The sequence below is a fragment of the Actinoallomurus oryzae genome (genome assembly GCF_039541955.1).
Taxonomy (GTDB): Bacteria; Actinomycetota; Actinomycetes; order Streptosporangiales; family Streptosporangiaceae; genus Actinoallomurus; species Actinoallomurus oryzae.
The window spans coordinates 339248-394695 of sequence record NZ_BAABHF010000009.1 but is presented as its reverse complement, the minus strand read 5'-3'; the positions used below and the strand labels follow the sequence as shown (position 1 = coordinate 394695).

Annotated in this window: 54 protein-coding genes (1 of these 54 cut by a window edge); 17 read left to right on the top strand and 37 right to left on the bottom strand. The window is 70.3% G+C overall.

From position 1 onward, the window contains the following. Together ABEA10_RS03600 and ABEA10_RS03595 are read left to right on the top strand one after the other, a co-directional pair. Positions 1-294, top strand: partial view of an MFS transporter gene (locus tag ABEA10_RS03600; protein ID WP_345457344.1) — the 3' portion only. 909 nt of this gene lie to the left of the window's left edge; only the last 294 of its 1203 coding nucleotides appear in the window; the start codon falls outside the window, past its left edge; it ends in the stop codon at positions 292-294. A gap of 23 nt (positions 295-317) precedes the next feature. Further along, a complete protein-coding gene (locus tag ABEA10_RS03595) occupies positions 318-1091 on the top strand; it encodes an alpha/beta fold hydrolase (protein WP_345457341.1) in 774 nt (257 codons plus the stop codon). Positions 1092-1104: 13 nt separating this feature from the next. On the opposite strand, the gene ABEA10_RS03590 is transcribed toward ABEA10_RS03595, so the two are convergent. Genes ABEA10_RS03590 through ABEA10_RS03575 form a run of 4 tightly spaced genes read right to left on the bottom strand, consistent with a single transcriptional unit; the run spans position 1105 to position 5304 of the window. Then, the gene (locus ABEA10_RS03590; protein WP_345457339.1) at positions 1105-2199 is read right to left on the bottom strand and encodes an ABC transporter ATP-binding protein; all 1095 of its coding nucleotides are present in this window, start codon (positions 2197-2199) and stop codon (positions 1105-1107) included. Next, entirely contained in the window at positions 2196-3017 is an 822-nt protein-coding gene (locus tag ABEA10_RS03585; protein WP_329249966.1) for a carbohydrate ABC transporter permease, read from the bottom strand. Before ABEA10_RS03585 ends, ABEA10_RS03590 begins: the two co-directional genes overlap by 4 nt. Continuing rightward, positions 3014-3928: a carbohydrate ABC transporter permease gene (locus ABEA10_RS03580; protein WP_345457333.1), complete on the bottom strand. Its 915-nt coding sequence runs from the start codon at positions 3926-3928 to the stop codon at positions 3014-3016. The genes ABEA10_RS03585 and ABEA10_RS03580 overlap by 4 nt, the downstream gene beginning before the upstream one ends. Further along, positions 3928-5304: an extracellular solute-binding protein gene (locus tag ABEA10_RS03575; RefSeq protein ID WP_345457330.1), complete on the bottom strand. Its 1377-nt coding sequence runs from the start codon at positions 5302-5304 to the stop codon at positions 3928-3930. The genes ABEA10_RS03580 and ABEA10_RS03575 overlap by 1 nt, the downstream gene beginning before the upstream one ends. Before the next feature lie 133 nt (positions 5305-5437). Between ABEA10_RS03575 and ABEA10_RS03570 the strand changes: the two genes are divergently transcribed. Further along, entirely contained in the window at positions 5438-6610 is a 1173-nt protein-coding gene (locus tag ABEA10_RS03570; RefSeq protein ID WP_345457327.1) for a hypothetical protein, read from the top strand. 9 nt (positions 6611-6619) lie between these two features. On the opposite strand, the gene ABEA10_RS03565 is transcribed toward ABEA10_RS03570, so the two are convergent. From ABEA10_RS03565 to purS, 7 genes are all read right to left on the bottom strand, one after another. Beyond that, positions 6620-7693 (bottom strand): PP2C family protein-serine/threonine phosphatase, encoded by a 1074-nt coding sequence (locus tag ABEA10_RS03565; RefSeq protein WP_345457324.1) that lies wholly within the window; start codon positions 7691-7693, stop codon positions 6620-6622. Positions 7694-7917: 224 nt separating this feature from the next. After that, the gene (locus ABEA10_RS03560) at positions 7918-8313 is read right to left on the bottom strand and encodes a nuclear transport factor 2 family protein (RefSeq protein ID WP_345457321.1); all 396 of its coding nucleotides are present in this window, start codon (positions 8311-8313) and stop codon (positions 7918-7920) included. Positions 8314-8437: 124 nt separating this feature from the next. Next, positions 8438-8905 (bottom strand): winged helix-turn-helix transcriptional regulator, encoded by a 468-nt coding sequence (locus ABEA10_RS03555; RefSeq protein ID WP_345457318.1) that lies wholly within the window; start codon positions 8903-8905, stop codon positions 8438-8440. Between the two features lie 157 nt (positions 8906-9062). Then, a complete protein-coding gene (gene purL / locus ABEA10_RS03550; protein ID WP_345457315.1) occupies positions 9063-11333 on the bottom strand; it encodes a phosphoribosylformylglycinamidine synthase subunit PurL in 2271 nt (756 codons plus the stop codon). After that, the gene (gene purQ / locus ABEA10_RS03545; protein ID WP_345457312.1) at positions 11330-12007 is read right to left on the bottom strand and encodes a phosphoribosylformylglycinamidine synthase subunit PurQ; all 678 of its coding nucleotides are present in this window, start codon (positions 12005-12007) and stop codon (positions 11330-11332) included. The genes purL and purQ overlap by 4 nt, the downstream gene beginning before the upstream one ends. Positions 12008-12059: 52 nt before the next feature. Next, on the bottom strand, positions 12060-12503 hold the full coding sequence (locus ABEA10_RS03540; RefSeq protein WP_345457309.1) for an ATP-binding protein: 444 nt from the start codon (positions 12501-12503) through the stop codon (positions 12060-12062). A gap of 137 nt (positions 12504-12640) precedes the next feature. Beyond that, a complete protein-coding gene (purS, locus tag ABEA10_RS03535) occupies positions 12641-12883 on the bottom strand; it encodes a phosphoribosylformylglycinamidine synthase subunit PurS (RefSeq protein WP_345457306.1) in 243 nt (80 codons plus the stop codon). Between the two features lie 136 nt (positions 12884-13019). Between purS and ABEA10_RS03530 the strand changes: the two genes are divergently transcribed. Further along, positions 13020-14630 (top strand): hypothetical protein, encoded by a 1611-nt coding sequence (locus ABEA10_RS03530; protein WP_329250049.1) that lies wholly within the window; start codon positions 13020-13022, stop codon positions 14628-14630. 37 nt (positions 14631-14667) lie between these two features. Here ABEA10_RS03530 and ABEA10_RS03525 read toward each other — a convergent pair whose 3' ends face one another. From ABEA10_RS03525 to ABEA10_RS03515, 3 genes are all read right to left on the bottom strand, one after another. Further along, positions 14668-15513 carry a hypothetical protein gene (locus ABEA10_RS03525; RefSeq protein ID WP_345457301.1) on the bottom strand — a complete coding sequence of 282 codons (846 nt, stop codon included), beginning with the start codon at positions 15511-15513 and terminating at the stop codon, positions 14668-14670. Positions 15514-15849: 336 nt separating this feature from the next. After that, positions 15850-16539 carry a hypothetical protein gene (locus ABEA10_RS03520; RefSeq protein ID WP_345457298.1) on the bottom strand — a complete coding sequence of 230 codons (690 nt, stop codon included), beginning with the start codon at positions 16537-16539 and terminating at the stop codon, positions 15850-15852. A 69-nt stretch (positions 16540-16608) separates the two neighbouring features. Continuing rightward, entirely contained in the window at positions 16609-18045 is a 1437-nt protein-coding gene (locus ABEA10_RS03515; RefSeq protein ID WP_345457295.1) for an aldehyde dehydrogenase family protein, read from the bottom strand. Between the two features lie 331 nt (positions 18046-18376). Between ABEA10_RS03515 and pdhA the strand changes: the two genes are divergently transcribed. The 3 genes from pdhA to ABEA10_RS03500 are packed head-to-tail and all read left to right on the top strand — an operon-like array spanning position 18377 to position 21926. Then, on the top strand, positions 18377-19504 hold the full coding sequence (gene pdhA / locus ABEA10_RS03510; RefSeq protein ID WP_425550857.1) for a pyruvate dehydrogenase (acetyl-transferring) E1 component subunit alpha: 1128 nt from the start codon (positions 18377-18379) through the stop codon (positions 19502-19504). A 46-nt stretch (positions 19505-19550) separates the two neighbouring features. After that, the gene (locus tag ABEA10_RS03505; RefSeq protein ID WP_329250060.1) at positions 19551-20528 is read left to right on the top strand and encodes an alpha-ketoacid dehydrogenase subunit beta; all 978 of its coding nucleotides are present in this window, start codon (positions 19551-19553) and stop codon (positions 20526-20528) included. A gap of 3 nt (positions 20529-20531) precedes the next feature. Then, positions 20532-21926: a dihydrolipoamide acetyltransferase family protein gene (locus ABEA10_RS03500; protein WP_345457288.1), complete on the top strand. Its 1395-nt coding sequence runs from the start codon at positions 20532-20534 to the stop codon at positions 21924-21926. A gap of 63 nt (positions 21927-21989) precedes the next feature. Here the strand turns inward: ABEA10_RS03500 and ABEA10_RS03495 are convergent, their stop codons facing one another. The 7 genes from ABEA10_RS03495 to ABEA10_RS03465 all read right to left on the bottom strand — a co-directional run bounded on the left by ABEA10_RS03495 (position 21990) and on the right by ABEA10_RS03465 (position 27775). Further along, positions 21990-22565, bottom strand: a complete 576-nt coding sequence (locus ABEA10_RS03495) for a YceI family protein (protein WP_345457286.1) — start codon at positions 22563-22565, stop codon at positions 21990-21992. Positions 22566-22631: 66 nt separating this feature from the next. Beyond that, positions 22632-23105 carry a carboxymuconolactone decarboxylase family protein gene (locus ABEA10_RS03490; protein WP_345457283.1) on the bottom strand — a complete coding sequence of 158 codons (474 nt, stop codon included), beginning with the start codon at positions 23103-23105 and terminating at the stop codon, positions 22632-22634. Positions 23106-23173: 68 nt separating this feature from the next. Further along, entirely contained in the window at positions 23174-24133 is a 960-nt protein-coding gene (sigJ, locus tag ABEA10_RS03485; protein ID WP_345457280.1) for an RNA polymerase sigma factor SigJ, read from the bottom strand. Between the two features lie 148 nt (positions 24134-24281). After that, the gene (locus tag ABEA10_RS03480; protein WP_345457277.1) at positions 24282-25277 is read right to left on the bottom strand and encodes a polysaccharide deacetylase family protein; all 996 of its coding nucleotides are present in this window, start codon (positions 25275-25277) and stop codon (positions 24282-24284) included. 35 nt (positions 25278-25312) lie between these two features. After that, positions 25313-26320 carry a glycoside hydrolase family 11 protein gene (locus ABEA10_RS03475; RefSeq protein WP_345457274.1) on the bottom strand — a complete coding sequence of 336 codons (1008 nt, stop codon included), beginning with the start codon at positions 26318-26320 and terminating at the stop codon, positions 25313-25315. 340 nt (positions 26321-26660) lie between these two features. Next, positions 26661-26978 carry a hypothetical protein gene (locus ABEA10_RS03470; protein WP_345457271.1) on the bottom strand — a complete coding sequence of 106 codons (318 nt, stop codon included), beginning with the start codon at positions 26976-26978 and terminating at the stop codon, positions 26661-26663. A 173-nt stretch (positions 26979-27151) separates the two neighbouring features. Further along, on the bottom strand, positions 27152-27775 hold the full coding sequence (locus ABEA10_RS03465; protein WP_345457269.1) for a TetR/AcrR family transcriptional regulator: 624 nt from the start codon (positions 27773-27775) through the stop codon (positions 27152-27154). 70 nt (positions 27776-27845) lie between these two features. Between ABEA10_RS03465 and ABEA10_RS03460 the strand changes: the two genes are divergently transcribed. Then, the gene (locus ABEA10_RS03460) at positions 27846-28739 is read left to right on the top strand and encodes an NADP-dependent oxidoreductase (protein WP_345457266.1); all 894 of its coding nucleotides are present in this window, start codon (positions 27846-27848) and stop codon (positions 28737-28739) included. Positions 28740-28900: 161 nt separating this feature from the next. Here ABEA10_RS03460 and ABEA10_RS03455 read toward each other — a convergent pair whose 3' ends face one another. Further along, positions 28901-29806, bottom strand: coding sequence for a serine hydrolase (locus tag ABEA10_RS03455; protein ID WP_345457263.1), 906 nt, complete (start codon positions 29804-29806; stop codon positions 28901-28903). 92 nt (positions 29807-29898) lie between these two features. Here ABEA10_RS03455 and ABEA10_RS03450 point away from each other — a divergent pair, with 92 nt between their 5' ends. After that, entirely contained in the window at positions 29899-31089 is a 1191-nt protein-coding gene (locus ABEA10_RS03450; protein WP_345457260.1) for an RNA-guided endonuclease InsQ/TnpB family protein, read from the top strand. A gap of 41 nt (positions 31090-31130) precedes the next feature. On the opposite strand, the gene ABEA10_RS03445 is transcribed toward ABEA10_RS03450, so the two are convergent. From ABEA10_RS03445 to bla (ABEA10_RS03435), 3 genes are read right to left on the bottom strand one after another with little or no spacing between them, the layout of a single operon-like run. Further along, positions 31131-32093, bottom strand: coding sequence for a LysR family transcriptional regulator (locus ABEA10_RS03445; protein WP_345457257.1), 963 nt, complete (start codon positions 32091-32093; stop codon positions 31131-31133). A gap of 51 nt (positions 32094-32144) precedes the next feature. Beyond that, entirely contained in the window at positions 32145-33380 is a 1236-nt protein-coding gene (locus ABEA10_RS03440; protein ID WP_345457254.1) for an MFS transporter, read from the bottom strand. Positions 33381-33385: 5 nt separating this feature from the next. Then, the gene (gene bla / locus ABEA10_RS03435; protein ID WP_345457251.1) at positions 33386-34363 is read right to left on the bottom strand and encodes a class A beta-lactamase; all 978 of its coding nucleotides are present in this window, start codon (positions 34361-34363) and stop codon (positions 33386-33388) included. 62 nt (positions 34364-34425) lie between these two features. Here bla (ABEA10_RS03435) and bla (ABEA10_RS03430) point away from each other — a divergent pair, with 62 nt between their 5' ends. Further along, the gene (gene bla / locus ABEA10_RS03430; protein ID WP_345457248.1) at positions 34426-35388 is read left to right on the top strand and encodes a class A beta-lactamase; all 963 of its coding nucleotides are present in this window, start codon (positions 34426-34428) and stop codon (positions 35386-35388) included. 11 nt (positions 35389-35399) lie between these two features. Here bla (ABEA10_RS03430) and ABEA10_RS03425 read toward each other — a convergent pair whose 3' ends face one another. Together ABEA10_RS03425 and ABEA10_RS03420 are read right to left on the bottom strand one after the other, a co-directional pair. Next, positions 35400-35939: a CbrC family protein gene (locus ABEA10_RS03425; RefSeq protein WP_345457246.1), complete on the bottom strand. Its 540-nt coding sequence runs from the start codon at positions 35937-35939 to the stop codon at positions 35400-35402. 46 nt (positions 35940-35985) lie between these two features. Further along, complete coding sequence (locus ABEA10_RS03420; RefSeq protein ID WP_345457244.1) at positions 35986-36657, bottom strand: TetR family transcriptional regulator; 672 nt, start codon at positions 36655-36657, stop codon at positions 35986-35988. A gap of 75 nt (positions 36658-36732) precedes the next feature. On the opposite strand from ABEA10_RS03420, the gene ABEA10_RS03415 reads away from it, so the two are divergent. Further along, on the top strand, positions 36733-38160 hold the full coding sequence (locus ABEA10_RS03415) for an MFS transporter (RefSeq protein ID WP_345457241.1): 1428 nt from the start codon (positions 36733-36735) through the stop codon (positions 38158-38160). A gap of 110 nt (positions 38161-38270) precedes the next feature. Here the strand turns inward: ABEA10_RS03415 and ABEA10_RS03410 are convergent, their stop codons facing one another. Further along, a complete protein-coding gene (locus ABEA10_RS03410; protein WP_345457238.1) occupies positions 38271-39497 on the bottom strand; it encodes a serine hydrolase domain-containing protein in 1227 nt (408 codons plus the stop codon). A gap of 193 nt (positions 39498-39690) precedes the next feature. After that, positions 39691-40800 carry a S8 family peptidase gene (locus ABEA10_RS03405; RefSeq protein WP_345457235.1) on the bottom strand — a complete coding sequence of 370 codons (1110 nt, stop codon included), beginning with the start codon at positions 40798-40800 and terminating at the stop codon, positions 39691-39693. Between the two features lie 159 nt (positions 40801-40959). On the opposite strand from ABEA10_RS03405, the gene ABEA10_RS03400 reads away from it, so the two are divergent. After that, a complete protein-coding gene (locus ABEA10_RS03400; RefSeq protein WP_345457232.1) occupies positions 40960-41409 on the top strand; it encodes a sterol carrier family protein in 450 nt (149 codons plus the stop codon). A gap of 5 nt (positions 41410-41414) precedes the next feature. On the opposite strand, the gene ABEA10_RS03395 is transcribed toward ABEA10_RS03400, so the two are convergent. Both ABEA10_RS03395 and ABEA10_RS03390 read right to left on the bottom strand, forming a co-directional pair. Next, positions 41415-43676: a WD40 repeat domain-containing protein gene (locus tag ABEA10_RS03395; RefSeq protein WP_345457230.1), complete on the bottom strand. Its 2262-nt coding sequence runs from the start codon at positions 43674-43676 to the stop codon at positions 41415-41417. Positions 43677-43780: 104 nt separating this feature from the next. Beyond that, complete coding sequence (locus ABEA10_RS03390) at positions 43781-44155, bottom strand: DUF4190 domain-containing protein (protein ID WP_345457227.1); 375 nt, start codon at positions 44153-44155, stop codon at positions 43781-43783. A gap of 107 nt (positions 44156-44262) precedes the next feature. Here ABEA10_RS03390 and purF point away from each other — a divergent pair, with 107 nt between their 5' ends. Both purF and purM read left to right on the top strand, forming a co-directional pair. Next, positions 44263-45699 carry an amidophosphoribosyltransferase gene (gene purF, locus ABEA10_RS03385; RefSeq protein ID WP_345457224.1) on the top strand — a complete coding sequence of 479 codons (1437 nt, stop codon included), beginning with the start codon at positions 44263-44265 and terminating at the stop codon, positions 45697-45699. Further along, complete coding sequence (gene purM, locus ABEA10_RS03380; protein ID WP_345457221.1) at positions 45696-46727, top strand: phosphoribosylformylglycinamidine cyclo-ligase; 1032 nt, start codon at positions 45696-45698, stop codon at positions 46725-46727. Before purF ends, purM begins: the two co-directional genes overlap by 4 nt. 122 nt (positions 46728-46849) lie before the next feature. Here the strand turns inward: purM and ABEA10_RS03375 are convergent, their stop codons facing one another. Further along, on the bottom strand, positions 46850-47830 hold the full coding sequence (locus ABEA10_RS03375; protein ID WP_345457218.1) for an NADP-dependent oxidoreductase: 981 nt from the start codon (positions 47828-47830) through the stop codon (positions 46850-46852). A 140-nt stretch (positions 47831-47970) separates the two neighbouring features. On the opposite strand from ABEA10_RS03375, the gene ABEA10_RS03370 reads away from it, so the two are divergent. Both ABEA10_RS03370 and ABEA10_RS03365 read left to right on the top strand, forming a co-directional pair. Continuing rightward, positions 47971-48840: a LysR family transcriptional regulator gene (locus ABEA10_RS03370; RefSeq protein WP_345457215.1), complete on the top strand. Its 870-nt coding sequence runs from the start codon at positions 47971-47973 to the stop codon at positions 48838-48840. Positions 48841-49050: 210 nt separating this feature from the next. Beyond that, a complete protein-coding gene (locus ABEA10_RS03365) occupies positions 49051-49725 on the top strand; it encodes a SanA/YdcF family protein (RefSeq protein ID WP_345457212.1) in 675 nt (224 codons plus the stop codon). A gap of 101 nt (positions 49726-49826) precedes the next feature. On the opposite strand, the gene ABEA10_RS03360 is transcribed toward ABEA10_RS03365, so the two are convergent. From ABEA10_RS03360 to ABEA10_RS03350, 3 genes are all read right to left on the bottom strand, one after another. Beyond that, positions 49827-51293, bottom strand: a complete 1467-nt coding sequence (locus ABEA10_RS03360) for a SulP family inorganic anion transporter (RefSeq protein WP_345457209.1) — start codon at positions 51291-51293, stop codon at positions 49827-49829. A gap of 207 nt (positions 51294-51500) precedes the next feature. Then, positions 51501-52094 (bottom strand): carbonic anhydrase, encoded by a 594-nt coding sequence (locus ABEA10_RS03355; RefSeq protein ID WP_345457206.1) that lies wholly within the window; start codon positions 52092-52094, stop codon positions 51501-51503. Between the two features lie 162 nt (positions 52095-52256). Continuing rightward, entirely contained in the window at positions 52257-52625 is a 369-nt protein-coding gene (locus ABEA10_RS03350; RefSeq protein ID WP_345457203.1) for a hypothetical protein, read from the bottom strand. 312 nt (positions 52626-52937) lie between these two features. Here ABEA10_RS03350 and ABEA10_RS03345 point away from each other — a divergent pair, with 312 nt between their 5' ends. Continuing rightward, positions 52938-53483, top strand: a complete 546-nt coding sequence (locus tag ABEA10_RS03345) for a hypothetical protein (protein ID WP_345457200.1) — start codon at positions 52938-52940, stop codon at positions 53481-53483. 113 nt (positions 53484-53596) lie between these two features. Here ABEA10_RS03345 and ABEA10_RS03340 read toward each other — a convergent pair whose 3' ends face one another. Further along, a complete protein-coding gene (locus tag ABEA10_RS03340; protein ID WP_290116918.1) occupies positions 53597-53827 on the bottom strand; it encodes a DUF3073 domain-containing protein in 231 nt (76 codons plus the stop codon). Positions 53828-54062: 235 nt separating this feature from the next. Next, entirely contained in the window at positions 54063-55130 is a 1068-nt protein-coding gene (locus tag ABEA10_RS03335; protein ID WP_345457192.1) for a Glu/Leu/Phe/Val dehydrogenase dimerization domain-containing protein, read from the bottom strand. Positions 55131-55448 lie beyond the last annotated feature (318 nt).

Genomic DNA, 55448 nt, shown 5'->3' with positions numbered 1-55448 from the left:
CTCGTGCTCGGCGTGGTGATGGGCGTGCTCATCCCGCTGCTGCAGGAACGGGCCCTCGCCGCCGCGCCCTCGGCCCCGACCCTCATCACGGCGACCAGCGCCTCGGCGTTCAACCTCGGTATCGCCGGCGGATCGTGGCTCGGCGGCCGAGCCCTCGACGCGGGCCTCGGCCTGGCGCACCTGCCCTGGGCGGGGGTCCCGGCCGTCCTCGCCGCGCTCCCGCTCACCGTCTACGCGGCCCGCGCCCACCGGAGCGATCCACGCCTCGCCGACCACCTTGTCCGAGTGAAGTGACACCACATCAGGGAGATTCATCAATGTCCGAACTCGCCTGCATCGTCCGCGGAAGCGGCCCCGGTCTCCTGCTCGCCCACGGGGGCGGCGGCGGCATCCAGGCCAACTACGGGCCGATCCTGGACGGACTGGCCGAGCGTTACCAAGTGATCGGCCCCGACTACCCCGGTACGGGCGGTACGCCCCGTGCCACGGAGCCGCTCACCCTGGACGGCCTCGCCGACGCGCTGGTCGAAGCCGCCGGCGAGGAGGGCGTCGAGACGTTCGCCATCGCCGGCTATTCACTGGGCGGCCCGGTGGCGATCCGCGCGGCCGTCCGCCACCCCGACCGGGTGACGGCCCTGGTCCTGACCGCGAGCTTCGCCCACCCGAGCGCCCGGATGCGACTCGCCACCCGGACCTGGCGGAAACTGCTCGACGAGGGAGATCCGCCCAGGCTCGCCGCCTTCCTCGCCCTGATCGGTGCGGGAGCGTCCTTCCTGGACCGGCTCTCCGCGGAGGAACTGGAGGCGATGCTGGCCGGGGCCGCCGCGACGGTACCCCCGGGCACCCCGGACCACGTCGATCTCGTCGAGGCCGTAGACGTCCGCGCCGACCTGACCCGGCTGGACATCCCCACGCTGGTGATATCGACGACCGAGGACCAGCTGGCGACGCCCTACCACCACCGTCAGCTGGCCGACGGCATCCCGGGCGCGAAGTTCGCCGAGATCGCCACCGGCCATCTGCCGTTCGCCGAACGCCCGCAGGAATGGCTGGGCCTCATCCGCGCCTTCCTCGACGAGGTGCACCGGTGACAGGTCCGCTGATTCAGGGGGCGTCGATGAGTTCGCCGTCGTCGGCGCGGTAGACGAGCATCCGGCCCGGCCGGGGCGTCACGTGCAGCGTGGCCCCCGGCTCCGGTTCGCGGCCTTCGGGGACGGTCAGCTGGACGTTCGGGCCGGTGGTCGCGAGGGTCACCAGCGAGGTCGTGCCCAGGTTCTCCACGATTTCGACGGTGCCCTTGATGCCCTCCTCCGACTCGGTCAGGTACTCCGGCCGGATGCCCACGATCACCTTGTCGCCCGGGGCCAGCTCGGTGACGATGTCCTCCGGCACCGGCAGCCGTACGCCCGCGACCTCGATCCGGTGGCCCCACGACGTGGCGGTCTCGCCGTCGCCGGGCACGCACTCACCCTCCAGCAGGTTCATCGGCGTCGAGCCGATGAAGCCCGCGACGAAGACGTTCGCCGGTCGCTGGAACACCTCGCGCGGCGTGCCGAGCTGCCGGATGCGGCCCGACTCCATGACCGCGATCCGGTCGGCCAGGGCCAGGGCCTCCGCCTGGTCGTGGGTCACGAACACCGTGGTGACGCCCAGGTCGTGCTGGAGCTTCTTGAGGAACGTTCGGGCCTCCAGCCGGAGCCGCGCGTCGAGGTTCGACAGCGGCTCGTCCAGCAGGAACACCGTCGGCTGCGCCGCCATGGCACGGGCCAGCGCGACGCGCTGCTGCTGACCGCCGGACAGCTGCGCCGGCCGCCGCTCCATCAACCCGCCGAGCGAGAGTCCCTCGCCCGTGGAGGCCGCCTTGGCCCGGCGCTCCGCCCGGCCCACCTTCTTGATCCGCAGTGGGTAGGCGATGTTGTCGGCCACCGTCATGTGCGGGAACAGCGCGTAGTCCTGGAACACCATCGCCACGTCCCGCGCGCCCGGCGGCACCCGGGTGACGTCGCGGTCACCGATGCGCAGCGTGCCGGACGACGCCGTCTCCAGACCCGCGATCGTGCGCAGCAGCGTCGTCTTCCCGCACCCGGACGGCCCGAGCAGGGCGAAGAACTCCCCGTCCTCGATCTGGAGCGACAGCGCGTCGAGCGCCGTCACGCCGCCGTCGAAGACCTTGGTCACCTCTTCCAGCGAGACCTTCACGCCTTGATCCCTCCGTGGAAGCGGAAGCCGTACCGGCGGCTGACGAACAGGAACATGATCACCACCGGGATCGAGTAGAGGAGAGAGAACGTCGAGATCAGCGCGAGGTTCGGCTGACCGCCCTCGGTGTAGAAGTTGTTGAGCGTGACCGCCGCCGGCTGCTTCTCCGGCGTCCGGTACAGCAGGAACGGCATGAGGAAGTTGCCCCACACGTTGACCACCGCCCAGACGGCGATCGTCGCGAGGCCCGGCCGGACGTTCGGCAGCACCACGTGGCCCAGCACCTGGAAGGAGTTCGCCCCGAACACCCGCGCCGACTCCTCGTAGGACTTGGGCATCGTGTCCATGAAGTCCTTGAGGATGAAGATCGCCGCGGGCAGCAGGCCGCCGGTCATGACGAGGATGACGCCGAGGTCCTTGTCCAGCAGGTGCAGCGTGAACATCAGCTGGAAGATCGGCACCATCGCGGACGTCCCCGTGATCACCGAGGACAGCAGCAGGAGGAGGTAGAGGATCCCGTCGCGGCCCGGGACGCGCACCCGGCTCAGCGCGTACGCCGCGAGCGCCGCGGCGCCGACCGTGACCAGCATCGTCCACAGCGACAGCACGGCCGAGTTGTACAGCGACGGCAGCGCGTTCGGGTCGTCGGTGAGGTGCTTGAAGTTGCCCAGCGTGAAGTCCGGCCATGAGACGGACAACGTCGGGTTCCGCGTGAACGGCGCGGTCACGAGCCACAGCATCGGCAGGGCGAAGAACGCCGTGACGAGCGCCACGAAGACGTAGAAGCCGATGCGCCGCACCACCTGGACGGGACTCACGCGCGCCTCCGCAGGATCCGGATGTAGGCGAGCGCCAGCAGCAGGTTGATCACCAGCATGATCAGGGAGATCGCGCTGGCGAAGCCGAGGCGTTCGCCCGGCAGGGCGGTCAGGTAGATGTAGACGGGCAGTACCGCCGAGGCGCCGTGCGGCTCCCCCTTGGTGATCAGGTACGGCGTGAAGTCGTTGAACGTCCACAGGCTGATCAGCAGCGTGTTGGTCAGGACGTGCCCGCGGATGCCGGGCAGGACGACGTCGCGCAACTGCTGCCAGCCGCTCGCACCGGCCAGCCGCGCGGACTCCAGCTGGCTCGGCGGCACGCTCGACAGCGCCGCGGTGAACAGCATCATCGAGAACGCCGTGCCCCGCCAGACGTTGAAGACGATCAGCGAGCCCATCGGGTGGTCGAACCACCAGTCGCGGCCGGGCGTGTGCAGGATCGCGTTCAGCGTGCCGCCCTGGTCCTTCAGGAACGCGATCCACAGCCAGGCGACGACGACGCCGGGCAGGATCCAGGCGAGCAGCACGAGTGTCTCGACGAGCGCGCGGGCCCAGCGCCGCGCGGAGCGCAGCGTCCAGGCGAGGACGAAGCCGAGGACGTTCTGCCCGATGATCGCCGAGCCGAGGACGAACAGCAGCGTACGGCCGAGGGCGTCGCGGAAGTCCTTGTCCCCGAGCGCGTGCGTGTAGTTCGCGGTGCCGACGACCTTCGGGTGCGCGGCCTGGAGGCCGGTGAGCCGGTAGTCGGTCAGCCCGAGGTACAGCGTCCACAGCGCCGGCAGGATCAGGAAGACCGTGATGAGCAGCAGCGCGGGCACCACGAAGGCCAGCCCCTGCCGCCGGTCGCCGCCGCCCGGCACCTCGCCACCGAGCGAGCGCCGGGCCGACGGCGGTTCCGTGCGCTGGGCCATCAGCCGGTGGTCACGTTCCCGGCGCCGCCGACGGCCTGGGTCAGGTTCTGCTGGTAGGTCTTGGCCGCCTTGTCCACGCTGTCGCCCGCGACGACGTCACCGGTCGCCTTCTGCAGGGCCGTGGACACCTGCGGGTAGGCGGCGAGGCCGGGCCGTACGTCGGTGATCGGCAGCACCTTGGTGGAGATGAAGTTCAGCAGGGGGTCGCCGGAGAGCAGCTCGGCGTTGACGTCCTGGCGTGGGCTGATGCCGACCGCGGAGCGCTGGACCTCGTCCTTGACCGCGTCGTGGGAGCCGATGAAGCTCAGCAGGTCCCAGACCAGCGAGGCGTTCTTGGTGTGCGGGTTGATCACCCAGCCGGAGCCACCGGACATGCTGACCGCGTTCTGGGCGCGGATGCCCTTTCCGGGGGACTGCGCGGGGATCAGCGTGTAGCCGACGTCCTTGTCGCGGTCGGGCATGGGGTCGATGCCGCCCTTGGGGTTGACCACCGAGCGCCAGAAGTAGTCGCCCTCCAGCAGGATGCCGAGCTTGTTCTTGGCGAACCGCTGGAACGACTCGTCGCGCCCCTGCGGGTTCTGCTGGAGCCGCGGGTCGCCGAGCCCGCTCGTGTACACCTGCCGGTAGAGGTCGAGCACGCTCCTGATCGGTGCGCTGTCACCCAGCCACCGGCCGTTCTCGTAGATCTCGTGGCCGGTGCCGACGAGCAGGGGGAGCACGCCCTGCATCGTCGTCGCCTCGGTCATCGCGGTGCCGGCGTTGAGCTGGATCGGGGTGACGCCGCTCAGCGACTTGAGCTTGCGGCCGGCGGCGAGGATGTCGTCCCAGCTCTTCGGCTGCCAGTCGGCCGGCAGGCCGGCCTTGGCGAACAACTGCTTGTTGTAGAAGACGACCCGGCCGTCGGTGCCGATCGGCAGGCCGTACTTCTTGCCGTTGAAGGCCATGATGTTCTGCACCGGGCCGGGGATCTGCTGGAGGCCCTCCCACCGGTCGGCCTGCGGGCCCACCACCTGGTCGAGCGGTTTGATGTACCCCGCCTGCGCGAACTCCCCGACCCAGATGCCGTCGATGGAGATCAGGTCGGCGCCGCCGCCGGTCTTCAGGTCGAGCGCGGTCTTCTGCTTGAACGGCGCGTCGTCCACTCCGGTGCCGTCGAAGCGCACCGTGACCTTCTTGCCCTTGGCCTTCTCCATCGCGGTGAACTTGGGGATCACGTAGTCGGTGATCCATGCGGCCTCGTTGGCGTTCTTTCCGCCCTTGACGGCGTTGGCGCTGATGCGGATCGTGATGCCGCCGCCACCACTCGCCCCACCGGAGCATCCGGACACCGTGAGACCGGTCGCCGCGATCAGGGCCGCCACCCGCGTGATCTTCATGCCGCAGCCTCCCAGGCAGGCATTTGCACTAATACCGGCGTTGCCGGAAGATTCCCACGATGATCAAAAGTTCACACCGGTACCGATGGTTACGATTTGGGATCATCGCGCGGGCCTGGGCTAGATTGCCGGGATGACGGAGACCGCCCCGCTCGAAGACCTGATCCAGGAAGGCCGGCTCTCGCCGTCCGTGCCCGCGAAGATCGGCCGCCACGACGTGCTGGTCGAGGCCGGCCCGATCGGGACGAGCGTCTACCAGATCCGGGGCGAGCGGGTGCTCACGGTGCGCGGCAACCGGGGGTACCGCGAAGAGATCGTCGCCGCGCTCCTGGACGCCGTGGACGACCTCGCCGACGCCGACGACCTCGGCTCGGTCGTACGGCTGCGCCCGATCGAGGTGCCGGGGTTCGCGCTGGACCGGGCCGCCCTGCTCGGCCCCGGGCACACCGACTTCTTCAAGAACACGCCGCTGGCGGACCGTGGCATGCAGGTGATCCCGGTGCACCGTTCCGAGGCCGTCGACGGCGAGGAGTGCGACGCCTTCTGGCCGGGCGTCATCGGCAAGAACCTGGCCATCCGGCACCTCGACTGGACCCGCGAGCCGTCCCCGCGGGCCGACGTGCGGCGCCTGGACGACGGCGAGGGCGGTCTGTACCGGCGCCGGGGCAGCCGCAGGAGCCCGAAACCGGGGCTGGTGAAGGCGGAGATCGTCCTGAAGCACGACCTCCCCGGCCTGCTGGACGGCGTCCGGCTGTCCGTGATGGACGTGCGCGGCCACGACCTGCGGGTGCACCGTGAGTGGGACCGGCTGCGCGGCACACTCCGCGTCCCGGGTGAGGCCGAGGTCGTCGACGTGGACGTCCCCCGCCTTTCGGCCTGGGACCTCTTCGGCCCGCTGTTCGCCGGCGCCGCCTTCGACGCGGCCGCACTGGCGGCGGCATCGGCGTCGCCGCCGGAGGACATGCTGGAGATGCGGGTGAACGACGAAGGGCGTCGACGGTACGACAGCGTGGCCCACCCCGCCTCACTGGAGGAGTGCCTGGAGTGGCTGCGGGCGCTGTGCCCCACCAACGGCAACTTCCTGGTCTTTTGCGGAAAATCAGGCGGTTGTGTCCAGATGATGTGGCAGTCGGAGTCCGAGTCGCAGGAGCCGCGGCTCTGGCTGGAGACCCCCGAGCTTGAGCACCGCCGCTCACGTGGCCGTCACGTCACCCTCGACGAGGCAGAACGGATGATCACGGTCCTCGCTCGCGAGGACCGGGTGGCCGTGGACGACCTCGGCGATCTCGAACACGTCCCGTTCTAGGCATGCCCCTCACGGGGCCGGTCTGAGGGCGAGAACCGCCATGTCGTCCTGGCGCTGTCCGCCGGTCCAGCGCGTGACGCTGCGCGCCAGGGAGTCCACCAGCTCGCGCGGGGTGGAGGACCGGATGTGGGCCAGCCCGACGACGGGGTCGTAGAAGGTTCCGTCCCGGCCGCGGGCCTCGGTGATCCCGTCGGTCACCAGCAGCAGCGTGGCGCCCGGAGGCCAGTCGACGGTGTCCGGCCGGGCCGCGTCGTCCGCCGCCGGCAGGTCCATGCCGAGGGGAAGGCCGGGGGCGCTCGGCTCCAGCATGGTCACCTCGCCGGTCCTCAGGAGGTACGGCGCCGTGTGCCCCCGGCTGAGAAGCGACACCTTGGTCGCGTCCGGCGCGATCTCGACGAGCAGGGCGGTGACGAAGCTCTCGAAATGATCGACCTTGCTGGGATCCTTCTCCACGGTGAGTGCGTTGTGCAGGCGATCGGCCAGCTCCGAGAGCGTCGCCGCCCTCCCGGCCTCGTGACGGAACGCGCCGATCACCTGGCAGACGGTGGACACCGCCGGCAGTCCCTTGCCGCGGACGTCGCCGATGATCGCACGGACGCCGAACGGCGTGGCCCGCACCGCGTACAGGTCCCCACCGACCTGGGCCTCCGCCTGGGCCGCTTCGTAACGGGCGGCGATCTGCAGCGAACCCAGGCGCGTCGGTGGATCCGGCAGCACGGCGCGCTGGGCCGCCTCCGCGATGTCCTGGGCGACCGCCAGGTGCCGGCTCTGCCGGTCCAGCAGCCACTTGACCCACAGCCCGATCACGCTGACCAGCAGCACGACCGCCAGATCGACGAACAGCGGCGCCGCGGGACGGCGCAGTTGAAGGTCGACGCCAACGACGATCACACCGACCACGGCGACGGTGACGATGCTCGTCCGCCAGCGGAACAGCACACTGGCGACGAGTGGCGCCGACGCCAGGAACGGCAGGCCGAGGTACGGCTCCGGACCGAACAGATCGGCGGCCGCACCGCCCAGAATCATCAACACCGGCACACCGCGTAGGACCACGACCGGGTTGGCGCGGATGTGCTTCATGCCTCCCCCAGAGAGCCAACGGCTCGCAAAAGCCCTGGTTAGGCACAATACCCGCGCCTGGAGATGCGGTAGTCGCTCGGCTACTCCGAGAGTACTTCGGCGGCGGCGGTGCGCCCGGCCGCGCGGCCGAAGACGGCGGCGCGCATGAGGGCGGCGCGCATGAGGGCGGCACCGCGAGCACCTGATCGCGATCTCGACCTGCCCTGCCCGGCTCCTGCGCGGCGTTACATCACCGCGGCGGTCTCCAGCGGTCCGGCGGTGATGCGAATGGTCCGGATCCGGAGCGGTTCCCCGTCGTCGAGGTAGTAGATGTGCATGAAGGGCGCGCGCACCACCCGGTCCGGCTCGGTCTTCTTGGCCATGGTCGCCTCTCCGCGCAGGAGGCAGGCGTCGCCGGCGGTCCAGAACTCGAGCACCTCATGGGTGATGTTCAGCGGCTCGTCGATCCTGACGAAGAACGCCTTGATGGCCTCGGCGCCGCGTACGCGCTCGGTGCCGAAGAACATTTCGGTGTCCTCGGCCATGTGCGCGAACCCCGCTCCGAACTCCAGGGTGTCGATCTCGCGAATGATCTGGGAAACCCAGTCCGGCGTCACCGCCGGGGTCGCGTCGTGTGTCATGGCCGGCTCCATCAGACGGTGGCGATCTCAGCGACCCACGTCGAGTTGGTTCATCGCCATGCCAGGTTCCTCTCGCGAGACAGATTGCTACTAGTAGCATATTGGGACTAGTAGCAACACGCTACTAGCCGCGTGAGGGTGTGCTCTCCGTCGCCTCCAGGGGCATCAGGGCCGATGCGACGATCGGCTGGTGGCAGGCGCTGCAGGCGAGGTAGGGATTGGTCTCGTCGCCGCAGGTCGTGTGCAGCAGCGGACGGCGCGGCCCGTCATCGCCGTCGGCATGGCTCTCCGCCCACCGGGTGATCGTCACGATGGCCGGGACGACCAGTTCGCGGGCGGCCTCGGTGAGCTCGTACTCGTACCACGGCTTGTCGGACCGGTAGGCGCGCCTGGACAGCAGACCCAGGTCGGTGAGGTCGTTCAGGCGTGAAGTGAGGATGTTCGCCGAGATGCCGAGAGCGCGCTTGAGCTCACCGAACCGGCGGACGCCGAAGAACACCTCCCGCAGGATCTGGTAGTTCCAGCGCTCGGAGATCGTGGCGAGAAATGCCTGGCCGTGCTGGAACGTGACGTGCTCGGTGCGGTCGGCCACAGCCCCTCCATAGTTTCGGATCGCAACTAGTTCTTTCAACTTACTAGCTGAGATCATTTAACCCATGGTGGGGGAACGGCCCCGCGGGAGCCGAAGAAAAACCGCCCCCGGCCGAAGCCGGGGGCGGTCCGCGCGGAGACCAGCCGAACGCGAAGGCTCAGCCGAACAGTGCGGGCAGGGCGCCCTGGTAGACCTCGCGGAGTTCGGTCAGCGGGATGGAGAACTGGCCCTCGACGGTGAACGCGTCGCCGCCGACCACGCCCAGGCGCCGCACCGGTACGCGGGCGGCCTCGCACAGCTGCGCCACCCGTGCCTCGCGATCCGGGTGCACCGCCACCACCGCGCGGGCCACCGACTCGCTGAACAGCTCCACGAAGGGGTCGCCCGGCAGGGTCACCGTGCAGCCGAGGCCGCCGCGCAGGCACGACTCCAGCAGCGCCTGCGACAGCCCGCCGTCGGACAGGTCGTGCGCGGCGTCGAACAGGCTTTCGCGCGCCCCCGCCACCAGCACCGACGCCAGCGCGGCCTCGGCCGCCAGGTCCGGACGCGGCGGCAGGCCGCCGAGGTGACGGAACACGACGTTCGCCCACTCGGAGCCGCCGAACTCCGGCCGGGTCTCGCCGAGCAGCAGCAGCGACATGCCCTCGACGTTGAACGACATCTGGACCCGGCGGGTCACGTCGTCGTGGATGCCGAGCACGCCGATCACCGGGGTGGGGTTGATCGGCGTGGTGCCGGTCTGGTTGTAGAAACTCACGTTGCCGCCGGTCACCGGCACGCCGAGCGTCTGGCAGGCGTCCGCGAGGCCCTCGACGGCCTGCGCGAACTGCCACATCACGCCCGGGTCCTCCGGCGAACCGAAGTTGAGGCAGTTGGTGACCGCGAGCGGGCGGGCGCCGGTGGCCGCGACGTTGCGGTACGCCTCGGACAGCGCGAGCTGGGCCCCGGCGTACGGGTCGAGGCGGGCGTAGCGGCCGTTGCCGTCGGTGGCGAGCGCGATGCCCTGCGGGCCGTCGGCGATGCGGATCACCCCGGCGTCGTCCGGCATCGCCAGCACGGTGTTGCCCTGGACGTACTTGTCGTACTGGGAGGTCACGAAGGACTTGTCGGCGAGGTTGGGCGAGCCGGCGAGCCACATGACCGTGTCGCGCAGCTGTTCCGGCGTCGAGGGCCGGGGCAGCTTGTCCGGGGTGTCGGCCTGGAGCGCGTCGAGGTCGGCCGGTCGCTCGTACGGGCGTTCGTACACCGGGCCCTCGTCGGCGGCGGTGCCCGGCGGGATGTCGACGATCGTCTCGCCCCGCCAGGTCATGCGCAGCCGTCCGGTGTCGGTGACCGCGCCGATCACCGTCGCGGGCACGTCCCAGCGTTTGCAGAGCTCGAGGAAGCGCGCGACCTTGGCCGGCTCGACCACGGCCATCATGCGCTCCTGCGACTCGCTCATCAGGATCTCTTCGGGCCGCAGCGTCGGGTCGCGCAGCGGGACGAGGTCGAGGTTCACGTCCATGCCGCCCGTGCCGGCCGCGGCCAGCTCGGTGGTGGCGCAGGAGACACCGGCGGCGCCGAGGTCCTGGATGCCGACGACGAGGTCCTCGGCGAAGATCTCCATGCAGCACTCGGTGAGGAGCTTCTCCATGAACGGGTCGCCGACCTGCACCGACGGGCGCTTCTGGTGGGAGGCCTCGTCGAAGGTGGCGCTCGCCAGCACGGACGCGCCGCCGATGCCGTCCGGCCCGGTGCCCGCGCCGAACAGGATGACCTGGTTGCCCGGGCCGGGGGCGGTCGCCCGCTTGATGCCCTCCGGCTTGAGCACGCCGACGCACAGAGCGTTCACCAGCGGGTTCGCGCCGTAACAGGGGTCGAAGACGACCTCGCCGCCGATGTTGGGCAGGCCCAGGCAGTTGCCGTACCCGCCGACGCCGCGCACGACCCCGTCGAGCACCCGGCGGGTGTCGGGCGCGTCCGGCGCCCCGAACCGCAGGGAGTCCATGACCGCGACCGGCCGGGCGCCCATCGACAGGATGTCGCGGACGATGCCGCCGACGCCCGTGGCCGCCCCCTGATACGGCTCGACGTAGGACGGGTGGTTGTGCGACTCGATCTTGAAGGTGACGGCCCAGCCGTTGCCGACGTCGACGACGCCGGCGTTCTCCCCCATGCCGACGAGCAGGGCGTCGCTCTGCGGCGCCTTCTCACCGAACTTGCGCAGGTGCACCCGCGAGCTCTTGTACGAGCAGTGCTCGCTCCACATCACCGAGTAGATCGCCAGCTCGGCCGAGGTCGGCCGGCGGCCCAGGATCCGCTGGACGCGGGCGAACTCCTCGTCGTTCATGCCGAGCTCGGCGTAGGGCAGCGCGACCTCGGGGGTCTGGGCGGCGCGCGCGACCGTGTCGAACACGGGCCGCGCCGGCTCGTTGCTCGGAAGGGTCATGCCGAGACCATCCGCTGGACCACGGAGGTGAAGAAGCCGAGACCCTCGCTGGAGGGCCCGGTGAGGGCCTCCACGGCGTGCTCGGGGTGGGGCATCAGGCCGACGACGTTGCCCGCCTCGTTGCAGATGCCCGCGATGTCGCCCAGGGAGCCGTTGGGGTTCACGTCGACGTAGCGCGCCACGACGCGCCCGGACGACTCCAGCTCCTCCAGCGTCTGCGGGTCGGCGATGAAGCAGCCGTCGATGTTCTTGATCGGGATGACGATCTCCTGACCTTCGTCGTACGCGCGGGTCCAGGCGGTCTTGGCGTTTTCGACCCGCAGCCGCTGGGCACGGCAGACGAAGTGCAGGCTCGCGTTGCGGGTCAGCGCGCCGGGCAGCAGGTGGGACTCGCACAGGACCTGGAAGCCGTTGCAGATGCCGAGCACGGGCATGCCGCCCCGGGCGGCGTCGACCAGGCGCTCCATCAGCGGCGCGAACCGGGCGATCGCGCCGGCACGGAGGTAATCGCCGTAGGAGAAGCCGCCCGGCAGGATGACGGCGTCGACCCCGGCCAGGTCCGTCGCCGCGTGCCACAGGGGCACAGGCTCGGCGCCGGCGAGGCGCACCGCTCGCGCCGCGTCGCGGTCGTCGAGTGATCCGGGGAAGGTGATGACGCCCACGCGGGCTGTCATGGGCACACTCCGATCAAGGTGATACGGGGACGCCCATCAGTTTATCCGGGCCCTAGCCTGCGGTTTTCAGCAGTTCGGGGTGGTGGTGCCGGGCGGCGGTCTCGTCCTGCCAGCTGAGACGCTTCTGGAGGTAGACGACCGTGCCGGTGTCGGGGCGGCTGTCGAAGCTGACGTCGTCGACGAGTGCCTTCATGATCGTTATTCCGCGCCCGGACTCGGAGTCCGGGGGGACGCTTTTCTCGGTCTCGCCCGTGAAACCCTGCCCGCGGTCGACGATCTTGAGCACGCACTCGCCGCCGTCGATGCCGGCGATCACTTCATAGCGGGACGTCGCGTCCGCGTGCTGAACGACATTGGTGCACGCCTCAGAGATGGCGACGAGGATGTCGGCGACGCACGCCTCCGACACACCGAGTCCGCGCAGCGTGTCACCCAGGATCCGCCTGATGACCGGCACGCTGAGGGTCTCACGCGGAAGGTCGAGTGAGAACTTCATGTCTACCGGCCACCTCGTGTCGCTGTCCTTACCCCGTGACATGGGACTCGCCCCGTCTCCGTCGAAAATCTTCGAACGTTGGTAAGGCTTCCCCACGCGAAACTGCCGTAATCGCGTCTCCGGCTATCTTTGAGCCACTATTCCGCGCGGAGTTCGAACGTTTCGATGACGGGGTTGGCGAGGAGCGTCTCCGCCATCTTGCGAACACGTTCGATGGCCGCCTCGTCCGCCGGCCCCTCCAGCTCGATCTCGAACCGCTTGCCCTGGCGCACGCCGGTCACGCCTTCGAATCCCAACCGGGGCAGCGCGCGCGCCACCGCCTGACCCTGGGAATCGAGAATTTCCGGCTTGAGCATCACCTCGACGACGAAGCGTGCCACGACTGCCCCTCCCTGATCTGCGGATTTCGTACGGCACCGAAGCGTACGGCACGGCGCCCGGACACCGTCACGTCGGTGTGAGGCGCTATATATGGATCGTTCACCGCAATCTCCCCTGCCCCCGGAGTCACGGCCGATGCAGATCGATGAGCTGACCGAACCGGAGCGCCTCCTCTGGGAAGCGTTCCCGCGCGGAGAGCCGGTCGACCTGTCCGGTGGCGACCACGACTTCGACAGCACGAACGCCTGGGGGCCCGAGCGCACCGTCCGCGCCGAGGTGATCTCCTCCCTGCTGCTGGGCGCCCAGGACGACGAGCCGGGGCACGTCGCGGCGGTACGCCTGACCGGGGCGCGCATCACCGGCACGCTCAACCTCGGCCACGCCCACGTGACCGTCCCGCTCGCGCTGACCGCCTGCCAGTTCACCGACGCGCCGCACCTCTACTGGGCGCAGCTGCGCAGCGTCCACCTCATGCGCTGCCGGCTGCCGGGGCTGGTCGCCTCCGGGGCCCGCGTCGACGGCCACCTGTGGCTGGAGGGCAGCCACATCTACGGCGGCGTCTGGCTGGACAGCTGCCGCATCACCGGCATTCTCAACCTCACCGCCGCGCACCTGTCCCACCCGACCGGCGACGCGCCGCTGCTCGCCGACCGGCTGATCGTGGACAACAACGTCTACTGCGACCAGGGCTTCACCGTCGAGGGCGAGGTACGCCTGCCGGGCGCCCAGGTCGGCGGCCAGCTGATCTTCCGCGGCGCGCGGCTGCGCAACCCCAAGGGCCTGGCGCTGTACGCGAGCCGGCTCTCGGTCGCGGCGAACGTCTTCTGCGACGGCGGGTTCTCCGCCGAGGGGGAGATCCGGCTGCGGGGCGGGCGGATCGGCGGCTACCTGTCTCTGGTCGGCGCGTCGATCAGCCACCCGGGCCGCATGGCGCTGAACTGCGACGACCTGAGCATCGAGACCGACATCTACTGCTCGGACGGGTTCCGCGCCGACGGCGGGGTCAGCCTGTCCGGCGCGCGGGTCGGCGGGCTGCTCAGCCTGCGCGGCGGCCGGTTGAAGAACCCCGCCGGCGTCGCGCTCAGCCTCCAGCGGCTCCAGGCGGAGGAGGTGCTGCTGCGCCCGGCCGAGCCCATCGCCGGCACGGTCGACATGCGGTACGCCCGCATCAAGCTGCTCCGCGACGACCCGCTCTCCTGGGCGCCGCGCTACACCCTCGACGGCCTCACCTACGACACGATCGACCCGCCGCTGACCGCGGGGGAACGCCTCAAGTGGCTGGAGCGCGACGGCGACGGCTACGTGCCGCAGCCGTACGAGCGGCTCGCCGAGACCTACCGCACGCTCGGCCACGACGGTGAACGCCGGGTGGTGCTGCTCGCCAAGCAGCGCCGCCGCCGCGCCACCCAGACCGTGCCGCTGCGGGTCTGGGGGTACGTCCAGGACTGGACGGTCGGCTACGGCTACCGGCCGTTCCTGGCCGGCGCCTGGCTCGTGGCGCTCCTGGCGTTCGGCACGGTGATCTTCCAGCACCAGCCGAAGATCACCGAACCGGGGCACAACACCGAGTTCAACCCGTTCCTCTACACGCTCGACCTGCTGCTACCGGTCGGCTCGCTCGGCCAGGAGGGGGAGTTCGCACCGCACGGCGTCTACCTGTGGATCTCCGACGCGCTCGTCGCGGCGGGCTTCCTCCTCGGCCTGACCGTCGCGGCCGGCGCCACCCGGGTGCTGCGGCGCGACTGAGCGCGTCACGGGCCGGGCGGCGGACCCGGTTCGCCGTTCAGGAACGGTCCGCCGGCCGGTTGATGGACTCGATGGCCCTGGCGCGGGCCTCGTCGTCGACCTCGGGGACCCGGAACCCGCGGCTGCGGGCGTACCCGACCAGGTCGGGCTCTGGCGGGACGCCGTGCACGCGCAGGTGGTAGTGGACCGCGCCGGGCCAGATCCAGACGCCGTCGGTGTGGTAGGTCAGCGGGACCTCGTCGCGGCGTTCCGGATCGAGCGGGTCGGCGCCGAACCCGCGTGCCGCCAGGACGATCGGGGCCCGCTCCAGGTAGTGCAGCAGGGGGTCGCGCTGGTCGTCCGGGACGGGCGGGCGCTGGACGACCGGAGCCCCCGATGCGTCCGTGGAGTCGAAAACCCGGGCCATGGCCATCGCCGGCGGGACCGGCTGGGGCGTCCCGGTCAGCCCCCGTTCGCTCAGGTACGCCTCGAAGAGCGGGTGGGTGCGCCGGCTCAGCGAGACGATCAGCGCCTCCTCCTCGGCGGTGAGGCGGCGGCTCTCGCGATAGGCGGTCAACTCCAGCGCGTCCATCGTCTCGTACAGCGCCTTGACGGTGCCCTCGCCGAGCCGGTTCCGCGCCCGCGACCGCTCGACCGCCACGACGAACTCCTCGAAGGAGACCTCCTCGAAGTCGGCGCCGAAGTTGTAGGGGATCATCCCGAGGTAGCGCAGCTCCCGGCGGAACTCACCGCCGTAGGTGTTGAGGGCGAGGCAGGTCAGGCCGCCGCCCGGAGTCCCGACGAAGGCGACCGGCCGCCGCTCATAGACGAAGTACTGGGGAATGTCGCGCTTCACCACGGTGACGACGGAGACTTTCTGGTAGAAGACGTCCGTCCTGAGCATAGGGCCGCCAGCGCCATCCGGCGATCCTCGCAGCGTGTGAGTGATCCTTTCATCTCGCTCCGGCGAGGTGAGGGGACCCCCCACAAGACGCCGCCTCACAAGGGCCAGGCTCGGGTCCTTGCGCGGGCGAGGGTCTTGGGACCAAGCGGAACTCCGTCCGGTATGCGAAGGTAACGAAAATCCCAGTCGAACGCGCGCAAGGGATTCCCGCGGATTACGTAGCCGTCCGGGTCGTTACTATTGTCATGTACACGCCCTCCAAAGATGATCGAATGGGCGTGTTTCGCTCGGGCCTGAAGGTCCCAGTGGGAGCGTGTGATGCTTTTGATTCGCGCATTAATATCGTCGGCCCTTGACGTATCCAGATCCAAATCGCGGAAACCGGCCGCGATCTGGTGTGCGTCTTTGGCCGACTGGGTCATCGATGATCTTTTGGATGGTGCTTTCTGTCTCGGTTATCGTGGCATCCCAGCCCTTCAGGAGCCTTTGGGCTGTGTCGAGGTGTTCCTGCGCCTCTGCGAACTTCGCGTCGATGTGCCGCTGGACAAAACCCGCCTCCCACCGTTTCATGGCGTCGAGGTCGAGGGACATCTTGGTCGCTTTGTCCAAGGTGTGCGGGTCGTCGAGCATTTTCAGGAACGCTTTTTCGGCGTCAGGGTGGAGAGGCCTTGGGATGATGCGCTTCGGCACGTTGGCGAGAGCTCGTGCGAGTACAGCGGAATCGGTGGTGCCGAAGGCCGTCCAGGACGCGAGGCGGGACACCTCCGCCCGCCATGCCGCGTTATCGACCTTCTGCTGGGTCGTCACGGCGTCGTGGACCGTCCGTGCGATGACGTATTCCTCGGAAATCGTCTTGGACTTGGCGAGCGTCTTGTTCACCCGCGCCATCCCGCTCTCGAGCTTCCGGTTGACTCCGGTGAGTTCGTGGATCTCTGCGGTGACGCCGGAATCCTCCAGGGCATGTTTTCTCGCCGGAGCCCTCAGGAAGTCTTTTACCACCTTCCCGAACAGACCGAAGCTCGCCACGACCCGATGGAAGCACCGGCCGTCATAAATTCGATGAAATTCTGATGAACGACGGCGCCACCTGCGGATTCAGGGCTCCAGCGAGACGAGTCGGGTCTCGGTCATCTCGCGGATCGCGTACGCCGGGCCCTCGCGGGTGTTGCCGGAGTCGCGTACGCCGCCGTACGGCTGCTGGTCGACACGCGCCGTGGGCACCTCGTTGATCATCACGCCGCCGAACCGCAGCGTCCGCGCGGCCCGCAGCGCCTTGCCGAGGTCGGACGTGAACACGCCCGCCTGCAGGCCGTACCGCGCGTCGTTCGCGAGCGCCAGCGCCTCCTCGAAGGACCGGTAGCGCGTCAGCGTCACGACCGGCCCGAAGACCTCGTCGCGCTGGAGGTGCACGGTCGGCGGCGCGTCCTCGACCACCGCCGGGCGCAGCAGGCCCTCCGCGGTGACGTCGCCGCCGCACAGCACCTTGGCACCCGCGGTGACCGCCTCCTCGATCCACTCGACCACGCGTGCCGTGTCGTCCTTGCTGATCAGCGCGGACACCTCGGTGTGCTCGTCCAGCGGGTCGCCGAGCCGCAGGCTCTCCACACCGTGGACGAGCGCCGCGGTGAACTCGTCCGCGACGTCCTCGTGCACGTAGATCCGCTGCGTGGAGATGCACGACTGGCCAGCGTGCGCGAACCCGGCCGTCCGGGTCTTCTCGGCGGCCCGCGTCCAGTCGCCGTCGGTCTCGACGATCAGCGGGGAGTTCGACCCCAGCTCCAGCCGTACCTTCTTGCGCGGCGCCTTGCCCGCGATTGCCCAGCCCACCGGGGCCGACCCGGTGAACGTGACGTACGCGACGTCGTCGTGGGTGACCAGCGCGTCACCGACGACGGAGCCGGACCCGGTCACGACGTTCAGCCACCCCGGTGGCACGCCGAGGCCGTCCAGCAGTTCGGCGAGCAGCAGCGCCGACACCGGCGTCTGCGACGCGGGTTTCAGCACGACCGGGCAGCCCGCCGCGATCGCCGGCGCGACCTTGTGCGCCACGAGGTTCAGCGGGAAGTTGAACGGTGAGATCGCCGCGACCACGCCGACCGGCACCCGGAGCGTGAAGCCGAGCTTGCCGGCCCCCGCCACCGAGGCGTCCATGGGCACGACCTCGCCGGCGAGCCGCCGCGCCTCGGCCGCCGAGAACGCGAAGGTCTCCACCGCCCGCCGCGCCTCCCCGCGCGCCGTCGCGATCGGCTTGGCCGCCTCACACGCGATGGCGCGGGCGAAGTGCGCCAGCCGGGTGTTCAGCGCCGCGGCCGTCTGCTCCAGCACCCGGATCCGGTCCGCGCGGGGAAAGTCGTCGCGGTCGAGGGCCGTACGGGCGGCCGCCACCGCGCGGTTCACGTCATGGGGCCCGGCCGCGGGCACCCGCGCGACGACCGACCCGTCGTAGGGCGCGCGTACCTCGGTGGTGCCCTCCTCGCCCGTGGGCGGCCACTCGCCGTCGATCAGCATGCCCGGAAGCTCGAAGGGAGTCATGGCGGATCTCCTTTGACCTTCTCCCTTTACCGGACCCGTACCCCGTCATGGGCCCGGAACCGCACCAGTTCCGGACATCCTGGCGGCTGCGGCCGCCGCTTCGCACAAGCGCCTCTAGCGAACCGGTAGCCGTCATGCGTTGGTGCCACGGCACAACGTTCCGGGTACGTTTCCCGTAGCCGTCATGGCTTGCGCCCTACTTGGAGGTGTCTGCCACGATGACGGTGATACGGCGCCCGTACTCGCCGAGATCCGCGGGATGGGCGGCGCGTAACCAAGGCCGGGAGCGGTGATCCCGCGGGCCGGCCCTGAACGCATGAGGAGTGGCCACGTGACCATCGACGCCGCGCACGGTGCGCCCCCGAGCACCGGTGCACAGTCCCCATCCGCCCCACCCGAACTCGTTCAGCTGCTCACCCCCGAGGGAGAGCGCGTCGAACATCCCGAATACGACGTGGACCTCACCGCCGACGAGATCAAAAGCCTCTACCGCGATCTGGTGATCGTGCGGCGGCTGGACCAGGAGGCGCTCGCGCTGACCCGGCAGGGAGAACTGGGCGTCTGGGCGTCGCTGCTCGGCCAGGAGGCCGCGCAGATCGGCTCCGGACGGGCGCTGCGGCCGAACGACATGGCGTTCCCGAGCTACCGGGAGCATGGGGTGGCCTGGTGCCGCGACGTCGATCCGGTGAAGGTCCTGGGTCTGTTCCGCGGGGTCAACCACTCGGGCTGGGACCCCAAAGAGCACAACTTCCACCTCTACACGATCGTCATCGGCAGCCAGAGCCTGCACGCCGCCGGATACGCCATGGGCATCCAGCGCGACGGGGGCGAGGACGCGGCGATCGTCTACTTCGGCGACGGCGCGACGAGCCAGGGCGACGTCAACGAGGCGTTCGTCTGGTCCGCCGCGCAGAACGCCCCGATCGTGTTCTTCTGCCAGAACAACCAGTGGGCGATCTCCGAGCCGCTGGAGCGGCAGTCGCGGATCCCGCTGTACCGGCGCGCGGAGGGCTTCGGCTTCCCCGGCATCCGCGTCGACGGCAACGACGTCTTCGCCGTGCTCGCGGTGACGCGCAAGGCCCTGGACAACGCGCGCAGCGGCCAGGGCCCCACGCTGATCGAGGCGTTCACGTACCGCATGGGCGCGCACACGACGACGGACGACCCCACGCGTTACCGGCTCCAGGCCGAGCTGGAGGCCTGGAAGCTCAAGGACCCGATCGAGCGCGTCAAGGCCTACCTGGTCAAGAACCAGATGGCCGACAAGGAGTACTTCGAGTCGATCGACGACGAGGCCAAGCAGATCGGCTCGGACCTGCGCAGACGCTGTCTCGAACTGCCCGACCCCGAGGCGACGGCGATCTGGGAGAACGTCTACGCGACGGACCACTCGCTGCTGGCCGGCGAGCGCGATCAGTTCACGTCCTATCTTGGTTCCTTCGAGGAGGTGACCAGATGAAGCGCGACGGCGCCCTTCACCGGTCCGGCATGAGGGGAGCTCGACGTTGAGCACCGAGACCCTGTCTCTCTCCCGTGCCATGAACGAAGGCCTGCGCAAGGCCATGGAGAACGACCCCAAGGTCCTGGTCATGGGCGAGGACGTCGGCAAGCTCGGCGGCGTCTTCCGGGTCACCGACGGCCTGCAGAAGGACTTCGGCGAGGCACGGGTCATCGACACGCCGCTCGCGGAGTCGGGCATCGTCGGCACCGCCATCGGCCTCGCGCTGCGCGGCTACCGGCCGGTGTGCGAGATCCAGTTCGACGGCTTCGTGTTCCCGGCCTTCAACCAGATCACCTCCCAGCTCGCCAAGATGCGGATGCGCTCCCTCGGCACGCTGGAGCTGCCGGTCGTGATCCGCATCCCGTTCGGGGGCGGCATCGGCGCGGTCGAGCACCACAGCGAGTCCCCCGAGGCGTACTTCACCCACACCGGTGGCCTGCGCGTCGTCGCCTGCTCCAACCCCTCCGACGCGTACACGATGATCCAGCAGGCCATCGCCTGCCCGGACCCGGTCATCTTCTTCGAGCCGAAGCGGCGCTACTGGGACAAGGCGCCGGTCGAGCTCGACCTGTCGGCCGCGGCGTCGTTCGAGTCGGCGGTCGTCGCCCGCGAGGGCACCGACGTGACGCTGCTCGCGTACGGGCCGATGGTCAAGACCTGCCTCGAGGCGGCGCAGGCCGACTCGGACCGGTCGATCGAGGTCGTCGACATCCGCTCGCTGAACCCGCTCGACGAGTCGACGGTGATGGAGTCGGTCCGCCGTACGGGCCGGTGCGTGGTCGTGCACGAGGCGCCGGTCTTCAACGGGTACGGCGCCGAGCTGGCCGCCCGGATCACCGAGAAGTGCTTCTACCACCTGGAGTCCCCGGTGCTGCGGGTCGGCGGCTTCTCCACGCCGTACCCTCCGTCGCGCCTGGAGGACCACTACCTGCCCGACCTCGACCGCGTGCTCGACGCCGTCGACCGGACCTTCGAATGGTGAGGCATGGGTGAGCTGAAGCAGTTCAAGCTGCCGGACGTCGGTGAGGGCCTCACCGAGGCCGACATCGTCAAGTGGCACGTCCAGCCCGGCGACGCGGTCGAGGTCAACCAGACGATCCTGGAGATCGAGACGGCCAAGGCCGTGGTCGAGTTGCCGTGCCCGTACGAGGGAACGGTCACCGAACTCCTCGTCTCCGAGGGCACGACGGTCGACGTCGGCGTACCCATCATCACGGTCGACGTCGGCGGCTCGGCGCCCGCCGAGGCCGCGAACCAGGTGGCCGAGCCGCAGGCGGACAGCGCCCAAGAGCCGGGCACGGTGGGCAGCGTCGCCCCGAAGGTCGACCCGACGGCGCCGCAGCAGCAAAAGCGCGTGCCGGTGCTGGTCGGGTACGGGGTGAAGCAGGGCACGACGACGCGGCGGCCGCGCAAGAAGCCGGTCTCCGCGGCTGCGGCGGCTCCGGCTCCTGCGGCTCCTGCGGCTCCTGCCGTACGGCCGGTGGCCGCTCCCTCGCCGAACGGCGGCGGGTCGCGGGTCGCGGTGCTGGCCAAGCCACCGGTGCGCAAGCTCGCCAAGGACCTCGGCGTCGACCTCACCACGATCACCGGCACTGGCCCGCAGGGGTCGATCACGCGTGACGACATCCAGCAGGCGGCGTCCCCGACCCCTGCCGCCGCTCCGGCGCGGTCGGCCGGGGAGCGGGAGGAGCGCATCCCGGTCCGCGGCGTGCGCAAGCACACCGCGGCGGCGATGGTGCAGTCGGCGTTCACCGCGCCGCACGTCACCGAGTGGCTCCAGGTCGACGTCACCGAGACGATGAACGCCATGCGGCGGCTGCGCGACCTGCCCGACTTCGAGGGCGTCAAGGTCTCACCGCTGCTGCTGGTCGCCAAGGCGCTCCTGCTCGCCGCCCGCCGGCACCCGATGATCAACTCGATGTGGGACGAGGCCGCCCAGGAGATCGTGGTCAAGCACTACGTGAACCTCGGCATCGCCGCGGCCACCGACCGCGGCTTGGTCGTCCCGAAGATCAAGGACGCCCAGGACCTGTCCCTGCCGGAACTGGCACGGGCACTGGGCGACCTGGCCGCGACCGCCCGCGCGGGCAAGTCGACGCCGGCCGACCTGTCGGACGGCACGATGACGATCACCAACGTTGGCGTCTTCGGCGTCGACGCGGGCACCCCGATCCTGACCCCCGGCGAGTCGGCCATCCTCGCCTTCGGCCAGGTACGGGACATGCCGTGGGTGCACGAGGGCGAGATCAAGATCCGCAAGGTGACGACGCTGGCGCTGTCGTTCGACCACCGCATCGTGGACGGGGAGCTGGGCTCGGCCGTCCTGCGCGACGTCGGCGCCATGCTGGAGGACCCGATGAGGATGCTCGCCTGGTCCTGACCGTTCGCCTGAGGGCCGTCCCCGTTCGGTACCGGGGGCGGCCCTCAACGCGTTCGCCGGACTCTAATGAGCCTGCAGGACGGCTTCGATCTCCAGGACGATCCGCACCGTCTCCCCGAGGGCAAGGCCGCCGCCGGGGATCGGGCCGTTGTAGCTGATGCCGAAGTCCGTCCGGTCGATCTCAGCGGTGGCGGTGAACCCGGCGCGGGCGCCCACGGCCGGGTCGGAGGCGAACGGGTCGGCACCGAAGCCGTTGATCTCCAGCTTCAGCGGGACCGGCAGGGTGACGCCCTTGAGCGTCAGCTCGCCCTCCACGAGGAAGCCGTCGCCGTCCGGCCGGATGCCGGTGGAGCGGTAGGACATCGTGGGGTACTTGTCGACCTCGAAGAAGTCGGCGCCCCGCAGGTGCTCGTCCCGCTGGGGGTTGGCGGTGTCGACCGAGCTCATGTCGATGTCGGCGGTCACCTCCGACTTCAGCGGGTCCTCGGCGGTGACGATACGGCCCTCGAAACGGGTGAAGTGGCCGCGGATATTGCTGATCATCAGATGCCGGACGGCGAAGCCGACGTCGGAGTGAATCGGGTCGATCGTCCAGGTGCCCGCAACGTACGCGGGGACCTCGATCAGGTCGGCGGACATGGTGCTCCTTGAGTTTCTTTGACGCGTGATGGGCCTGCTGAGGGTGCCTGCGGCGAAGCGGCGCCGCTATCCCCACTGGCCGGGCTGGTAGTCACCCGCGGGCTGCCGGGTGATGACATTCAGGCGGTTCCAGGCGTTGATCATGGCGATGACGGACACCAGGGCGGCGAGCTGTTCCTCGTCGTAGTGCCTGGCGGCGTCGGCCCATGCCTCGTCGGTGACGCCACCGGCGGCGTCGGCGATGCGGGTGCCCTGCTCGGCGAGCTCCAGGGCGGCGCGCTCGGCCTCGGTGAAGACGTTCGCCTCCCGCCAGGTCGCCACCAGATTGAGCCGCGTCGCGCTCTCCCCGGCGTGCGCGGCGTCCTTCGTGTGCATGTCGATGCAGCGAGCGCAGCCGTTGATCTGGCTGGCGCGGATCTCCACCAGCTGCTGCGTCGCGGCCGGCAGTGTCGAGTTCGCCGCGGCCGTGCTCGCCGAGACGGCGTACTTGATGACCTTGGTCAGGACCGGACTGCCGCTGGGGTCGAGACGGGTGTCCATGCTGATCTCCTTTCGCATCCGCTCTCCCCCAACCGACGAAACGGCCCGGGAAAGTGTGAGGCGTTGGGTCAGCCTTCCTGCCCGGACCGGCCCGTCGTCCACGGCCGGAGCTTCTCGGGGTTGCGCACCGCCCAGATACGCCTGATCCGGCCGTCGGCGATGTCGAACGCGAGCACCGTCACGGTGACGCCGTCCTGCTGCGCCACGAGGCCGGGCTGGCCGTTGACCGTACGCTCCAGGACCGTCAGACCCGGTGCCCGGCGGGCGATCTCGACCCAGGCGTGCGCGATCTGCTCGCCGCCTTGGACCGGGTCGAGCCGGGCAGCGGCCAGGCCGCCGCCGTCGGAGATCGCCGTCGCGTCGGGGTCGAGGAGGGCGATGAGGGCGTCGATGTCCTTGGCCTCCCACGCCTGCTTGAAGTCCCTGACGATGTCGGCGTGCCGGGCCGCGGGGGCCGCTGTCGCGGGAGTCTGTGCGGCGCGGATGCGGCGCCGGGCCGAGGAGGCGAGCTGGCGGCAGGCCACAGGAGTACGGCCGACGATCTCGGCGACTTCGGCGAACGGGTAGCGGAAGACGTCGTGGAGGATGAACGCGACGCGTTCGGCCGGGGTCATCGACTCGAGCACGACGAGGAAGGCCATGTTGACCGACTCGTCAAGGGTGACCCGGTCGGCCGGGTCGGCGCCGATGCCGCCCGGGCGTCCGCCGCTCCACTCCGTACGGTCGGGCAGCGGCTCGGGGACCCACTCGCCCACGTACCTCTCCCGCCGGGCCCGTGCCGAGCCGAGCAGGTCGAGGCAGATGCGGCCGGCGACTCTGGTCAGCCAGGCGCCGGGGGATTCGATGGCGTCCTGCTGCTGCCGGGACATGGCGTACCAGCGGGCGTACGTCTCCTGCACCGCGTCCTCGGCCTCGGCCAGCGAGCCGAGGAGCCGGTAGGCGAGGTTGATCAGCTGCCGCCGCTCGCTCATGATCGCGGTCAGGCTCGGGTCGGGCCGGTCGTGTTCCGGCCCGGATGGGGTGCTCATGGTGCCGCTGACTCCCTCGGTCGCGTCTGCCCTCACCGGTTCGACGAAACGGCGCACCGGATTGTGAGGCCGACGACCTGAGGAGCATTCTCGCCTTCGTGCGAGGAGGGCCGCCCCGTGGGGCGGCCCTCAGGCGGTGATTCGCGGGTCAGCCCGCTCTGCAGGAGACCGTGGGCCAGGTCCAGGTGCCGTTGGTCTGGATCGTGACGCCCCAGTTGTTGCCGTTGCCGTTGGGTTTGGCGGTCATCACCTGGCCGCTGGAGTCCCAGGTGGGGCTGACGTTCCAGGTGGCGATGATCTTCTCGGGGGATGGGACGTTCATCGTGACGGTCCAGCTGGTGGAGCCGGAGACCGCGACGTTGAGGTTGTAGCGGTCGCTCCACTGCTGGCCGGCCGACAGCGTCGCGGTGCAGGCACCGCCGCCTCCACCGCCTCCGCCTCCGCCGCCGTCGGGGGCCACGGCGCGGCCGGTCTGCGGGGAGATCATGCCGGCGCACAGACCGCGACTGGCGAGCGTCTGCGCGATGCGCGGGATCGCGGCGAGCGTGTTGGCGGGCCATTCGTGCATGAGGATGATCTGGCCGTTGGTGAGCCGTGCGTTGGCCTGCACGATCGCGTCGACGCCGGCGCCGTTCCAGTCCTGTGAGTCGACGTCCCAGATGATCTGGGTCAGGCCGTACTTGGCCTCGACCGACTGCAGTGTCCCGTTGGTCTCACCGTACGGCGGGCGGAACAGCTTCGGCGTGCCGCCGCCCGCGCCGGCGATGGCCTGCTGGGTTCGGGAGACCTCCGAGTCGATCTGCGCCTGGGTCTCCTGGATCAGGTGCGGGTGGGTGTAGCTGTGGTTGCCGACCCACATGCCGGCGTTGACCTCGGCCTGGACCTGGGCCGGGTAGGCGGCGGCGTACTGGCCCTCGTTGAACATCGTGGCCCGCAGCCCGTTCTGCCGGAGCGCGTTGAGCAGGGCCGGGGTGTGGTCGTTGGACGGGCCGTCGTCGAAGGTGAGCCCGACGTACCCGTTGCAGGTGGCGGCGTGCGACGGGGTGGCGTACAGGGCTGAGACGACCATGTTCGCCACGGCCATCGCGGCGACGACCAGCGCCGCGACCAGGGAGCGTTTTCGCGGACGTCGTTCGGTGCGCATGCCAGGTGACTCCTTCCGGGCGCGGTGTTTCGCGGTCAGCTCGCGCTGCAGGAGACGGTGGGCCAGGTCCAGGTGCCGTTGGTCTGGATCGTGACGCCCCAGTTGTTGCCGTTGCCGTTGGGTTTGGCGGTCATCACCTGGCCGCTGGAATCCCAGGTGGGGCTGATGTTCCAGGTGGCGATGATCTTCTCGGGGGATGGGACGTTCATCGTGACGGTCCAGTTGCTGGAGCCGGAGACGGCGACGTTGAGGTTGTAGCGGTCGCTCCACTGCTGGCCCGCGGACAGGGTCGCGGTGCAGCCGCCACCGGTGCCACCGCCACCTCCGCCGCCTCCGCCGCCTCCGGAGGAGGAGTCGAGCGTGATGTTGGAGTTTCCGCTGCTCTGGTATCCCTCAGTCGCGAGGATCTGGTAGTTGAAGGTGCCCAGGTTCATTCCGTAGCGGGCCCACGCGTCGAAGTGGTTGCCGGTGGTGATGGTCCCGCCCGTCCTCTTGGACTGCCGGACGCTCCAGTACTGGTTGAAGGTCGCGGTGCCGATGATGGAGGGGGCGTTGTACCGGGTCGTCTCGTAGATGTCGTACGTGCCGCCGTCGCTGGTCACCGTGCCCTTGTACGTGCCCGTGGGCCGGTAGGTGCCCCAGTTGTCGACGATGTAGTACTCCACGAGCGGGTTCGTCGTCCATCCGTACAGCGACAGGTAGGCGTTGCCGGACGGGTTGAAGCTGCCCGAGTAGTTCACGGTCCTGCGGGCGCCGGGGTTCCAGCCCTTCCCGGCGACGAAGTTCCCGACGTTGCTCCACGAGGTGCTGTAATTGCCGCCGGATCCCAGGGTCATGGAGCTCGACCCGCCGCCGTCGGTCCAGAACGAGTAGAAGTAGCCGTTGTTGGTGCCGGTCTGGTTCGTGGAGATGACCGTGGCGGCGTTGGCCGTGCCGGGCATGAGCGCCGCGACCACGACCAGCGCGACGGCGCAGACCGCGTTGGTGAGCAGCCGGATACTGCCGCGTCTGCGGCCCTTCGGGTAGGCGCGACTGTCGTTCATGCGTGCTTCCTCCTCGTGAACGCTGGCGGGGAGCCAGGCCGGTGAACCCGCCGCGACAACCGCCGGCGGCGGCTCTCTCGCGGCGAGAAGTACCGATCGCTGGGCCGAGTGTGCGCTCGATCGAAGGCAGCGTCAACGATACATTTCGAAACCTTTCGCTCGTACTGACGGCGGTCTACTGGGGAATGCCATTGACCTGCCAGGCATGCCGTACGCCGACCGGCGGCCTGCATGAAACACGAATGAAAGACAAGCCGTGAATCTGATCTGGAGCGTATCGAAACATTTCGAAATAGATCGGCTGTCGGAGGTGGCGCTTGGTGGCCTCCCCTGCCGGCGGCTACAGGCCGTACGTTCGGCGCGTCCTCAGCGCGGCGTGCTTGAGCAGGATCCGGCGCGTTCTGCCATAGCCGAGGCCGAACGCCGCGGCGACCCGGCGAATCGGCCAGCCCTGCGCGCAGAGGCGTACGACGTCCTGTTCCTCGGGGGGCGTCGGATACCCGGTGGAGCGCGAGGACGTCGGCACGCCGGAACCCACGCTGCCCACCCGGCGTACGCGCGGCAGGCTTGAGCACGCCGGTAACGTGCCGACGGCCGCCGCACTTACCCCGAGCATCTCGGCCACCTCTGGGGGCCGCAGCAGATCATCCTCGTTCACGAGGATGATCTGCCCCAGAACGCGCCCCGCCGCCCCAGCCGCACGACGAACGGAACGCCGAGCCCCGCCATGCGAAGAACTCGCCCGCCGACACCGCCGACACCGCCCGTGTGAGGGGCACCCTCACCTGGGCCTGGCATGGTGAGGGGCACCCTCACAACCGCGGAGCTGCGCTAGCGGCTCTTGGCGGTGGGGGTGGGCTCTGGTTTGGCTGACAGAAGAGACTCGTGGGCGGCCTTCCAGGCTGCCTCGATCATTTGGAAGATCTCGTTTACTGCGGCTTCTGGATCGGTTGCCTCGCGAGCCAGTGAGTAGGCGTCGATCGCGAATCTCGCGATCGTCCGGCAGGCCGTCGTGGCCGGTGGCAGGTCGAGATCGGCGGCGATGGCCATTGCCAGCGACTCCGCGTGGCGCAGCCTCATCGACTCCTCGTACTCCCGCAGGTCCGGTGATTCGTCGATCATGCGCCAGATCGGGGCGGCGCCGTCCGCCGTGCAGTGGCGCACCAAGGCCTGGATCTCGCGGCGCAGCGCGGGAACGAGCGGCTCGTCCGGCGCCCGGTCGGTGACCGCCTGTGTGAGGCGTTGCTCGAAGTCCTGGTCCTGCTCGAACACCAGGGCCTCTTTCGAGGCGAAGTGGGAGAAGAGCGTGGTGACGGCCACGTCGGCCTCGGCGGCCACGTCACGGATGCCCACCGCGTCGTACCCGCGTTCGAGGAAGAGTCGCAGCGCGGCGTCGGCGATCTTCTGGCGGGTCGCGGCCTTCTTACGCTCACGGCGCCCGGACGGCACGGTCATGCGCTAACGCTAGCAGGTTCAAAGTCGTAACAGTTTTAAAACCGTAACCGTTAGTGCTACGGTCCCCCGCATGAAGAGAGTGAGCTTCGCCGAGTTCGGCGGTCCGGACGTTCTGCGACTCCTGGACGCCGAGGAGCCCCACGCGGGCCCCGGTCAGGTACGCATCGCCGTACGGGCGGCGGGCGTGAACCCCGTCGACTGGCGGATCCGTGAAGGCCAGTTCCAGAAGGTCCACCCGATCGAGTTGCCCGCCGGAGTCGGGCAGGACGCCTCCGGGGTGGTGGACGAGGTCGGCGAGGGCGTCGAAGGGGTCGAGGTCGGCGACCACGTGTTCGGGGAGGGTTCGAACACCTACGCCGAGTTCGCCGTCCTGTCGGCCTGGGCCCGGATGCCCGAGGGCCTGACGTTCGAAGAGGCGGCCGGGTACCCCTCCGTGGTGGAGACCGCGCTGCGCATCATCCGCCAGGTCGGCGTGCGACCCGGGCAGACGCTGCTGGTCAGCGGTGCGTCCGGAGGAGTCGGATCGGCGGTGCTGCAGATCGCCCGCGACCGCGGCATCACGGCGATCGGCACCGCTGGGGCCGCGAACCAGGACTATCTGCGCAGCATGGGTGCCGTCGCCACGACGTACGGCGAGGGCTGGGCCGACCGAGTGCGGCAACTCGGCCACGTCGACGCGGCTCTCGACCTGGCCGGCTCGGGTGTGATCCGCGAACTCGTGGAGCTGACCGGTGATCCACAGAAGGTGATCTCCATCGCCGACCTCGGCGCACCGGATCTCGGCGTCCGATTCTCTGGCGTGGCCGGGAGCATGCCGGAAGCCCTCGCCGAGGCCGTCACCCTCATCGCGCGCGGAAGACTCCACATCCCGGTCGAGAAGACATACACGCTCGCCGAGGCCGCGGAAGCACACATCGACAGCCAGGCCGGCCACACGCGCGGACGCCGAGTCGTGGTCGTCTGAGCCCTTTCCTGCGCAACTGTCCGGCCGGCAAGTGAACGCGCCTCCCGTCGCCGAGTCCTCCGGGCGGTCCTCGTCGCTGAAGCCGACCTCATCCCGGTCGCCGGGATCGGCGGCCTTCCTCCCGCCGCAGGGCCCCTGCTCGGTTCGACGGGGCGTATGCGTCAGGTGCGGCGGAGTGATTCCACGGCGAGGCGGGCGGTGGTGCCGATGACGGCGTCGGCCTGGGGGAGGACGGCGATCGGCAGGAGGGAGCGGGTGAAGACGGCTACGGCGTAGCGGCCGCCGTCGGGGTATTCGACCACGCCGACCTCGTTGCGGATGGTCAGCAACGTTCCGGTCTTGCCGCTGACGACCACGTCGTCGTACGGGAAGCCGGACGACAGGCGATGTGGCCACACCTGGAGTGCGAGCAGGCGGCGCATGGCCGCGCACTCGGTCGGCGGGGCGGCCTCGTCGCGCCAGATCAGGCCGAGGAGCCGGGTCATCTCTCTCGGGGTGCTGTGGCTGGTGCGCAGCGGGTCGAGGGCGCGCAGGCGGCCGATCATGCCGGGCTCGTCCAGCCGGGCCCAGACCTCGGTGAACGTCGTCGCCTCGGCGTCGACGAAGATCGTGTCGAGCAGGTGGCGACCGCCGCCGTCCACCATGGTGGTGGGCAGGCCGAGGGCGGCGGTGGTCGCGTTGACCGCGTCCAGGCCGACGCGGTCCAGCACGACGTCGGCGGCGGTGTTGTCGCTCACGGTGATCATGAGGCAGGCGAGGTCGCGCAGGGACATGCGGACCTCGTCCAGCAGTACGGACACGCCGGTCGGTCCCGACGTGCGGTCATCGGCGCGCAGCGTGACGGGCTCGGTCGGGTCGAGCAGGCCGTCGGCGGCCTGGCGGTGGAAGGCGACCAGCAGCGGGACCTTGAAGACGGAGGCGAGCACGACGGGCTCGTCGGCCCGGACCGCGACCTGCCGTCCGTTGTCGATGTCGGTGGCGTGCAGGTACCCGGTCACCCCCGCGTCGCGGAACGCCGTTTCGATCCGCGCGTGCACGTCTGTACGCAGATCGCCGGGCACGTTCATCGGCTGTGCGGCGTAGAGACCGTGGCCTTCAGGTCAGGGAGAAAACGCCGTTCCCTCCTCAGAATGTCGGTGGTGGTGGTTAGCGTCGTGGCATGCGATTTCGGCTTCAGCCCACGCTCGCTCAGGAGGTGGCGTTGCTGGAGCACTGCGCGCATGCCCGGTATGTGTGGAATCTGGCGGTGGAGCAGCATCTGCATTGGCGGCCGGGGCGGGTGAGTGCGCCGGGGTATGCCGAGCAGTCTCGGCAGTTGACCGAGGCCAGGAGAGAGTTCGCGTGGCTGGCGGCGGGGTCTCAGACGGTGCAGCAGCAGGCGTTGCGGGATTTCGCTCAGGCCATGGCGAATTTCTTCTCTGGGACGCATCGGCGTCCGAGGTGGCGTAAGGCGGGCGTGCATGAGGGGTTCCGGATCGTCGGCCGCCGTGGGAGTCACTGGGATGTTCGGCGGTTGTCCCGCAAGGTGGGTGAGGTTTGGGTTCCGAAGGTGGGTTGGGTGCGGTTCCGCTGGTCCCGTCGGATCCCCGAGACGGTCAAGTCGTTCCGGGCCAACCGGGACCGGGCGGGCCGCTGGCACGTCTGCTTCGCGGTGATCCCGCCGGCGATCGACGGGCCGGGGACCGGTGCGGTCGTCGGTGTGGACCGTGGTGTGGCTGTCTCGGCCGCTCTGTCCACCGGCGAGTTGTTCTCGGTGCGCGGCCTGCGCGACAGTGAGACCGAACGACTGGGGCGGTTGCAACGTCGGCTGGCGCGCGCCACGCCGGGATCGAATCGCCGCAAGCGGGTCAAGACCGCGATCGCCCGGTTGAAAGCTCGCGAAACCGACCGGCGCAAGGACTGGGTCGAGAAGACCTCTACCGATCTGGCTCGCCGCTTCGACCTGATCCGCCTCGAAGACCTTAGGGTCGGCGCCATGGTTCGTTCCGCGCGCGGCACGATCGCTGCGCCGGGTGTGAATGTGCGGGCCAAGGCCGGGCTCAACCGGTCCATTCACGCGGCCGGATGGGGCCATCTGGCGAGGCGCCTGGAGCAAAAGGCCGCCCGTCGAGTAGAGAAGATCAATCCCGTGTTTACGTCTCAAACCTGTCATGCCTGTGGGCATCGCGCAGCGGACAACCGTGAGAGCCAAACGGTCTTTCGCTGTCGCGCTTGCGGGCATACCGATCACGCGGATGTGAACGCGGCAAAGAACATCGCGGCAGGACGTGCCGTGACAGCGCGGGGAGCCTTCCAGCCGTTGGGCGGGGCTTTGAACCGCGAACCTCAACCTGTTCTCTCCTCTGTGTAGGGATCGGGTTGGAATCCCCCGCCTTCAGGCAGGGGAGGACGTCAAGCGAGGAACCCCGAGGCAGGGCGTTGGACGACGCGGCGGGTCGGTGCGGTGTCGAGCGGGGTCATGGCCGCCTCGCGGCGCAGTACGGCGGTCGCGACGGTGGTGAAGTCGGCGATGGCGCCGGCCTGGTCGGGGTCGCGGGAGTGCCGCCACACGCACGACGTACGCCAGATGAGCGGTTCGCCGAGCAGCGGACGCCAGGTCGCCCCGCCGGCGTCCTCGGTGCGCGGGACCAGCGCAACGGCCGTCCCGGCCAGGACGAGACCCAGTGCGAACTGCGGATGCCGCGCCTGGTGGACGGCGGGCGGCGCGTACCCGTGGCGGCGGCAGGTCGCCAGCAACTCATCGTGCGTCCCGGGTGCCTCGTCGCGGGGGAAGACGGCCAGGTCCTGCCCGGACAGGTCGGCGAGGTGCACCTCGGCGGAGGCGGCGAGAGGCGAATGCGCGGGCAGCAGCACGCCGACCGGCTGGCCCAGCATCGGGCCGATCTCCAGGTCGCGGGTGTCGCACGGGTGCCGGACGATGCCGGCGTCGAGCGCACCCTCGGCCAGCGCGCTGATCTGCTCGGCCGTCCCGGTCTCGCGGAGTTCGAGGCGCAGGTCCGGTCGGCGCTCGCGGAACGCGGCGATCAGTGCGGCGACGATCGGCCCGCCCAGATCGCTCGGCAGGCCCGCGCGTACCGCGCCGACCATACCCAGGCGCGCCCGCTCGGCGACGGAGTAGACGCGGTCCACGCGGACGAGGATCTCACGGGCCTCCTCCAGCAGGAGCCGCCCCGGCGCGGTGAGCTCCACCTTCCGGCTCGACCGGTCGAACAGCCGTACGCCGAGCTCTTTCTCCAGGCGCTGGATCCGCTGGCTCAACGGCGGCTGGGCGATCCCGAGACGCTCCGCCGCGCGGCCGAAGTGGAGTTCTTCGGCGACGACGACGAAGCAGGTCAGATGCCCCACCAGGTTCACGACCCGCAATCATATCGTTCCTGCTATTACCAAAGATCGATAGCCGATTCCTTATGCAAGGCGACGGGCGCAGGCAGCCGCCGATACCGGCCCGAGAAGGGCGAGGGCGGCCAGCGCGGCGGTCGTCCCCACGCGCCCGGCGTCGAAGAGCGCTCCGACCACGGGATCGCCCGCGAACACCACCATGCCGGAGATGAACGACGACACCCCCAGGTAGGCGCCGACCCTCTCGGCCGGGGCGTACCGGGCGATGGACTGGAAGACCGAGGACTGCATGAGGCCCTGCCCGGCTCCGGCCAGCGCGGCGGCCGCCACCAGGCCGGTGATCTGGGGTACGCCGCCGTCCCCGTCCAGCGGAAGGAGCGTCAGGTAGCAGGCGCCCATCATCAGCAGGCCCACCTGGAGCACGCGCGGGCGGTCGGCGCGGCTCCCGGCCGCGCACCACGGCTGGACCACGGCCGTGGCCAAGGCGGCGGCGCAGAAGAACACGGTCGTCCACGCCGACCCGAAGCCCTTCAGCGGTACGACCGTCGTCGTCTCTCCGGCGAGCAGGATGCTGGCGGCGGTCGCCACGGCGAACCGGAGGAACACCCGGTCGCGAACGACGGTGGCCACGCCCCGGAGCGTCGCCGTCCCGGCTCCACGACGAGAGACGACCCGATCCACCCCGCGCCGGCGCAGGTGGAGCCAGAGGAACAGGCCACCGGCGATCGCCCAGCACAGCGCGCCGGCCACGGCGAGAGGCCCGAAGCCACCGCCTTTCAGGACGGCGAGCCCGGCGAGCGGGGCCACCACGGCGGTGACCTGCCCGCTGACCAGGCTGGCGGCGAAGCCGCCCGCTCGGCGCGCGGGAGACGTCCCGGCGATGACCGCCTGCACGGCCGGTACGTACAGCGAGCCGCCCGCGCCGAGCAGGCAGGCCGCGCCGAACAGGCCGAGCGGCCCGTCCGCCGTCGCCAGCAGTGCGAAGCTCACGACGCGGAGCGCGCAGGCGAAGGCCCCGGTCCGCAGCGCCCCGAGTACGTCGATCAGCGCGCCCAGCAGCGGCTGCAGCGCCGACTGAACGAGGAACCGGGTGCCGAGCACCAGGCCGATCGTCCCGGCGAGCAGGCCCGTGTCGTTCCGCAGATGGGCGACGATGTGCCCCATCACCGCGTAGTAGCCGAGCGCCGCGGCGACCTGCACGGCCACGACGACGGCGATCACCTGGCGGTCGGCGGCGTCCCGCCCGGCCGGCCGCGACGGGCCGGACGGACGGGACGCGACGGCTGTGCCGCCGGACGGCATCCGAATCAGTTCTGACCGGCCCTGCCGAGCCCGCGGGCGAGGATGGCCGCGGTCTCGGAGACGGCCTTGTCGTCGGTGGCGCCGTCCGCGGCCCGGCGGTTGGTGAGGATCACCATGACCACCGGCGCGCCGGACGGCGGCCAGGCGACCGCGATGTCGTTCGTGGCGCCGTACGTCGAGCCGGTTCCGGTCTTGTCGCCGACGGTCCAGCCCTTCGGCAGCCCGGCCCGGATGCGCGTGTTCCCGGTCGTGGTCTTCTTCATCCAGCCGGTCAGGCGGGTCCGGTCGGCGGGCGCGAGCGCGTCGCCCAGGGTGAGTGCCCGCAGGTCGCGGGCGTAGACGGAGGGCATGGTGGTGTCGCGCTTCTCGCCGGGCCTCCAGATGTTGAGCTCGGTTTCCCAGCGGTCGAGGCGGCTGACCGGGTCACCGAGCGAACGGTAGAACGCGGTAAGCCCGGACGGCCCGCCGATCTGCTTGAGCAGCAGGTTGGCGGCCGTGTTGTCGCTCACGGTGATCGCCGCGTCGCACAGGTCGGCGACGGTCATGCCGGTGTCCACGTGCTGTTCGGTGACGGGCGAGTTGTCCACCACGTCGTCGCGCGTGTAGTGGACGACCCGGTCCATCAGCCCCGGGTCGGATCGGCGCGCTTTGCGCAGCACGGCCCCGCACACCATGGCCTTGTACGTCGAGGCCTCCGGGAACAGCTCGCCGGACCGGTAGCTCAGGACCCGGCCCGTCCCGGTGTCGATCGCGTACGCGCCGATCCGCCCGTGGTGCCGCTGTTCGAGACGGTGCAACTTCCGGCCGACCTCCGCCTGGGACGAGGCGGGCGACGTCGCGGGCGCGCGAAGCGATGCCGTGGCGCTCCGCGAAACCGCCTTCCGCGCGGTCGCGTCACCGCAGCCGGCCAAGGCGACGAGGGTGGACAGAGCGATCCCCGCGGCGCCGAACCCCGTACGAAATCGTGATGAGCCAGTACGCATGCGTGAGAGAAGATCAGAGCCCTGCCGATTGTGTCCAATATGTGAATCGATTGATCATCAATATGGATTTCAATATCAAAGCTGGCCGAGACGACCGTACGCCCGGAGAGCGGGCCATCCCGTCCCGCCGCGCGTTGCTGGTGGCCGCCGCCCTTCTGCCGCTCACGGGGTGTGACGCGGATCATCGGGCGATCTCCAGGCCGTCATCCCCGTCACCGAGCCGCGGCGCCACCAGGTCACCGGACCTCTCGCGCTTCGCGGCGCTCGAGCGCGAGCACGACACCCGTCTGGGCGTGTACGCCCTGGCGACCGGTACGGGCGCCGCCGTGGCCTACCGTGCCGACGAGCGCTTCGCGTTCTGCTCCACCTTCAAGACGCTCGCCGCGGCGGCGGTCCTGCACCGGAACCCGCTCAGCCACCTGAACAAGCGCGTCACCTACACCAGGGCCGACGTCGACTCCATCTCGCCGATCACCCGGAACCACGTCGCGACCGGAATGACCATCAGGCAACTGTGCGACGCCGCCATCCGCCACAGCGACGGCACGGCCGGCAACCTGCTCATGCGCGACATCGGCGGCCCCGCGGGACTGACCGCCTACCTGCGCGAACTCGGCGACACCGTCAGCCGCATGGACGACTACGAGCCGAAGCTGAACAGGATCCCCCCGCGCGACCCGCGCGACACCACCACCCCACGGGCGATCGCCGCCGACTACCGCGAACTCGTGCTCGGCGACGCCCTGACGACCGACAGGCGCGCCCTGATCAGCGACTGGCTCGAACGCAGTACCAACGGCGCCGGCCGCATCCGCGCCGGCGTTCCCCAGGGATGGAAGGTGGCCGACAAGACCGGGACCGGCGACTACGGAAGGGCCAACGACATCGCCATCGTGTGGCCGCCACGCGCCGCGCCGCTCGTGCTGGCCATCATGTCCGACCGATCCGGCTACAGCACCCCGCCCAAGGAGTCCTTGATCGCCAAGGCCACCAGGCTGGTCGTCGCCGATCTCACCGGCTCATGACCACGGCGCGTCTAGGTGAAGTCGGAGTACGCGAGGTGGGTGCCGCATGAGCGGCACTCGAAGAGGTACGCCGTGGGCTGGCCGGTGCGGTCGAGGGCGTCCAGGTAGCCGTCGATCTGGTCATCGGTCCAGCGGTGGGTGCTGAGTTCCTCCCGCAACGACGACAGTGCCGACTCGTCTCCGCGCAGCTCACGCGCGCCCGCCGGGCCGAGGAACGCCGCGCCGTCGCCGCAGTGGAACAGCCATTGCTCCTGCTGCCATCCGCTGAAGCCCGGAGTGCGCCTGGCGATCGCGTCCACCACCGTGCCGTCGACTCCCGGCGGCGGGAAGACGTCGCAGTAGACGGCGTCGAACCGCTCGGCGGCGCTGCCGTCGGCGATGCACCAGGGGCAGAGCGCCTCGACCTCCTCCGCGCAGTAGACCGGCCCGGTGTAGGCGAAGCCACGCCGCTGGGAGCAGTTGGCGCACGCCTGCTCCGACGCCTTGACCGAGCCCGTCCGCACAGGGTCCGGGTGATAGACGAAGACCGGCAACTCTCCAAGGTCAGCCACCCTGAGCACCTTAGGTGCGTCCAAGGCTCGGCGGCCAGGGCCTCGTCTAACGCCTGGCGGCCAGGGCCTCGACGCCCGCGACGAACAGGTCCACGCCGAAGGTGAACTCGACCTCCGGGTCGTCGATCTTGGTGAGCGGGCCGGCGGCCGCGATCAGGCAGGGATAGCGCGAGGGCGACAGCGTCTCCATGGTGATTCGCTTGCGGCGGAGGTGTTCCTCGGCCTCCTCCTCCGTCAGTTGCGGCTTGAGACCCGGGTCGCCGACCACCAGCGTCGTCACCGTACGGAGCCCGTGCCGGCACAGGATCGCGCCCTCGGCCGGAGTGAAGCCCGCGTCGCCGAGGATCTTCAGCGCCGCCTCCATGATGTCGAAGCAGTGCTGTGCCGCGTCGGGCTGCGTCGTCATCATGAGCGGTGCCGCGTACGGGTGGGCCCGCAGCACCTCGATCATCGAGTTCATCAGCGTCCGCAGGCGTGACGGCCACGGCGCGGACGCGTCGACCGAGGCGTCGACGAGCGACCACAGCCGGTCGGCGAGGCCGTCCAGCAGCTCGTCCTTGTTCTTGAAATGCCAGTACAGCGCCATCGGCGTGACGCCGAGGTGCTGGGCGAGCCGCCTGATCGTCAGGCCGTCCAGGCCCTCCGCGTCCGTCAGCGCCATCGCCTCGTCGACGACCGTCTCCCGGCTCAGCCGAGCCCGTTCCTCACCAGTGGCCACTTGACAACTATACGCCGTACAGGGTCTTATACGCAGTACATGTACGACGTATAAGAACAATGTAGAGGAGCGGGGATGTCCTCCACGCGACGCTGGTGGACCCTGGTCGGGGTCGCGCTGGCAACGTTCATGACCTTCCTGGACAACAACGTCGTCAACGTCGCGTTGCCGTCGATCCAGCGTGACCTGCACCTGTCCATCTCCGGCCTGGAGTGGATCGTGAGCAGCTACATCCTCGTTTTCTCGGGGCTGATGCTGGTCGGCGGCAGGCTGGCCGACGTGTACGGGCGACGGCGGCTGTTCGTCGGCGGGATCGCCGTCTTCACCGTCGCCTCGCTGGTCGCCGGGCTCGCGACCAGCCAGGAGATGCTCATCGTCGCCCGGGTGCTCCAGGGCTTCGGCGCCGCCGCGAGCATCCCCTCGACCCTGGCGATCATCTCCGCGACCTTCCCGGACGAGAAGGAGCGCAGCCGGGCGGTCGGCGTCTGGAGCGCGGTCAGCGCGCTCGCCCTCGCGCTCGGCCCGTTCACCGGCGGCTTCGTCAGCGAGCGCTGGGACTGGGGCTGGATCTTCCTGATCAACGTGCCGGTCGGCGTCGTCACGGTCGCGATCATGATGGTCTCGATGCGGGAGTCTCGGGAGGCCGTGCGGCGCCGGCTCGACCTGCCCGGCCTGATCGCCTCGGCGGTCGCGCTGTTCTCCGTCACGTACGCGCTGATCGAGGGGCACAACCAGGGCTGGACCTCAGGTCTGATCCTCGGCGCGTTCGCCGTCGCCGCCGTCGCGGGGGCCGCCTTCGTCATCGTCGAGAGGCGTACCGGGGACCCCATGGTCGACCTGTCCCTCTTCGGCATCCGCACCTTCAGCGGCGGCACCGGCGCGATGATCCTGTGGGGCTTCGGCGTGATGGGTGTCTACTTCTTCACCGCGATGTACCTGCAGAACGTCCTGGGCTTCTCCCCGACCGAGGCGGGTGCGGCGTTCATCCCGATGGCGCTGATGATGGCCGCGATCGCCCCGGTCGCGGGCGGGCTCGCGCGCCGGATCGGCACGCACGTCACGGTCGCGCTCGGGCTGGCGCTGAACGCGGCCGGGCTGGTCATGGTCACGTTCGTCGGCGAGCACGGCCACTTCATGGACCTGATGCCCGCGTTCGTGGCGTTCGGCGTCGGCTCCGGCTTCACGATGATGCCGCTCAACGACGCGATCATCGGTGTGCTGCCGCCGGGCCGCGCGGGCGCCGCCTCCGCCGTCATGAACGCCGCCCGCGAGGTCTCCGGCCTGCTCGGCGTCACGATCGTCGGCGCGATCCTCACCTCACGCCAGGCGGCCGTACTGCGGGGCGGCGCGACGCCGATCCACGCGTTCCTGTCCGGCTACCGGCTGGCCCTGCTCATCGCCGCCGCGATCGTCTTCGTCGGCGCGCCGCTCAGCCTCGCCACACTGCGCGCCCGGCACCGTACGCCGGCGTCCGCCGAGCCCGAGATGGTGCCCGTCGCCTGATCCGACGGCGGAACGGGCCGGTCACGGGGGCGACCGGCCCGTTCCGCGCGTCCGGCACGCCGGGCTGGAGGAGATCCCTTCTCTGCGTGTCGGCCGGTAGTGGCCGTTCGTCAGTGTTGGCCCGTGACGGCCTGCGTCTCCTGGCCGATCATCTCCTGCAGCGGCACGCCGTCGATGTTGCTGAGGATGACGCCGACCCAGCCGGTGTAGGGGTAGATGTTCCAGTTGGCGCCGACACCGGGGTTGGCACCGCCGCGGCTCCACTGCCACTGGCCGTTGACGATACGGACCACCGGCCCGTAGGCGCCGAACGACGCCGGTCCGTGGGGGCTGTTGGGGGCGGTGAACACGTCGGCCCAGGGCCGGTCCAGGACCGTGCCGTCACTCAGCGCGCGCGCGAACCGGACCAGATCCGGCGCGGTGGTGAAGCCGCCGTCCCCAGGGGCATCGATGAAGGCGCGGCCCGGGTTCTTGCCCAGCATGGTCGGGTCCGGGCTGCTCTTGTCCAGGTTGCGGATGGCGTCGACCTGGCTGCCGTCGGCCAGTGTCATGTACGGGTGCGCGATGTGGGGGTCGGTGAGCCACTGCGACCTGGTGTAGAACGCCGTGCCGGTCATGCCGCAGCGCTTGAAGACGTTCTCCTCGACGTAGTCCCAGTACGTCTTGCCGGTGATGGCCTCCACGATCAGCGTGGCCATGGTGATGCCGGCGCCGGCGCCGTCGGTGTGGCCCTGGGTGCTCGCGCCGGGGACGCCCACCAGTTCGGCCTGCCGGGCCCACTGCTCGTAGTACTCGTGCACCTCGTCCCGGCTGTTGAAGACGCGTTGCAGGTCCAGCTCCGGGGCGTCCAGCCCGGCGGTGGCGGTGAGCAGATGGTGGATGGTCACTTGCTCGGCGATATCTTTGGCGTAGCCCGTCAGGTGGGTGCCCACCGTGTCCGACAGCTTCAGCTTGCCCTGCTGGGCCAGCTGCAAGATGGCCAACGAGTGGAACGGCTTGCCCGCCGAGCTGAGGGTGAACGCGTTCCCCTCGCTGTTGGGAATCCCCTTCTCCTTGTCGGCCATGCCGTAGCTGCGCGACAGCACGGTCTTGCCCTGGTGCGACAGCAGTACCACGCCGGAGAACTTGCCCTCGGCGGCCAGCTTCGCCACGTACTGGTCATAGGCCCCGCCGGGCAGGGTGTCCGGCGGGAGCGAGTCGGTCGTGGCCGCGTCGGCGTTGCCGTCCTGGGCACCCACCAGCGGCGCACCGGCCGCCGCCACCACGCCGGCGGCCGCCAACCCGCCCCACCCGAGCAACCGCCGGCGGTCGACACCACGTCCCGAATCCGAATCCATCGCGATCCTTCCCTGCACGTCCGATCACCACTCACGTGGGTCCGTGGCTCCACCGAACGCGAGAGACCGTTGCAGTGGCGTATGCGCTTTTCGATACGCCCGCGATATACGCGATCCGCCACGCGAGATCAGATTGATCGCCGATGCCACGGCGCAGGACTTCCGGACGCCGACAGGGATGGTGGTGGAGCGGTCAGAGCGAGCTCTTGTTGAGCAGCCGGTTGTGCGTGCCGGACTTGTTCTTCTTGATCACACCGTTGGTGGCGTGCGCGGTGATCCACTTCTGGATCGTGCCGAACGTCGCCTGCCCGTACGCCGACTTGTACAGCGCCGCGACGCCCGCCACGAACGGGGACGCCATCGACGTGCCGCTCAGGTACGCGGTGCCGCCCTGGTAGGTCGACTTGATGTTCACGCCGGGCGCGTACACGTCCACGCAGGAGCCGTAGTCGCTGAACGACGCGCGGGTGTCGCTGGAGGAACTGGCCGCCGCGGCCTCGACGCTCCCGGCACTGGCCGGCGAGCTCTTGCAGGCGTCGGCGCCGTCGTTGCCCGCCGCCACCGCGACGAACACGCCGGACTTGGACAGGGCCGTGACCGCGTCGTTCAGCGCGGTCGACTTCGCGCCGCCCAGCGAGAGGTTGGCGACCGACTTGGCGGCGTGGTGCGTACGGACCCAGTCGACGCCCGCGATGACATCGGAGGTGCTGCCCGAGCCGTCGCAGCCGAGCACCTGCACCGCGTGCAGCCGTACGCTCTTGGCCACCCCGTACGACTTGGACCCGATGATCCCGGCCACGTGCGTGCCGTGGCCGTTGCAGTCCTCGTCGCCGTACACCGTGTCCGCCCGGCCGCCGAACTGGCTGAGCGTCGTCTCGATGCCCGTGTCGATCACGTACGCGTCCACGTTCGAGGCGGTGTGCTTGTAGGTGTAAGTGTGCGACAGCGGCAGCTTCGCCTCGTCGATCCGGTCCAGCCCCCACGTCGGGCTCTTCTGCGTCGTGGAGATCTTCATGACCTGGTCCTGCTCGATCGTGGCGACGTCAGGGTCGCGCCGGAGCCGGTCGAGCTGAGCCGTCGAGAGCTTCGCGGCGAACCCGTCCGTGAACCGGTGGACCGTCGGGAAGGCGATCGCGTGCGAGACCTGGCTCGAGTGCTTCATCGTGACGATGTACTGGCCCCGGATGCCGTTGTCGGCCGCCATGGCGACGGCGACCCGAGGCGCGACGACCGCGCCGGACAGCGGCACGGACGCGCACGCGACGGCCGTGAGGCCGAGGAGGAAACGTCGGGGGACCCGCATGGGGGCTCCTTGGATCGGGGGGCTTCGCGGCCGGCGGGGGGCCGGCGACCGTGGCAGGCCACAGTAATCCCGAAAATCTCCCATAAACACTCTGATCACAGCAAGAACATCCGACGACCGGCCGCCGGCGCCCGCGGAACGGGTACCGTCGGTCCCGCCATGGCCCGACTGAGACCGGAGCGGCTGCGCGCCGCCCTCGACGACCAGCTCAACGCCCTCGGCCGCACCGACGAGACGCCGCCGCCCGAGGCTCGCCTGGAGGACGCCCTGGTCACGGCCGTCCTCGCCACCTACGACGCCGGCGAGGAGCCCGTACGCACCGCCCTGCGGGTCACCGTGCGGCTCCTGCTGGAGCGGCTGGCGACGGACTTCCCCGGCCGTTCGGTCGAGGTGCGCGTGCCGCCGTACGCCGCCGTGCAGTGCGTCGAGGGCCCCCGGCACACCCGTGGCACGCCGCCCAACGTCATCGAGACCGACGCCAAGACCTGGATCATGCTCGCCACGGGCCGTACGACCTGGGATGAGGCCCGCGACCGGATCAGCGCGAGCGGCGAACGCGCCGATCTGTCGGCCCGCCTTCCGGTGCGACCGTACGGGTCTCAGCCCTGAGCGAGTCAGACGTCCCAGATTCGCGCGGTACGGTCGACGCCGCCGGAGGCGAGAAGACGCCCGTCGGGTGACCAGGCGACCGGCATGGTCCGGAATGTGAGTGAGCGGGCCGCGATGTGGCCGGCGAGCGTGCGGGTCACGTCACCGGTCGCCGGGTCCCAGAGGTTGATGATCTGGTGAGTGTGGCCCGTGGCGAAGCGATCGCCGGCCGGTGACCACGCGACGGAGGCCAGCTTCCGGACGCGAACGGAGAACTTCGGGCTTGGAGCGGCCGTGTCCCAGACGAAGAGGTGGGCGCCTCCATTGCTGACCCCGGCGATCCGCTGCCCGTCGGGCGACCACGCGACCGCGCCGATGGGGGTGTCATTCTTGTCCGCGAAGAAGCTCCCGATCTCCTCGCCGGTGACCGGGTCCCAGATGAGCACCTCCTCGTAGGAGGAGGTGGCGGCGATCCGCTGCCCGTCGGGTGACCAGGCGACGGCCTTGCCCGGGTAGGGATGGCTGAGCAGCGAGTGGCGCAGCTCGCCGGTGGCGGCGTCCCAGATGCGCACGCGTCCTTCCCGGCCGCAGGCGGCGATCCAGCGGCCGTCCGGCGACCATGCCACGTTTCCGCGCGTGCCGGAGGGCGCGAGCGTCGTCCGGAGCTCGCCCGTGGCCGGGTCCCAGATGTGCACCGCGTCTCCGGAGGTGGCGAGCCGCCGCCCGTCCGGAGACCACGACACCGCCTTCACCACGGCTCCCGGGGCCATGAGGGTGGTGCGCAGGCCGCCGTCTGCCGTGTCCCATACGTACCCGACATCCGCGGCGGCGGCGAGGAACCGGCCGTCCGGTGACCAGGCCACGCTGTTGACCCAGCCCGAATGCGGACTGAGGACACGCTGCGCGGCGCCGGTCGGCGTCCGTACGGGCGGATTGATCACGGGTACGGGTGCCGGCTCCGGCTCCGGCTCAATGGCCGCGGGCCGTTCCGGGATCGGCTGGGGCTCCGGCTCGTCGCCGGAGGGCAGCCGCCATGGCTGCGCGCGGTCGAGCAGGTCCAGCAGCCGGCGGTCACCGTGGACGCGCTCGACGGCCTCCCGGAGCTTGGCGAGATGTTTGTGGTGCATTCGTCCGGTGGCGAACGCCGCCTCGATCAACTCCCGAAGCGATGACTCCGGGGCGGCGTCCGTGCCCGCGAGCAGCGTCACCGCCAGACGCAGGTCCTCCTCGGCCACCGCGTGCTGTCCACGGAGCTGCCGGCGCAACGCCTGATGGAGCAGGTGGTACGCGGGATCGGCGACCAACGGCAGCGGGATGAGCCCGTTGATCGGCCAGTCCGTCCCGACCACCCCTGCGGCGGCGATCGCCTGGTCGAGCCGCTCGTCGTACCCCGGCACGCGGGCCAGATGGTGACAGTCGACCATGGCCACCGCGCACAGTGTCGAGACCCTGGCGGCCAGCTCGTGGTTGAGGTCCGCGAGTTCGTCGTCGGTGCTCGGCGGGACCAGGGTGAACGCCTGGCGCGGCGCCGACCGGTTGAGCTCGTCGACGAGTTCGCCGCTCCAGTGCTCGGCGCGGGGGAACCGCAACGGAGCCATCGGCCGCATCGCCAGGACCGGGGGATCGTCGAACCCGAGGTGGCAGCCGCCCACCCGGATGTCGAGACGCTCTCGGTCGGAGAGCAGTTCGACGATGACCGTGGGCACCTGGGCCAGGTCGTTCGCGTACAGGCCGGCATGGGGCCACTGGAACGGCCGGTCGGCGATCCGCACCTGGAGGATCTCGTGGTACCGGCCGAGGTCGGTGGACACGCGGTTGACCAGCCGGTCGCCCCATCGTGTCGCGTCGCCGCCCTCGCGCGGCGGGACGATCAGTACGAGCGGGCGTACCGGGTCCAGCGCCAGAGCCCCGGCCAGCACGCCGGGACCACCCATGATCGGATACGCGGACAGCTCGTCCTCGTACCGTTTCAGCTCCTTCAGCTCGCTCAGTCTCGTCGCGGCGCCCGACGCGTACGCCGCGGCCCCGGAGCCCGGGGGGACGACTCCCAGCTCGCCCAGCCGTTGCCGGCGACTCTGCTGCCAGGTGTGCAGCAACTGCCCGGCCTGGACGAGGACGAGCGCCCCCTGGATGGCGCTGGCCGCGGCCCGGTGACGGCTCTCGGATCTGCGGGCCGCCTGTGCGTCGGCGATCTCTAATCGCTTCGTCTGGTTCTCCACGATGACGGAGAAGGCCTCGCCGATGAGTTCGAGGAACGGTGCGATCGGCACCATACGCAGCCCCCACATGCCCCGTAGGTCGCGACGCCCCGGGACAGGCGCTGGGGGCGTTTTTCCAGGCTAACCAGGAACGGCGAGAATCCACCCGGACAACTGGATAACGATCCGCCCCCTCAATGCCCGCCGGGCACCGGGGTCTCGGTCGCCCGGAAGAACGGCACGCGGTGTTCCAGGCAGTGGTCGCGGTCGGCCTTGGTCGGGTAGCGCGACCGGTCGCTGCAGGGCGCGACGCGGCTGAAGAACCACACGCCCGCGGCGATCGCGATCAGCAGGGCCAGCGCCGACAGCACCATCCCGGTCACGGCCATCCCGCGGCCGTTGTCGCGCACCACGGCGATGGTCCCGACGATCAGACCCGCGATGGCCACGACCACCCCGAGACCGCACACCAGCAACGTGACGAGCGCGGCGATCCCGAGGACGAGCGTCGTGACGCCCAGCCCCTTGCGTTGTTGCCGCGGCGGGTACCCCACCGGTCGATAGGCCATGGACAGCTCCCCTCCGGCTCTCCATGGTGGAGGATCCGGGGCCCGCGGGGCCTGCGGCGCGCCGGTCCGTGAACAGGGATACCAGGTCACCACCTACACTGGGCAGCGTGTCGAACGGAGACGGACGACTGACCCACGACCTTGACCCCCTCGATCACAGTCCCCAGGACGCATGCGGTGTCTTCGGCGTCTGGGCGCCCGGAGAGGAGGTCAGCAAACTCACCTACTTCGGGCTCTACGCCCTGCAGCACCGTGGCCAAGAATCGGCCGGCATCGCCGTGAGCGACGGTGCGCGCATCGTCGTGTTCAAGGACATGGGCCTGGTCGCGCAGGTCTTCGAGGAGCCGGTCCTCAACACGCTGCGTGGCCACATCGCGATCGGCCACTGCCGCTACTCCACGACCGGATCCAGCGTCTGGGAGAACGCCCAGCCGACGTTCCGGTCCACCGACGACGGCAGCCTGGCCCTCGGCCACAACGGCAACCTCATCAACACCCCTGAGCTCGCCTCCCGCCTGCGTGACGGCGAGCTCGGCGCCACCACCGACACCGAGGTGCTCACCGCGCTCCTCGGCGGCGGCTCGGGCGGCGTCGAACGCGCCGCGCTGGACGTCCTGCCGCTCGTCCGCGGCGCGTACTCCCTGGTCTTCATGGACGAGCGCACGCTTTACGCCGCGCGCGACCCGCAGGGCATCCGCCCGCTGGTGCTCGGCCGGCTGGAGCACGGCTGGGTGGTCGCCTCCGAGACGGCCGCGCTCGACATCGTCGGCGCCACGATCGTCCGCGAGGTCGAGCCCGGTGAGTTGCTCACGATCGACGAGGCCGGGGTGCGCTCCACCCGGTTCGCCGAGCCCGAGCCCAAGGGCTGCCTGTTCGAGTACGTCTACGTCGCCCGGCCCGACACCTCGATCGCCGGCCGCAGCGTGCAGGCCACCCGGGTCGACGTCGGCCGCCGCCTGGCCCGCGAGCACCCGGTCGAGGCCGACCTGGTCATCCCGACGCCCGAGTCCGGCACGCCCGCCGCGATCGGCTACGCCGAGGAGTCCGGCATCCCGTACGGCCAGGGCTTCGTGAAGAACTCCTACGTCGGGCGCACGTTCATCCAGCCGTCGCAGACGATCCGCCAGCTCGGCATCCGCCTCAAGCTCAACCCGCTGCGCGAGGCGATCGCGGGCAAGCGGCTGATCGTCGTGGACGACTCGATCGTGCGCGGCAACACCCAGCGGGCCATCGTCCGGATGCTCCGCGAGGCCGGTGCCAAGGAGGTGCACGTCCGCATCTCCAGCCCGCCGGTGTCCTGGCCGTGCTTCTACGGCATCGACTTCGCCACGCGCGCCGAGCTGATCGCGGGCAATCTCTCCGTCGAGGAGATCCGCGCCTCCCTGGGCGCCGACACCCTCGGCTACATCTCCCTCGACGAGCTGATCGCCGCGACCCGGCAGCCGCGCGACCGCCTCTGCCGGGCCTGCTTCGACGGCGTCTACCCGATCGACGTCGCCGAGGACGCCCGCGGCAAACACCTGCTCGAAGAGGCCCGCAAGTGACCAACGCATCGTATGAGGCCGCCGGCGTCGACATCGCCGCCGGTGACCGCGCCGTCGACCTGATGAAGGCGCACCTGGCCAAGGCGCGCCGGGCCGAGGTCGTGCACGATGCCAGCGGCTTCGCGGGCCTGTTCGACGCCTCCGCGCTCAAGAAGTACGACCGGCCGCTGCTCGCCACCTCCACCGACGGCGTCGGCACCAAGGTCGATCTGGCCCGGCGTCTCGGCGTGTACGACACGATCGGGCACGACCTGGTCGGCATGGTCGTGGACGATCTCGTCGTCTGCGGTGCCGAGCCGCTGTTCATGACCGACTACATCGCCTGCGGCAAGGTGGTGCCCGAGCGGATCGCGGCGATCGTCGCCGGGGTCGCCGAGGGCTGCGCCCTGGCCGGCTGCGCGCTGGTCGGCGGCGAGACCGCCGAGCACCCCGGCCTGCTCGAACCCGACGAGTTCGACCTCGCGGGCGCGGGCACCGGTGTCGTGGAGGCCGGCCGCGTGCTCGGTCCCGAGCGCGTGGTCCCCGGCGACGTCGTGCTGGGCCTCGCCTCCTCGGGCATCCACTCCAACGGCTACTCCCTCGTACGCCACATCCTGCGCACGTCGGACCTCACGCTGGAGACGACCCTTCCCGAGCTCGGCCGGGCCCTCGGCGAGTCCCTCCTCACGCCGACCCGGATCTACGCCAAAGACTGCCTGGCGCTCGCCGGGTCCGCCGAGGTGCACGCGTACGCCCACATCACCGGCGGTGGCCTCGCGGCGAACCTCGCCCGCTCCCTGCCGTCCACCTGCGACGCCGTCCTCGAACGTGCCTTGTGGACCCCGCCGCCGATCTTCGCGGTGCTGGAGTCGTACGGCCGGGTGCCGCGCGAAGAGATGGACAAGACCTTCAACCAGGGGGTCGGCATGGCGGCGGTCGTCGCCGCCCCGGCCGCCGACGCCGCGCTGCGGCTGCTGGCCGAGCGCGGGCTGCCGGCCTGGGTCCTCGGCGAGGTCGTGCCCGGATCCGGCACGGTACGCCTCGTCTGACCACCGGTCTCGCGTCCGAGAGGTCGTACGGATAGCCGGGCCGATCCAGATCGTTGATGGGATATTGCCGAACCGGCTGCGGCCAGAGGTCCTGGACGGAACACGATGGGCTGGGTCATCGGTCACCGGCATTGTTCCGAGGTCAGCGAAACCCGGAGGACGGTCTTGCCGCGCATGCCCGTGGGCTCGACGCCGCCGGTGAGGGTGCGCGGCGCCTCCTCCAAGGAGAGTACCGCGCCGATGACGGGCCGGATGGTGCCTGCGGTGACGAGCTTCGTCAGCTCGGCGAGCCGTTCGGGCTTGCGGTCGAGCCGGTAGTCGGCGACACGGATGCGCTCCTCGGCGAGGAGTTTCTCGTCCACGCCGGAGGCGATCGACAGCAGCGCTCCGCCATCCCGTACGGCACCGGCCACGCTGCTCGTGAGGGAGCGGTCGCCGACGGTGTCGAAGATCGCGTCGACGCCCTCCGGCGCGAGCCTTCGCAGTGCCTGGTCGAGAGGCTCCGCGCCACGTACGACGATCGCGGTGGCGCCCAGCTCCCGTACCTCCTCTGCGACCTGGGCGGAGGCCGTGGCGATGACGCGGATTCCACGGGCGGCGGCGGCCTGGACCGCGAAGGTGCCGACGCCTCCCGTCGCGCCGAGGATGGCCAGGGTGCCGCCCTCGGGCACCCGCATGACATCGATCGCGCCGAGCGCGGTCATGCCGGCGGTCGGCAGTGCGGCGGCCACGTCGCTCGGCAACTCGTCGGGGATGCGCGCCAGGGCGCCGAACGCGGGCACCGCCTGCACCACCGCGACCTCCGCGAAGGAGCCGGACCGCAGCGGTCGGCTCCAGAACTGGCCGAAGACACGATCCCCCACACGGAACTCCGTGACACCGTCGCCGACCGCGGTCACGGTCCCCGCGCCGTCCATGCCGAGCGTCAGCGGGAACCGGCACTCCCCGAGCGCCGCCAGCACCCCGGAGGCGATGGCCAGGTCCAGCGGGTTGGTCGACGCCGCCTCGATGGCGATCTGCACCTCGCCGCTGCCGGGCTCGGGGACGGGCACCTCCTTGAGGGCCGGGGTCTCACCGAAATGCTCGATGCCGATTGCTCGCATGCTGTCTCTCCTTTCCGCAGTAGGCCTGCCGTCGCATCAGCCTGTGGGAGAGGCGAGGTCCCGGGGAAGGACCGATCCGGCACCGACCATGAACGAAAAGGCAGCAATCACGGTGCCGATCGGGCAATAGTGTGAAAGGTATGCCAGCGGAGTCCCGGGCCCTGCGGTACTTCGTCGCGGTCGCGGAGGAACGCAACTTCACACGCGCCGCGGCACGGCTCGGCATCGCCGGGCCCGCGCTGTCGCGGGCGATCCGCAACCTCGAGGCCGAGCTCGGCGTGCGGCTGTTCGTGCGGTCCACGCGTGTGGTCGAGTTGACCGAGCCCGGCGCCGTACTCCTGGCTCAGGCGCGGCCCGCATTGGAGGCTCTCGACGCGGCGGTCCGCCGTGCCGTACGGGCGTCGTCGCCGCATCGGAGCGTGCTGCTCGCCGTCAAGGCGGACGCCGACGGCGGACTGCTGGAGGACATCCTCGCCGCGGCGGCCGACGAGCCCGACGCCGAGCCCGTCGCCGTACGGCTGTGCGGGTGGCGGGAGCATCCGCGGCTGTTGCGGACGGGTGAGGCCGACGCCGCGCTGATGTTCGCGCCGTACGATCCGGGCGGCATCGACGCGGATGTGGTCGCGGTCGAGCCCCGAGTGGCGGCGCTGCCCGCGGACCACGCCCTCGCCGGGGCCTCCCGTGTACGGCTCTCCGACCTCGGGATCGGCCCGGAGGAGGTCGACGAACGGGCGGAGCGCGACATCGGCGAGCACGGCGTGCAGGACCTCGCGCAGTTGCTCGCGCTCGTCGGCCTCGGGGCGACGATGACCCTGCTTCCGAGATCGGTCGCCGCACGGTACCCCCGGCAGGCGGTGGCGTACGTGCCGGTCGATGACTGTCCTTCCGCCTCGCTGGTGATCGCCTGGCCGGAGCGGTCCCGCAGCCGTGCCGTGGCCGCGCTGGTGCGCGCGGCGGTAGCCGTGGCCGAGTCGCGGGGGATGGGCGCGGCCGTCGAGGCGTCGAGGTGAGGGCGGTACGCCCGCTGCGGCACCCAGGCGGACGGCTTGCGGCGCCTGCTACCTCGCCGGTGGTTCCGAGACGCGCGCCGGTCGCCGCCGACCTGGTCTTATTCATGATCATATGCATGTAGACCGACATTTTCCGTGCGGGTCGCCGTTTTATGGGCGGGCGGCGCGTCAACTGGGAACTCCCGCCGCTCCGACGGAGTCGTACGGGTCGTGAGGCGGTTCGCGCGGGGCGTGTGGCGGTGCAGGGCGCCGCTCGTGGTGCTGTGCGCCCTCGGCGTCTACGCGTTAGTGCTGCCGCTCGGCTGGATGTACGTCGGCTCGGCGCGCTACCGGATGAGCGCCGCCGACGCGCCGCCCACGGCGGTCGGCATCGTCTTCGGCGCGGGCGCCCCCAACGGCGAGCCCTCGCCGATGCTGGCCGGGCGCCTCGAACTCGGCGCAGCCCTCTACCACAGCGGCAAGGTGCAGGTGCTGCTCGTCACCGGCGACAACAGCCGCTCGCACTACAACGAGCCACTCGTGATGCGCGACTACCTGATCCGCGAAGGCGTGCCGCGAGGCCGCATCGTGCTCGACTACGCCGGGTTCGACACCTGGGACTCCTGCGTACGGGCCAAGAAGATCTTCGGCGTCGACCGGGCGATCCTGATCACACAGCGGTTCCACCTGCCGCGCGCCGTCACGCTGTGCCGGTCGGTCGGCATCGACGCCGTGGGCGTCGGCGACGACAGCCGCTCGTACGCCCCGATCGCCACCGTCGTGTCGTACCTGCGGGAGCTGCCCGCCGGGCTCAAGGCCGCGCTGTTCCTCGCGATCCGGCCGGACCCGCACTTCCTCGGCCCGAAGGAACCGGGCATCCGGCAGGCCCTGCGGACGCCACGGTAGGACCTGTCTCAAAGCCCCACTGTCCTGCTACGGACGGGGGCTTTGAGACAGGCCCCAGACGGCCGTCCGGGCCGGTGCGCGGTGCCCGGACGGCCGTGTCGTTACACGGGCTCCGAGACCCGTACGGATGTGTCGTCCCGGCGGCGGTGCTGGGCGGCCCAGGAGAGCAGCGCCGTACGGCACGCGTGGTCCAGGTGGCGCAGCCCGGACAGGTCCAGCTCGACCGGGCGCCCGTGCGGGATCGCCTCCAGGGTGTCCAGCACCCGTGGCAGGCGCAGGAACGTCGCGTTGCCGGTGAGCCTGATCTCGATCGGCCCCTCGTCGTTCCCACGCACGTCGACATGGATGTCGGAGACGTCCCACGCCGTCTTCGCGACCGCGAGCAGGATGCCGATCAGTACGCCCTCGAACAGGTTCGTGCACACGATCGCCAGCGTCGTGCCCATCAGCACGATCGCCTCGCCGCGCTCCGTACGCCAGAGCCGGCCGACCTCGCGCGGTGACAGGAGCTTCCAGCCCGCGTGCACGAGGACCGCGGCCAGCGAGGTGACCGGGATGACGCCGAGCGCCGCCGGAGCCGCCACGGTGAAGATCAGCAGCCAGCCGCCGTGCAGCACCCGGGACAGCTTGGTACGGGCCCCGGCCTGCACGTTGGTCGCGCTCCGGACGATCACCGCGGTCATCGGCAGCGCGCCGAGCATCCCGCAGACCGTGTTCCCGGCGCCCTGCGCCATCAGCTCCTGGTCGTACCGGGTCCGCGGGCCGTCGTGCATCCGGTCGACCGCGGCGGCGCTGAACAGGCTCTCCGCCGAGGCGATCAGCGCGAACGCGATGATCGTGCCGAGGATGCCGACGTCGGCGAGCCGGCCGAGGTGATCCAGCGCGGGCGGCCGAAGCGACTCCAGCAGGCCGTTCACCTGGATGCGCTTCACGGGCAGGTCGAGCAGCGCGGTGGCCAGCGTCGCCAACGCGACGGCGGCCAGTGCCGCCGGGATCGTCCGCAGCCGCGCGGGGACGAACCGCCAGCAGGCCAGCACCAGCAGCGTGCCGGCCCCGATGCCGCCGGCCGCCAGGGCCGAGGGGTCGCGCGCCGAGTCGGCGACCAGCGCGGGCAGCGCCGTCAGGTTGGCCAGCGGGGCACCGGGCGACCGGCCGTCGAACAGCGTGTGCGCCTGCCCGAACACCAGCGCGAGGCCGATGCCGGCGAGCATGCCCTGGACCACCGAGATGGAGATCGCGCGAAACCAGCGCCCCAGCCTGAGCGCGCCCATCGAGAGCTGGAGCAGGCCGGTGGCGAGCACGACCAGTCCGAGGATCGGTAGCCCGTGCTCCCGCACGGCCTCGTACACGAGCACGGTCAGGCCGGCCGCCGGGCCGCTGACCTGGAGGCTGCTGCCGGGAAGCGCGCCCGCCACGAGGCCGCCGACGATGCCGGTGACCAGGCCGAGCTCCGGCGGGACGCCGGACGCCACGGCCACGCCGATGCACAGCGGCAGGGCGACCAGGAAGACGACCACGGAAGCCAGGACGTCGCGGGCCAGAATGTCACGTGCCGGGAAGAGTTCCATCTTTCACCTTGGGTGTCGCGGATGGGACTGACGGCGGCGGGAGTTGGCCAGGCGGGGGGTTCGGCGGAGCGTCAGTGCGCAGGCTGAGATGACCACGGCGCCCTGCCGTGGCCTGTGGTGTCGGCCGTTGGTCGGAGTGGCCGCCGGAGCGACCCGTCTCCGGCGGCCTGTCTTCAGCGTGTCGGCGGTCTGGTCACCGCCGTGCGGTCACAGCGGCCGGAAGCGCCCGTCCTGCGGGTCCAGCACGCTGACCTTGCCGCTGCCCACGGCGTAGAACCATCCGTGCAGGCTCAGGTCGCCGTACTCCAGCCGCTTGGCGACGCTGGGATGGCCCTTCAGGCGCTCGAGCTGGACCTCGACGTGCCGCTGCACCGCCGAGGTGAGCGCATCGCCGTCGAGGAAGTCCGTGGCCTTGCGCGTCTCGTCGTGCGGCTCGGTGTCGGCGAGCCACTTGTGGACGGCGGGCAGCGCGCTCGGCGCGCCGGGATGAAGGATCGCGTTCACGCCCCCGCAGTGGGAGTGACCGCAGACGATGATGTTCTTGACCTCGAGCACCTCGACCGCGAACTCGATCGTCGCGGTCTCGCCGAACCCGCGCCCCTCGTCGTACTCGGGCACGACGTTGCCCGCCGTGCGCAGCTCGAAGAGGTCGCCGGGCGAACCCCCGGTGATCAGTGCGGGTACGACCCGTGAGTCGGAGCACGTGATGAACAACACATGCGGGTGCTGGCCGTCCGCGAGAGGGCGGAGGTCGTCGGCGCGCTCGGCGAACGTGCGGGCATTGTCGATAAGCGACTGCATGGCGCAGCCTTTCTGTGCATCCGTAGGACGTGAACGGGAGATGCGGAACAGGCGCGTCGTTGCGCCGCTCATGGACGGAAGGGGCTAGTCGAATAAGCGGACAATTCGCCCTATTTTACGTTGACCGGAGTGACGGTCAACGACCGGCCCACCTACGGACGGTCAGCAGCGGAAGACCTGGAGCGCCTCGGGCGTACACGTGCCGAGGTGTGGTCGCGGGCCGTCTTCCACGGTCGCGCTTGGCGCGGCGTCGGGCAGCACGAGAGTCGCGCCCCTCGCCGGTATCGGCACGGCGATCTGCGCGGACGGTGGAAGCGCGAGCAGCCGGGGCCGACCGGGAACACCGCGGTCGGCGAGCTGGCGATCGGAGTCCACCTCGTCGCGCATCTGGGCGTCACGCTTTTCGGCGAGTTCGCCCGTGGAAATCTTGCTCTGTGCGACGGTCGGCGCCGTGTCGATCGCCTCAGGACCCCCGGTGAAGGCGAGCGCGACCAGCAGTATCGCGGCGACCCAGCCCAACCGTGCCCTCACCGCGCGCCCCCTGACTCGCGTCCTTACAAAGTTCCACTCGCAGCAAGCATAACCCGAGACATCGGGCAAAGGGGAGAGGCAATTTCCGGCGACTGGGGGCATATATAACGCTAACTAAGTACATTTCATCGCATATTTGGCGGCATTCCTCTCCCTCGCACGGCCGACCCGGCCCCCTCTCACGGGTGAGGCGCACGGCCGGGGCCGGCTGCGATCTTCGGATCCGAACACCCGGAGTGCGCCCTGGGGCGCCGCGAAGTCGTGGACCGAAGGAAGGCGGGGGCGATGACCGCTGGAGCGATCCTGAGGAGGATGCACGGTCGGACGGCGAAGGGAGTGCCCCGGTGGGCGCAGCTGGCCGCGTACGCCACCACGCTGACCACGCTGCCCTCAGGTGTCTGGCGGATCGCCGCGGTGAACCTCCACGCGCCGCTGCTCGAACGGACCACGGCGCCGCCGGCAGGTCACGGTCCGGTGCTGTTCGCGGGCCTGTGGTACGTGGTGGTGCTCAGCGTGGTCAGCGAGGTTCTCGCGTACCTGACGGTCGGACTGGTCAGCGAGTGGGGTGAGGTGGTGCCGCGCTGGGTTCCCGGACTGGGCGGGCGGCGGGTGCCGGTGCTCGCCGCGGTCGTGCCCGCGGGCCTCGGCGCGACGGTGCTCACGCTGCTCTTCCCGTACGCGCTGATCATGTTGAGCCTCGGCCGGATGATCAACGGAACCCGGGGCACGGGCGTGCTCGTCCACGGCTGGCAGGCCGTCGCGTTCGCCGTGACGTACGCACCGCTGGCGGCCTGGGGGCCGCTACTCGGCATCGTCACCGTGCACTATCACCGTCGCCGGCGTGCTCACGGCGTCTGATCACACGCGAAGCGTTCCCGCCGGGGCGGCGGGAACGCTTCGCGGTCATGCGATCAGCGACCCCTGAGATCCGTCTCAGTGCGTGACTGGAACGGTCTCAAATAACGGCACGGCTACTTCGCCGTACTCTTGCCGTCGCTCTCGTCGTGGTCCTCGGCGTAGTCCGCATAGCGGTCTGCGAGGTCCTCATACGACGAGTCGTCGTCGTAGGGGTCATGGTCATCCTGCGAGTTCTGGTTGACGCCCAGCTCGCCGCGCAGACGGTCAAGGTCTGTCCCGCCGCTGTTGTACTTCAGCCGGCGAGCTACCTTCACCTGCTTGGCCTTGGCTCGGCCGCGCCCCATTGGCTCGACCCCCTCGATGGTCGGGGACCCGTCGTTGGCCCCACTTACGCTCGCTTACGCATCCACAGCCGGGCGCGACAAGACCCCACGCACCAGCTACGGCTACAACCGTACCCGTTTTGCGCCCGGCTCGGTACGTCGTCTGCGCGGTGGCGGCTTCAGCAGAGGATAGCCGACGATGTGGACTGACACGTCCGGGATCTCCGTCACAGTGAAGATCCCGGACGCGAATGGGTCAGGAGTTGACCAAGATGCCGCGCAGGCGGCCGATCTCGGACATCCGGCGCTCGGCGAGCCGGTCGGCGGCAACGGCCGGGGGCACGCCCTCGTCGGCGGCGATCTGGAAGATGCGCCGCGTGGTGTCGAAGATCCCGGCGGCCTTCTGCCGGGCCCGGTCGAAGTCGAAGCCCTCGATCTCGTCGGCGACCTGGATGACGCCGCCGGAGTTCACGACGTAGTCGGGGGCGTAGAGCACCCCGCGGTCGGCGAGCTGCTTCTCGATGCCGGTGTGGGCGAGCTGGTTGTTGGCGCCGCCGCACACGATCTTCGCGCGCAGCATCTCGACGGTCGCGTCGTCCAGGGCGCCGCCGAGGGCGCACGGGGCGTACAGGTCGATCTCGGCGCCGGCCAGTGCCGCGTGCCCGTCGACCACCTGGACCTCGGGGTGCTCGGTGCGCACGCGGTCGATCGCGGCCTCGACCACGTCGGTGATGATCACTTCGGCGCCGTCGGCGACGAGGTGCTCGACCAGGCGGTGGCCGACCTTGCCGACGCCCTCGATGCCGACGCGGCGGCCGCGCAGCGACGGCTCGCCCCAGGTGTGCTCGGCCGCGGCGCGCATCCCCTGGAACACCCCGAACGCGGTCAGGATGGACGAGTCGCCGGCGCCTCCGTGGGCGAGCGTACGGCCCGTGACGTACGAGCACTCCCGTGCGATGACGTCCATGTCCTCGGAGAACGTGCCCACGTCACAGGCGGTGAAGTAGCGGCCGTGCAGCGACTGCACGAACCGGCCGTACGCGCGGAGGAGCCCCTCGGACTTGATCGCGGTGGGATCGCCGATGATGACCGCCTTGCCGCCGCCGAGGTCGAGATCGGCGAGAGCGTTCTTGTACGCCATGCCCTTGGAGAGGTTCAGCACGTCGGCGAGAGCCTCGTCCTCGGATGCGTACGGGTAGAAGCGGGTTCCGCCGAGCGCGGGACCCAGCGCGGTCGAGTAGATGGCGATGATCGCCTTGAGGCCGGTGGCCTCGTCGTGGCAGAACACGACCTGTTCGTGGGGGGCGCCGAAGACCTTCGTCACGTTGTGGCTCCTCTCTGAGCGCACACTGCTCGATGCCGTGGTGGCGGCGTTGAGCGTTGTACCCGGTACCCGGCCGCGGGTCGGCATGTCCGTGGATCGCACGACAGGTGACCGGCGGCGGGAGCATGAGTCCGACACGGTCAGCGTAGGCGTACCGCCGCCCGCTCCGCAGTGATCGGCGTCATGCCGGGGCGTCGTGCGGATCCCGCCCGCCGTGCGCGGTCCGAGACCCGCGTGCGAAGATCACCGGGAGCCCCGTGGCGTACGGTGACCGGAGGTCTCAGGAGCGTCTCGGCGGGCGTGACGACGAGCGTTCCG

Bases quoted from the DNA above. Each gene is read 5' to 3' on its own strand.
- bla (WP_345457248.1), top strand. From the start codon at position 34,426: ATGGATTTCAATATCAAAGCTGGCCGAGACGACCGTACGCCCGGAGAG.
- ABEA10_RS03460 (WP_345457266.1), top strand. From the start codon at position 27,846: ATGAAGAGAGTGAGCTTCGCCGAGTTCGGCGGTCCGGACGTTCTGCGA.
- sigJ (WP_345457280.1), bottom strand. From the start codon at position 24,133: ATGAGCACCCCATCCGGGCCGGAACACGACCGGCCCGACCCGAGCCTG.
- ABEA10_RS03495 (WP_345457286.1), bottom strand. From the start codon at position 22,565: ATGTCCGCCGACCTGATCGAGGTCCCCGCGTACGTTGCGGGCACCTGG.
- ABEA10_RS03355 (WP_345457206.1), bottom strand. From the start codon at position 52,094: ATGCAGTCGCTTATCGACAATGCCCGCACGTTCGCCGAGCGCGCCGAC.
- ABEA10_RS03525 (WP_345457301.1), bottom strand. From the start codon at position 15,513: ATGCTCAGGACGGACGTCTTCTACCAGAAAGTCTCCGTCGTCACCGTG.
- ABEA10_RS03395 (WP_345457230.1), bottom strand. From the start codon at position 43,676: ATGTGGGGGCTGCGTATGGTGCCGATCGCACCGTTCCTCGAACTCATC.
- ABEA10_RS03375 (WP_345457218.1), bottom strand. From the start codon at position 47,830: ATGCGAGCAATCGGCATCGAGCATTTCGGTGAGACCCCGGCCCTCAAG.
- ABEA10_RS03415 (WP_345457241.1), top strand. From the start codon at position 36,733: ATGTCCTCCACGCGACGCTGGTGGACCCTGGTCGGGGTCGCGCTGGCA.
- ABEA10_RS03345 (WP_345457200.1), top strand. From the start codon at position 52,938: ATGCACGGTCGGACGGCGAAGGGAGTGCCCCGGTGGGCGCAGCTGGCC.
- ABEA10_RS03450 (WP_345457260.1), top strand. From the start codon at position 29,899: ATGCGATTTCGGCTTCAGCCCACGCTCGCTCAGGAGGTGGCGTTGCTG.
- ABEA10_RS03455 (WP_345457263.1), bottom strand. From the start codon at position 29,806: ATGAACGTGCCCGGCGATCTGCGTACAGACGTGCACGCGCGGATCGAA.
- ABEA10_RS03575 (WP_345457330.1), bottom strand. From the start codon at position 5,304: ATGAAGATCACGCGGGTGGCGGCCCTGATCGCGGCGACCGGTCTCACG.
- ABEA10_RS03570 (WP_345457327.1), top strand. From the start codon at position 5,438: ATGACGGAGACCGCCCCGCTCGAAGACCTGATCCAGGAAGGCCGGCTC.
- ABEA10_RS03540 (WP_345457309.1), bottom strand. From the start codon at position 12,503: ATGAAGTTCTCACTCGACCTTCCGCGTGAGACCCTCAGCGTGCCGGTC.
- ABEA10_RS03490 (WP_345457283.1), bottom strand. From the start codon at position 23,105: ATGGACACCCGTCTCGACCCCAGCGGCAGTCCGGTCCTGACCAAGGTC.
- ABEA10_RS03400 (WP_345457232.1), top strand. From the start codon at position 40,960: ATGGCCCGACTGAGACCGGAGCGGCTGCGCGCCGCCCTCGACGACCAG.
- ABEA10_RS03480 (WP_345457277.1), bottom strand. From the start codon at position 25,277: ATGCGCACCGAACGACGTCCGCGAAAACGCTCCCTGGTCGCGGCGCTG.
- ABEA10_RS03515 (WP_345457295.1), bottom strand. From the start codon at position 18,045: ATGACTCCCTTCGAGCTTCCGGGCATGCTGATCGACGGCGAGTGGCCG.
- bla (WP_345457251.1), bottom strand. From the start codon at position 34,363: ATGCGTACTGGCTCATCACGATTTCGTACGGGGTTCGGCGCCGCGGGG.
- ABEA10_RS03410 (WP_345457238.1), bottom strand. From the start codon at position 39,497: ATGGATTCGGATTCGGGACGTGGTGTCGACCGCCGGCGGTTGCTCGGG.
- ABEA10_RS03530 (WP_329250049.1), top strand. From the start codon at position 13,020: ATGCAGATCGATGAGCTGACCGAACCGGAGCGCCTCCTCTGGGAAGCG.
- ABEA10_RS03465 (WP_345457269.1), bottom strand. From the start codon at position 27,775: ATGACCGTGCCGTCCGGGCGCCGTGAGCGTAAGAAGGCCGCGACCCGC.
- ABEA10_RS03560 (WP_345457321.1), bottom strand. From the start codon at position 8,313: ATGACACACGACGCGACCCCGGCGGTGACGCCGGACTGGGTTTCCCAG.
- ABEA10_RS03405 (WP_345457235.1), bottom strand. From the start codon at position 40,800: ATGCGGGTCCCCCGACGTTTCCTCCTCGGCCTCACGGCCGTCGCGTGC.
- ABEA10_RS03500 (WP_345457288.1), top strand. From the start codon at position 20,532: ATGGGTGAGCTGAAGCAGTTCAAGCTGCCGGACGTCGGTGAGGGCCTC.
- ABEA10_RS03370 (WP_345457215.1), top strand. From the start codon at position 47,971: ATGCCAGCGGAGTCCCGGGCCCTGCGGTACTTCGTCGCGGTCGCGGAG.
- ABEA10_RS03360 (WP_345457209.1), bottom strand. From the start codon at position 51,293: ATGGAACTCTTCCCGGCACGTGACATTCTGGCCCGCGACGTCCTGGCT.
- ABEA10_RS03440 (WP_345457254.1), bottom strand. From the start codon at position 33,380: ATGCCGTCCGGCGGCACAGCCGTCGCGTCCCGTCCGTCCGGCCCGTCG.
- ABEA10_RS03340 (WP_290116918.1), bottom strand. From the start codon at position 53,827: ATGGGGCGCGGCCGAGCCAAGGCCAAGCAGGTGAAGGTAGCTCGCCGG.
- ABEA10_RS03595 (WP_345457341.1), top strand. From the start codon at position 318: ATGTCCGAACTCGCCTGCATCGTCCGCGGAAGCGGCCCCGGTCTCCTG.
- ABEA10_RS03580 (WP_345457333.1), bottom strand. From the start codon at position 3,928: ATGGCCCAGCGCACGGAACCGCCGTCGGCCCGGCGCTCGCTCGGTGGC.
- purL (WP_345457315.1), bottom strand. From the start codon at position 11,333: ATGACCCTTCCGAGCAACGAGCCGGCGCGGCCCGTGTTCGACACGGTC.
- purQ (WP_345457312.1), bottom strand. From the start codon at position 12,007: ATGACAGCCCGCGTGGGCGTCATCACCTTCCCCGGATCACTCGACGAC.
- ABEA10_RS03390 (WP_345457227.1), bottom strand. From the start codon at position 44,155: ATGGCCTATCGACCGGTGGGGTACCCGCCGCGGCAACAACGCAAGGGG.
- ABEA10_RS03475 (WP_345457274.1), bottom strand. From the start codon at position 26,320: ATGAACGACAGTCGCGCCTACCCGAAGGGCCGCAGACGCGGCAGTATC.
- ABEA10_RS03565 (WP_345457324.1), bottom strand. From the start codon at position 7,693: ATGAAGCACATCCGCGCCAACCCGGTCGTGGTCCTACGCGGTGTGCCG.